Source organism: Mucilaginibacter robiniae, assembly GCF_012849215.1.
Taxonomy (GTDB): Bacteria; Bacteroidota; Bacteroidia; order Sphingobacteriales; family Sphingobacteriaceae; genus Mucilaginibacter; species Mucilaginibacter robiniae.
In genome coordinates this window covers 1,614,010-1,671,680 of sequence record NZ_CP051682.1, presented here as the reverse complement: position 1 = coordinate 1,671,680, position 57,671 = coordinate 1,614,010, and the positions used below count along the sequence as shown (strand labels likewise).

Sequence of the window (57,671 nt, the reverse complement as noted above, 5' to 3'; positions counted from 1 at the left end):
ATTATGAGAAGGTTATCAATAAGGATGTCAAGCGGATTGCCCTTGCCGAGAAGGTTGCAGATTTGTTTGATCAGTATCAGATATATCGTCCGGAAATCATCACGGAGTGGAATAGCTCCTCACTCGAAAGCTGCACCTCAGATGACTGGCAGCAGTACCTGTGGATCAAAATGCAGAACGTTACCGAAGGTATTTCGCCGGATAAGACAATTCTCAGGCAATATGTTTTAGATAAACTTCAAGAGCCTGGTTATCAGCAATTATTACGCATGAAAATGCCTGCTCTGCATTTATTTGGTCTTTCCGTTATAACTGAATATCATATTGCGTTACTCTCAAGGTTAGGCAACTATATCACAACCTCTTTTCATGTGCTCAATCCAGCGCCAGAGTTGTATTGGTTTGAGGACCGAACTGAACGGCAACTGCTAGCGATGAAAAAACGAGGACAGATCAATCCAGATGTTACTGTCATAGGTAATCCATTGCTATTAAATTGGGGAAGACTAATTCAGAATTCGTTTACTTTACTGTTTCAAGATGATAATTTCCTAAATGCTTATCAGGAAATCACCCAAGTAGCACCAAGCGGTCATTGCCTGCTTGCAGAAATACAGCAGGACATCTATTATAATCGTTCCGCCAGTGAGCGCAGTCAGGTTACAGCAGCGATGTTGACCGACGGCTCGCTCACAATAAATAATTGCTATACTGCTGTAAGGGAGGTGGAATCGCTATATAATTATTTAGTCAATCTTATTGATCAACAAAAGATGGACTTGTCTCCTCAAGACATTTTGGTTATGGTCACGAATGTGGACGCTTATGCCCCGTATATCAAAGCGGTATTTAACAATGCGCCATACCCGTTTCCCTACACTATCGCCGATGAAAGTTTTGCCAGTAACGACAGTATCTCTGCAGCACTGCGCCTGATTTTACAGGTACAGGAGCATTCTTTCAAAGCGGAATCGGTGCTGCAATTACTGGATTCTAGCTATATAAGACGACGCTTTGGCATACAGGATATGGCCTTGATCCGCAAAATGGTTGATAATGCTAACATCCGGTTTGGAATTGCTGGTGAGACGGAAGATGAGACAGTTTATGTCAGTTGGGAATATGGATTGGAACGAATTATTTACGGGCTATGTCTGAGTGGTGAGGAAGCGGTTTTGATCGGTGACGACAGCTTATATCCCTTGGATATAGTAGAAGGACGAGCCGCAGAAGAAGTAGTTCGCTTTTGCCATTTCTGCAAGGTGCTGATTAGTTTTATCGAATACCGGAGACATCCCCGGTCAATGGGGGAATGGGTAAGCTATATTGAGGATATTGTTTATAATCTTATATGTGAGCCTGAGAAGGAAGCTGGCGAGGAATTGCACCAACTCTTACATGAATTAGGAAAATACAACGTCATGGAGTCTATTCTCCAAGAGAAGCTGAGTTACGAAGTCTTTACTCATCATTTTCTACAATTTTTGTCAGCCAGTAACAATGCGCACCATTTTGCAGCTGGTGGAATTACCTTTTGCTCGCTGATTCCTATGCGCAGTATTCCATTTCGTGTCGTAGCCATGCTGGGCATGAACTTTGATACTTTTCCAAGGAAAGAAACTATTACCAGTTTCAGCCTATTAGAGAAAGAGCGGCGCAAAGGTGACCGGAATATTAAAGACAATGATAAGCACCTCTTCCTGGAGACTTTACTCTCAGCGAGAGAGCGATTATATATCAGCTATATTGGGCAAAGCGTCAAGGATAATTCTAATATCCCCCCTTCAGCTGTGGTGGACGAGCTACTCGATTACATTCAAGCTATTATCTCTCATGAGCATGATGTGCGCAAAGCACTAATTACCCGGCAACCTCTGCATCTTTACAGCAACCTGTACAACCAAGGTGATCCGAAACTTTACAATTATCTTTCGCAGATCGGTACCAGCCTCATGCCGGAATTACAGCGGACAGAACCGGGCACTTATATGGCTTTTGATGATATTGCGCTGAACTCCTTTATCGCCTTTTTTAAAAATCCTTGTAAGGGGTACTACAATCATGTGCTGGAGATATTTTATGAACTGGATTCAGTGTTATTGAGTGAAACGGAGTTGTTTGAGCTAGATGCTTTACAGCAGTGGGCATTACGCCCGGACCTCCTGGCAGCTGATACTTCCACACTTGATGAACTTCGGGTACAATTGGTAAAAACAGGACGCTTGCCTTTAAAACAGATGGCAGACATATCCTTGAGAGCGATAGAGGAAGTGGTCTCACCAGTGAGGGAGCTACTTAGGGAATGTGTCCGTGGACAAGTAGAAAAAGTGATCTCCGTCGATCTGAAGATGGGTAGCACTTCCTTGAAAGGACAACTGGGCAACATCTATAATGGTCAGCTGGTATATATATCCTGGTCAAAAAATGAATGCAAATATCTCATAGATGCATACATTCGGTATCTGGCATTACGTGCCGCTGGTCAGGATATAACCCTGAAATTTATTTCTGCGCAAAAAGAAAAGGTGTTTACCGCTAACCCGATAGCATCCGATGAAGCTATGAGCCGTATTTGTGGATTAATAGATTTGTATAAGCGCGGACATGCTGAGATGATACCTTTTTATCCTGATTTATTTAAGCAGCCAAGTGAAGTGCTCAGTTTAACCTTAGATGATTATTATAGTAAATTAACAAAGAAAGTAAACGATTTTAATTTTCCGCTGCAAGACCGTTATATTCTCAGCGCCTATCATAAGGGGCGGTTTGATTCTATAGATGGATTTCAGCACTTTCAGCAAGCTGCCGCTCAGCTTATCTCCCCTTTAGAAGAAGTATTCCAAGATTATTATCAGTCGTAACCCATGTCAATGCAAAATTTTACTGATTTCCGAGCTACCGAAGTTCCGTTAGCAGGCACTAACCTGATTGAAGCAAGTGCAGGTACAGGAAAAACCTATTCTATTGCTGTCTTGGTGCTTCGGCTGATACTGGAGACTAAATTACCGCTCAAAGAAATTCTAATGGTGACCTTCACTAAAGCTGCAGTTGCGGAATTGGAAGATCGTATACGCCTTTTTATCCGGCAGGCTTATCAAACCTCCCAAGGCCAGTCTAGTAAGGATGAGACAATTTCCTTTCTCGTCGAACGGGCCGCAAAGCAAACCAGTCCGGATCAGGTTAACCAGAGCTTGAAAGAGGCGCTACTATATCTTGATGAAACCTCCGTGATGACTATCCACAGTTTTTGTCAGCAATCACTTACCAATTTTGCTTTTGAAACCGGACAATTATTTGGAATGGAAACCATTCAGGACAGCAGCGCACTGATCGAGGATGCTGTCAATAGCTTTTGGCGTAAATATGTGACTATCATTCCGGTGGATCTATTAGAGCAATTGTGCGGAGCTGACTTTACCCGTCATGCGGTGATAGATGTTATCAAACAGTTCTTAAATGGAAAGCGGTACTTGTTATATTCAGAAAAGGAGAACTATACTCTTTGCAATGAGGATTACCAAAATCTGTGGAAGGATGTGAACCAGCTGATTCATGCAGAAAAAGAACTGAGAAGCCAATTGGAAAACTATGTGAGGGAGCATTTAGCCAGGTTGCAGCAAGCCGCTGTCGGCAATACCTATGCCCGAAAAGCCGAATGGCACTTAATCAATGATCCCGTTAAGCTGGCCGAGGAAATTTACAAAAAACGGGATAAGGGTTATGCCCAGAAACTATTTCAAGATGTTATTGAACAATGCGAGGATTGCGAACGTGCTAAAGAAGAAAGAAACAAATACGTGCGCCATGTAATTGATAAGATCCTTTGCTTGGCTATTCAGGAGGTCAGTAAGCTTATTATTGCTCAAAAGCAGAAGGCGCAGCAAATGTCGTTTGACGATATGATTGTAAATCTGCATAAGGCGCTTGTAAAAAAGGATAATCCTAGTTTAATTAATGGATTCCAACAGCGGTACAAGGCCGTATTTATTGATGAGTTTCAAGATACAGACCGTCTGCAATATGAAATCTTTGAGCGGGCGTTTGGTACAAATACCATTCTTTTCTACATAGGTGATCCCAAGCAGTCTATTTACGCTTTTCGCAAAGCTGATATTTTTACTTACTTCAAGGCAAAGCAGGACGTGAATCATCGATATAGCATGAATGTGAATTACCGTTCCAGTGCACCCTTTATCAACGCAATGAATGCCTTCTTTCTGCCACGTCCGGATTTTGACACCTTCTATTTTTCCGGTCTTAGCGATTCCATAGGTTACATTAATGTAGAAGCGCCTGAACAAAATACTAAAGGAGTGCTGATGCAGGGTGATCGTGAAGCCGTACCTTTAACGTTGTTCAGGGAGCCAAAAAAAGACCGGATCACAGATGCTACCGCAGCGCTGATGGTACAACTGCTGTCAGGTGACCACTACTCGATCAAACAAGGTAACGAACAAAGACGCCTCACGCCAGCTGATATTGGTATTCTGGTACGATCGAATAAGGATGGTCAAAAAATAAAAGCAGCTTTAAGCCGGTTTGAAATACCTGCTGTTACTTTGGGGGATGCCAAAATCCTAGCCTCTGAGGAGGCCGTTACTGTTTTATATCTGCTGGAAGCGATGCTGAATCTTTCCAGGTCAGCTATTAATCGTGCGCTTTTGGGAATCCTTACAGGCTGGGATGAGTCTGCTATTCTAAAGCTGAATGAGGAGATCGCAGCGACCCGTTTCAAAAGTTATAAAGCAGCTTGGGAGAATGATGGTATTTACACTGCACTGTCTGAATTCTTGGTGGATTTTGGTGTTTACGATCAGTTGATTAAAGGTAGTGCGGAGAATGGCGAGCGCATTATGTCCAACTTATTACAGCTGATGGAAATACTGCATAAGATGCAAACGCACAAACAGTTGTCTCCACTGGAATTAACAGGTTGGCTACGACGCGGAATAGATGGAATGGCGGTGGAGGGTGATGAGTTTGAACAGCGGATTGAAAGTGATGAGGAAGCGGTGAAGATTGTGACCATTCATAAAAGCAAGGGGTTGGAGTACAAAGTTGTTATTGCGCCTTTCTTAGACTTCCTAGCTAACGTTCCAGATGGTTTCTGCACATTCAGGGATGCCCAATCTGGAGAGTACATCGCAGTTTTGGCCTCACAGATGAATAGTAATCAAAAAGCAGAATTGCTGAGGCAGACGGAACAAGAGAACCGGAGGTTACTATACGTTGCTATTACCAGGGCGGTATACGCATGCTTCATTTTTAAGAACATGGGAAATTCGGGGCAGTATCCTTATGCTACTCAATCTTCGCTGGTACCGTTTGTAGGGGAATGTGAAAATGCCGGTAATTCTTATATCTCATTCGATGAGGCGCCGCCTCTTCCTGAAACTACATTTCACTGGCGGAGTCGTACACTAGTACCCGCATCTATTTCAAGACAAATTAATTTCAAACTTCGCAATCCTAACTGGATGCGTTTAAGTTACTCCCGGCTAAATAGTAAGCATGCAACCAACGGACTAGCTAGGGCGATTCCACAGCAAGATATTTATAACGATTTTATGTTCAGAGAACTAGCCCGCGGTGCAAAAACGGGTGATCTCATTCACTATTTATTTGAAATTATTCACTTTCAACGGCCAAAGTCCTGGGAGCATGCCGTTGAGCAGACCGTTAGTCGCTTCGCGCCACAACAGCAGGAGTTGCTGGGTGAAATGCTGAATAAAATGATCGAACAGGTGTTAAACGGTAGGATTCAGCTAGCAAATAAGAATTTCTCCCTTGCTGAGGTTGCTCAGGAAAGCAAAATACATGAGTTTGAGTTCGATTTTCCCTTTTCAGCTGTAGATACACAACGCCTGCAACAACTGTCTGCGCCGGATCGTCGGATCTACGTTGAATTACTGAATGCCTCGGGGGGGCTTGTTAATGGAAAGATGGATATGTTCTTTGAATTTGAAGGAATGTATTTTATACTGGATTGGAAATCAAATTATTTGGGAGATACTCTAGAGGATTATTCAGCAAACCGGTTGGCTGAAGCGATGAATGAACGCAATTATCATCTGCAATATTTGATTTACACCTTAGCGGCTGATAAATATCTGTCCAGCCGCCTGCCTGATTACAAGTATGACTTACATTTCGGTGGTATTATCTATGCATTCATCCGGGGAGTTCGAAAAGATATAACTCATGGATTCTTTACAACAAGGCCAAATGAGAAAACTGTCACCTTACTAAATGCAATATTCAACAAGCAAACAGATAAATCAGTAAACCTCGAAGCTGAGATGCAGTGAATCAGTTAATAAATTCATTCTCAGATTAAATTGATATAAAAACTCAATTGTATCTTTTTCATAGGTCCGTAATATTAGTTTTTACAATGGTTAGCAGAAAATAGCTTACGTTTAGATTTTTGTTATTTTAGTGGTAATTAAACCTCTCCATGATTGCATTCTGTATTATTTTATTCTTCGTACTGCTGATTGGCTACTTGCACTCCCAAAAAGATGAAGCATTAAAAAAAACGAATATTCAGGTACGTCCAAGTAATTCAACAACACCAGCTACTCCATCGCAACATCAGCCAAAAACGCAGGCAGATCCTGTTACCTTATCACTTGTAACAAAGCATTTCGGTAGAACTTGGCAACAATATCTAATAAGCCAGTCAGCTCAATTATCCTTAAGCAATCGTTACATTTATAATTTGGTAGCACTTAGTTATGAACGGCTGCAGCATGAAGAATTCTCAGCTTTAATAAAAGCATTCAGGTCGCCAACCAACGGCAGCGATGACTATAGTTTGTTACATGAAGGTATTCTTGGACTAGCGCAGGGTCGCCATTTTACGGAAAGCGAAGTGCTAAACCTCATTCGTGAACTTCCCAAACGTTATTATCATAAACATGTTTTGGAAGTGGTAACTCTACCCATGATTGATTCTACAGAATCTATATCTATTGAACGCCTAACAGTAAGCATAGAGCCAGAATCCAAAATTGAAGCATCCAGCATTTCTAACATGCCTTTAATAAAGAATGCAGAAAACTACAGGGCCGATTCTGTCCCTTTTGATCCGGTAACAGCCACTGCGAAGGTGAGCGAACTGATTGATACTGCAATGTCTCCTGATCAAATTGAGCAGGGACCTATAGATGTGCAGACTCCTATCACCAAAAACGGAATGCTTCCATTAGCAAAGGCACCTGAACCAGACATCATTGACATTGATACAACAGTAAAGCCAATTGTTTATACTGAAACTACAGTTGTACCTGTATGGTCACACCACTATGTTTATTCAGCCGATGAACTGCGTCAGGCAACCCCTGTACAGAAAGCATTCTACGAAAAGTACAAAGCAGAGTTCTATAATGGCCGTCATTTGGATCTGCAAGGGAATACGAACTATGGATTCATCTTATTCTTTGAATTATTGGATGATTATAGGCGGCACCAAAATCTTCAGTTGCTGGAGCGACGGTTACATGATCTGGAAATTAGCTGTCCAAGAACACGTCCTTATGCCAAAAGCAATCTAATACAATTGATGCGTGCGGCTGGAAATTATGATGATGCTACGAGAATTGAGAATGCACAAGCAAATCCTTGGCATTGGCGGGAAAGATATATCCGGGAACTGAATTTAAGCAAGGTTGATGCTCAACTCCTTAACAGTATCTGGATATCTGGTAATGCATTCGTGAATATAGAGTTTTGTGCCAAAGAATTAATCAGGCTTTATGTGGCAGCCATGAAGGTGCTAACAGAATCATTTAAGGAGCAGCAAATATCCAAGCACAACACTTTTCAATCTATCGGTGATCTTATTGCTCGCAAACAAAATCACTACCGTTTAGGCAGCCCTAATTATAAATACATTATCGAGCATAGCGAATCAACGCTTAACGAGTACATTTTACGTTATTGTGAAAGCGAGTTAAGGACTCATCTGGGGCATAATCGTAAAATGAATGTTAATGGTTATCTCGATCATTCCGAAGTTATTGCAGCTATCGGTGAAAAGATCATCGCACCTATTGCCGCCCGTATGCCCGAATTGTTGCAAGGCACCGCTGAGCCCAATGAAGCTGTGGAAGTTGCACTTAACGCAATAACACCAACCCGCTGGAAAAATCGTTTATCGTTAACTGCTGAACATTATACTCAAATTGGCTTGGAGAAGTTCAAAGGGGAAATTGATCGTCAGCTACGGTTAAATGTTCAGAATTCATCACTTGACATCATCTTTCAGGATGTTGTCAAGTTTTTAGCTCAGCACGACAAACCCAGCTCCTTACAATATTACCTGCGTTACAGTCATTACTGTTTCGGTATCAAAAATACGGATCCCAAACCCATGCCGAAGAACTTACAGAAGGTTTTGTTCAAAACGGAAATGGAAGTTCAACGTTTTGCGCAATTGATTACCAAAGTTAAAACAGGTGAAAAGCTGGCAGATCTACTCGCGCAGACGGCTGATTTCTATGCACCAGTCCGTAAGAAAATCACATTAAATACCTCGCTTATCAATCTGGCAGAACAGCAGTACACAGGGACAGTAGAACTGTTAAATGAATATTTGCAGGATGAGGAAACCCTATCTGTACCTGCTGTCTCTACACACGCGACTGAGCTGATGAACAGTTCGGTAAACTATGTTCTTGCCTTAACAGCAGGACAATCCGGGCTGATCGAGTTGTTTAAAGCGCATGATTTTACCTTAGAAGCCGCTTCTATCGATACCTATTGCCAGGACGTTGGACTGATGCGGTCACCCTTAGTCAACGACATCAATGAACATTGTTATGAATTGCTGGACGACTCTCTAATCGAGGAACAAGACCAACAGTATACTATTAATCCTTATTACTATCAACAACTCTTAGTTTCATGATACCCGGACTAAAACCCAAAGAAGCTACGGCTATTATTAACTCCCTATTAGGCGGTGTTGTTCCCAAGATTGGCGTGCAACATATTACTGTTGGCCGCTCTCCCGAGGTAGACGCCTTTATCCAGGCGCTGGAAGACGTTAAGCAGGGACACAGTATGGTCAAATTCTGGATTGGAGATTTCGGCTCCGGAAAGTCCTTTATGCTTCACCTGCTGAATACCGTAGCGCTGAAACAGAAATTTGTGGTAGCCAACGCGGACTTTACACCGGACAACCGCCTATATGCCAACGATGGTAAGGGTTTAGCACTTTATGCCGCTATCATGGATAACGTTGCTATTCAGACGAAGCCAGAGGGAGGTGCTTTGCCTGTGCTGCTGGAAAAGTGGATTGAACAAGTGTTACTGCAAACGGGCCAAAACCATCAAATACCCCTGACTAATATCCGTCAGCCACAGCATTTGCCACTCGTACAGCAAAGCTTAATGCAAACCATCAACGATATTACTGAAGTCGGCGGCTTTGATTTCGGATTAGTTGTGCTCAAATACTATGAAGGTTACATTTCAGGCGATGAGGGCTTAAAAAGAAATGCACTCAAATGGCTCAAAGGCGAATACCATACCAAAACAGAGGCACGGCAAGAGCTCGGCGTACGCGACATCATTCATGACCTGAACTACTATGACATGCTCAAAAACTGGTGCAAGTTATTTGTGCACATGGGCTATAGTGGCTTTATGATTAATCTTGATGAGGCCATCAACCTGTATAAGATCAGCACTGCCGTGATGCGGGAAAAGAATTATGAGAAAATCCTGAGTATTTATAATGATTGCTTTCAAGGTAAAGTCAATCACCTCTTTATTAATTTTGCAGGTACGCGGGAGGTGCTCGAGAATGAGCGGAGAGGCTTATTCAGTTATCATGCGCTTAAATCAAGGCTGGAGACGAATAAATTTGAGACCGCCGCGATTCGTGATTTTGCCCAACCTGTAATCCGTTTACTGCCGTTGGATAACAATGAAATCTTTGTGTTGCTAAAAAAGCTCAAAGAGATCTTTGACTTCAACTACAATGTAACGCTGGAGATTAGCGATGGGGACATTCAACAGTTCATGGAGGAGTTATTCAACAAGCCCGGGGCGGCGGAATTCTTAACCCCTCGCGAAGTCATACGCGACTTTCTAAATATTCTTAGCATTCTTCGTCAGAACCCCGGCTTGGACAAGCAGCATCTGTTCGGCGAATTGCAGGTTCGCGATGAACGCCCGCAGGATGCCTTTATGGCGGACATTGAGGAGTTGTAACCGTGTACGAACTATTATCTGAGCCCATTCGGAGGTATATCCGTGACAAACGCTGGGAGGCCCTGCGCCCGATTCAGGAAGCGGCCATCAAGTATATTCTATCTACAGAGAAAAACTACATCCTGGCTTCCCGAACAGCATCAGGTAAAACAGAGGCTGCCTTTTTACCTGTCTTGAGTAAAGTGAATTTTAGGGAAACCGGCGTGCGGGTGCTTTATATTTCGCCATTGATTGCACTCATTAATGATCAGTTCAAGCGGGTTGAAGAGCTATGTGCTTATCTGGATGTCCCGGTTACCAAGTGGCATGGCGAAGCCAACCGCACGCTAAAGGAAAAGTTAATTAAAAGTCCTTCCGGTGTAGTGCTCATTACTCCAGAATCGTTGGAGGCGATGTTCGTCAATGCTCCTCAGCACATCGCGCACTTATTTGGTAATCTAGAGTTCGTCATTATTGATGAAATCCATGCATTTGCAGGCACGGACCGCGGTTTGCAGTTACGTGCTATTCTGTCGAGGTTAAAGTTTGACATGAAGCGTCCGTTCCGCGTGGTAGGCCTTTCGGCAACTATTGGTGATTTCCAGCAGGTAAAACAATTAACTGCAGACATGGAAAATACAACGGTACTTCGGGATATAAGGGCTAAGGAAATGTCGGCCACTTTTAAATTCTTTGAAATGGATGGTGCCGACCTGCCGCAGGAATTGATTGATGATGTTTATATGGAAACGCGTCAGCAACAAGTGCTGGCCTTTCCGAACAGCAGAGGACGGGCCGAGGAACTGGCGGTTCGCTTGAAAAAGGTTGCCGACAGGCAAAATGGGCATCCTTATTATTTTTCACATCATAGCTCGGTAAACCGTGAACTCCGGGAATACATTGAGCACTTTGTTAAAGAGAACCGCCGTTATCCGTTCCTGATCGCCTGTACTTCTACCCTGGAATTGGGTATTGACATTGGATCAGTCGATAGGGTGTTGCAGATTGACGCGCCTCACTCCATTGCATCACTGGTGCAGCGTACAGGTCGTAGCGGCCGCACTGAAGGTGTGCAAAGCAATCTACTTTGCTACGCAACAGGGCCTTGGAGCTTACTGCAGTCGCTGGCTTGTTTACAGCTTTATCGTGAAGAATTTATCGAGCCGGCCGTTGATAGCCGCTTTGCCTATGATATTTTACTGCATCAACTCCTATCCACTATTAAGCAATTAGCAGGCTGCACACTGCCTGCTCTGATGCAAAGGCTAAAAGCCATAGAAGTATTTGACGATATCGATGAACAAACGCGGTTACAGATTATGCAGTTTCTTATTGATACGGATATGCTCGAGCGATTGGGCCAAGAGCTTATTATTGGTGTAGAAGGCGAAAGAGTAGTTAACTCTAAGGACTTTTATTCCGTGTTCAAGTCAGAGCCTAATTATAGAGTAGTGCATCAGGACAAGACCATTGGCGAAATTCCCCTACTATCGATCATTGCTGTTGACGAGAATATTCTTTTGGCTGCGAAAATATGGAAGGTTCTTGATATTGATCAAAAAGCAAAAAAAATCAGTGTTCAACCTACAAAAGACGGCCGCAAACCAAAATTCTTTGGGTCCGGAGGTGATCTTCATTCACGTGTACGGGAAAAGATGTTAGAATTATTACTACAGGAACAGACTGTAACGGAACTTGATGAAGCAGCCATGGAAGCACTTCGTCAATTACGCGATGATTTCAGCCATTACCAAATTGAGGACTTGCAATACGACAGGCCAGTGCTCATTAAAGATGGCTCAGTCACTTGGTATAGTTTCCAAGGGTCGAAAATAAATCGAACACTCCATTTTCTTTTTCGCTTGGTAGGTACCGAGATAGATTACGATGATTCCAGTAGTTCATTTGTTATCCGGGGAGGTTTAGCTGAATTAGAGCGGTTGATTAGCAAAGCAATTACTGAAGTTTCTAATATCGACGCACATTTAGCTACATGCCTGGGACAACAACCGGACTTGATCGATTTTTCTAAATGGGGTATATATCTCCCTTTTCCATTACGATGTACATTGCTTAAATTAAAGTATTATGATTTTACCAATGCACTTCAATTTTTAAAAAATCAGCGCCTGGTGACGTTGCAAAAGTAGACGTAAACAGGATGGATATGTTGATTTCACGCAAGATAAACAATTGTTATATTACATATACTAATTCTTCTTGATTCCATATTGTGTAAACCACCAGGTAAACTGAAAATAAAAAAGCACTTACAAAAAAATGTAAGTGCTTGATTTATAATGTGGGAGCAACAGGATTCGAACCTGTGACCCTCTGCTTGTAAGGCAGATGCTCTGAACCAGCTGAGCTATGCTCCCTTTGTTTTTGGTGTTGCAAAGATAAATACGTTTTTCACTTATTCAAAATATTTTTTCAAAAAAGTTTCAAGCCTCTGATTTTCTGAATAATAAAGTTTTTGCGATAGAGAAAGCTTCTATAAAACATCTACCTCTATTGTTTTGTTATTCATCTAAACGCAATAACATGACTGAAAACACAAATAATTCGGTTAATAGTAAACAGGAGTTTACTATTAACTATTCAGAACGCGAGTTGTCTTGCTGGGTAGAAAGAGAAGGCAACATTTTACATCTGCACATTGATAACAATATCAACGCTGATTTTGAAATTCAGTCTGATGACTCATTAAAGCAAATTTCGGGTCCGGAATTACCGCCATCAAACATTGATTATATACGTCGTCGGGTACTTACCGATAAAGTTTCTGATACTGGTAAAGGATCAGGTATCTAATTATAAGAGAGCCGCAAGTTACATTACCTGCGGCTCTCTTTATAATTATTATCCAAGTACTTCTTCTAACACCTCCTGCGAACGGATGTTGCCAAATCCTTCAACATGCAGGGCAAAGTACTCTAATAGTCGGGTAATTAAATATTTGCGTTCATCATGGCTGAGTTTGATGTCTCCTAGCTGTTCAAAGCCATAAGTTAGTAGTTGATGAAAGTTTTGCGTGTGTGGCGGCGATAAATACAAGCTGCTTTCGGGTTTATAGCGTACAAACACACCATTTCTCATGTCAAAATAATCGGCATCAGCACTTTGGCTAGCATCCGGGTAAAAACCTAAATAACGGGTAAGCCCCAATAAAAACAACAGGTGAAAGTTAGCTAAGCCTACTGTCAAGTTATCTAATAATTCAATTCCTCTAAAAATATATTCAAATAACTGCTCGTCGGCTGTTTGTTGCTTGATGGCTTTGTATAAAATTTCATTCAAAAAAAGAGCAATGCTGCTTTTTACTATATCGTATGGAAGGTGTTGTAATAATGGTGCATTTTTTAATTCACTTATGCGCTGTACGGCACCAGTATTCTTGTAGTAAACTATTAAATCTAATAAAGCTAACGGCTGCAACATACTACGGCTTATTTTAGCCTTAGGACGTTTTACTCCGTTAATAATGTATGATTGCAAGCCGAACTTTTCAGTGAAAATCTGCACAACAACGCTGGTTTCACCATAATCGGTTACTTTAAAAACAATGCCTCGTGTTTTGTGCAACATAGTACAATAGTTGTTTAGTTGTAGAAATTAAGGTTGTTAAAAAATCATGCAAAATAATTTACTTTACATCATACATCATTAATGTAAACAAGGTTTTATAATCGATTGTTATTTGTAACTTATGGATTTAAAATTAACTAATAAAGTAGCTATAGTATTAGCTGCCAGCAAAGGTTTAGGCAAAGCTGTTGCAACCACGCTGGCTACCGAAAGGGCTATTGTGATTATAGCATCGCGCACAGAAGATGATTTGAATAAGGCAGCCGAAGAAATTCGACAAGCTGCACCAGAAGCACAAGTAATCGCTATACCGACAGATGTATCTAAAGCTAGTGATGCTGAAAATCTGATTCGGAAAACAGCAGAGCAATTTGGCCGAATAGATATTCTGGTTAATAATGCCGGTGGACCGCCATTTGATCAGTTTGAAAAGTTTGATGACGAGCAATGGCAAAAAGCTTTTGATCTGAACTTAATGAGCGTTGCCCGTTTGAGCCGTTTGGCTTTGCCGCATATGAAAAAAATAGGTAGCGGTCGTATTATCAATATTGTGAGCGGATCTACCAAATCGGTACTGGCAAACTCCGTGCTCTCAACCAGTATGCGGTTAGGCGTAGTAGGCATGTCAAAATTAATGGCTGATGAATTTGGCGCTTATAATATTACCGTGAATAACGTAGGACCAGGTACTATTTTAACCGACCGGGTAAAACATACGTTGCCACCGGGGCAGGATCCTGATGAAGCGTTGAAAGAACGTGCTGAAAAAATACCATTAAAACGTATAGGGCAACCTCATGAACTGGCAGCATTAGTAGCGTTCCTGGCATCTGAACAAGCTTCGTATATTACAGGTACTACGATACAGGTAGATGGCGGGGCCAGCCGGAGCATTTATTAAGCTGTTTAATTCAGGATAGTTTCTCCCAAATAGCTATTACAAGAAAAAGCTTTGATGTAATTGTATCAAACAAGCACATTAAGGCTTTTTACATAGAGCTAATATTTTACCCCTCTTCCCTAATGATTTTAAAGAAACCATCCCGGTAGGTTTCTCCTATAGGAATAGCCTGATCTTGTATATAAACCATGTTGCCATCTACCATGCGTAGTTTATCTACCGAAATGATATATGATTTATGTATGCGGTAAAAAGGAGGTTGGGGTAATTGCGTTTCTAAATCTCGCAGGGTTTGGTAGGTAACTATGCGTTGCTGCGGTGTAAATACCGAAACATAGTTTTTCAAACCTTCAATGTATAAAATATCACTGTAGTCCACTTTCAAAAACTTGTTTTTGCTTTCTCCTTTTAAAAAAACATAATCTGAGGGTGCAGGTGTTTCAATGCCGAGCGAAGGCGTTGGTGCAGGCGGAAGTGGGGGTGCAGCCAACGTTGGAGCTAAATAGTTGAGCGCCTTTTGTGCAGCTTTTAAAAAGCGATCAAAGGCAATAGGCTTTAATAAATAGTCAATTACATCATGTTCATAGCCTTCTAATGCATATTCAGGATAAGCTGTGGTTAGGATAACTTTACACTTGTTGCCGCAGAGTTTTAGAAATTGCAAGCCAGTCAGGTCAGGCATTTGTATATCTAAAAATACCAAGTCAATTTCACCTTGTTGTACACGGGTTAAAGCATCAATAGCGCTGGTGGTAGTACCCGTCAGTTCCAGAAAAGGTATTTTGTTGATGTAATCAGCAATGATTTTAACTGCATAGGCTTCATCATCAACTGCAAGGCAACGTATCATGGTTTAAATATAAAAGTTTTGTTCTGGTCAATGTTGTAATTCAAAGTTCAATATTCAATGTAGCCTTGTAGGTCTGTCCGTTTTCGGCAATAAGCAATTCATGTTTGCCGGGGTAAATCAATTCCATACGGCGGCGAATATTCGGCAGGCCAATACCTGTAGAGTGATCTTTTTGATTGCGGTTAATTTGGTTACTTACGGTAAACATTAAGCGATTACTGATTAGTTTTAGGCGTATGCGGATAGGTCTGTTAGGATCATTAACCACACCATGCTTAAACGCATTTTCCACAAATGGCACCAGAATTAATGAGGCAATGCGCTTGCCTGCAATGTCGCCTTCTACCACAAAATCTACAAAAAAGGCATCTTCAAAACGCATCTGAAAAACGCTGATATAGTTTTCAATATAGTTAACCTCTTTTTGCAAGTCAACTGTGCCATCCGCGCTCTCGGTAAGCATGTAGCGCATTAAGTTCGATAGTTTAATAACAGCATCAGCCAGCTTTTCTGAAACCGGATAAGCCAGCGAATAAATGTAATTAAGCGTATTGTATAAAAAATGCGGGTTGATCTGTGTTTTCAAAAAGGCCAGTTCAGCCTGTATCTTTTCTTCACGCAACGATTTGTTTTCTTGTTCTTTACGCAAGGCATGAAAGCTGCTGTAAACCGCTAAGCTTAACACCAAAGCTGATGTACCAAAATATAAATTATCAACAATGTAACCGATGGGTGTGGTATTGAAGTAATTATGGAGATGAAAAACGTGGAAGATAATTACTTCTTCCAGCAAATACCGAACAGCGGTAAAAAAGGCAATGCTGAGTAATAAGCCAGCAACAAGCTGCGGCAGCTTTCTACCGGCCAGGTATTTAGGATATATCCATAAATATAGTAAATAGAATTGCAATATCTTAACAATCTGAAAGCTGAAAGTGAATAACTCGTGTACAAACGAGGTGGGTTCAATAATATAGCCAATACCAATGTAAGCTAAGTACACAATCCAGCCGATAATATGATAGTAGATTTCTTTCTTTCTCATGATGGATAAAAGTAAAGTAAAACCACTATCGGCTTTAAAAATTTATCTCAATCCCTTGTTTTTTGATGTGAACACTGAATATCCAGACAAATACCAGGTTTAACCCCAGCTTTTAGGCTTCGGATAATATTATGAGGCGTTGGTATTATAATATTTCAGTCGTGTTCGTGCTGCTGCACCTTTGAATCATCAACAAAAACACGTCATGAAATCTTTAATCAGCCACTTATTACTATTGTTTATTTGCAGTGCCACAATCGCCCAAACTCGTATCATCAGCGGTAAGGTAATTGATGCCAGCCAGCAGCCATTAACTGGGGCTACAGTAACATTGCTTCATTTGCCTGATTCTGTTACAACTGCCGCCAAAATGGCCGATGCAGAAGGTAAATATACTTTCAGTAATATCAAGGATGGAAAATATATTGTTAAAGCCAGTATGGTAAGTTTTGGCAGTGCTTATACTGCAGCTTTCCAATACAAAGGTGAGGCATTTATAGTTCCTACTTTAACTCTAGCAGATAAAGGACGCAACTTAAAAGAGGTAACAGTCACTTCTACCGTTCCGCAGCTACAGCAAAAAAGTGACCGGTTGGTGGTGAATGTAGAAAAGCTAAACACTACTGGCGATAACGCGCTGGATGTGTTGAAAAAAGCACCCGGTATTCGGCTGGATAAAGATGACAATATTTTGTACCGCAACAATGCCGGTGTGGTGGTCATGATTGATGGCCGCCGTACGTACATGAGCAGTACTGAGCTGAGTAATTATTTGAAGTCGATGCCTGGTAATACGATCAGCAAAGTAGAACTAATCCCTAACCCACCAGGCAACTATGATGCAGAAGGTACTGCCGGCATGATAAACATTATTTTAAAGCATAATACTTTGCAAGGCTACAGTGGTACGGCTAATATAAATGCCAGTTATGGCAAGTATGGCAAAGTTTATGGCGGTATTAATCTTAATTATAACACAGGCAAGTTCAGTACTTATGCACGGGTAAATACAGGTTATTATGATTCTTATAATAAGATGACCTTGAGCCGTCAGATTGGAAGCGAAGTTTATAACCAATACAATTATTGGCATCCTAAAACAACCTCAACCAGCTATACTATCGGGACTGATTTTTACGCCAGCAAACGCAGTACCTTTGGTGTAATGCTGAAAGGATATAATAATCCTACTCATGCAGATGTAACCAGCCAATCAGAAAGCTACAATAGTGCAGGTCAGCAAATTGGCAGTGTAACAGGTGTTAGCCCGCAAACATCAAATGTGGGCACTTATAACTTAAACTTGAATTACAGCTTTGCTATTGATACTATTGGTCAGAAACTAAATATGGATGCTGATTATGTGTACAGCAATTCTACAGCAGGCCAATATTATACCAACTCGTATTACAATGGTGCCGGTATATTAGCGGGTGCTCCGGTACAGCTCAGAAATAGTTCGCCGGTAAACTATAACATCAAAGCCATTAAAGCTGACTACGTGCTGCCTTTAGCTAACCAATGGCAGTTTGAAGCAGGCTTAAAAAGTAGTTGGGTAGGTACCCACAGCAATGTGGTGTTTGATTCATTGAAAACTGTAGGGTATGTAACTGACCCTAAACGCAGCAATGATTTTAAATATGATGAAAACATTAATGCCGCTTATGTAACCTTCAGCAAACCTTTTGGCAAACAATGGGATATAAAAGCCAGTTTGCGTGCCGAGCAAACTATATCTACCGCCAACTCACTCACCCGAAATGAAATTGTAAAACGTAACTATTGGCAGCTATTTCCTAGTGCTTTTGTTACTTATAAAATAAATGCCAACAATCAGCTTAATGCCTCATTTAGTCGCCGTATCAGCAGGCCTAATTACAATTCATTAAACTCAGCCATCCGCTATACCGATGCATATACGGCTATACAGGGCAATCCTTACTTGCAGCCATCTATTTCTGAATCTTATGTATTTAATTACACTTACAAAAGCTTTCAGGTATTAAGCTTAAGTTATTTGAAAGTACACGATGATGTAAGCAATGTTATCAATCAGAATGACCAAACTAAGGAAAGTATTACAACTTATCAAAACTTAGGTTCAACCCAAACGCTAAGCGCTACATCAGCTGGCAGCTTCAACATTGTTAAATGGTGGAATGTAAATCCCGAAGTGGATGCTGCATATAACCGGGTAAATACACAGGTACAAGGTGTGCCATACGTAAGCCGCAGGTTTTCTTGGTCTGGCAATGTGGATCAAAACTTCTTTTTGCCTCAAAACTTCAAAGTAACCTTGTCTGCACAATACTACTCACCATCTATTTCAGGCTTATCTCGTACCTTATCAGGCTCGCAGATTGATGCCGGCGTAAGCAAAACTTTAATGGACAAACGCATGACCTTAAGCTTTAAAGTACGCGATATATTTTTCGGTAACCGTTACCGCAGTGTCCTACAGTACAATAATGTGAATACCCGCTGGAATAATGAGTGGGAAAGTCGTCGGTTCACTCTAGGCCTAACTTATAATTTTGGTAACACTAAACTGAAAGCAGCGCGTAATCGTCAAGGTGGCAGCACTGCTGAGCAAGGGCGTATGTAAATAGGGGCTTAAATTAGTATTCATATCCAATATCAACTTTATAAATTAATCATGAAAAAGAAACTTAGTGTTCTGATAGCAGTTGCCAGTTTTCCGTTGATACTGTTTGCTCAAAAACCTTTATCGGGTGCCGATAGTGCACGTAAAGTTATAGACACCATCATCAACTATGCTCGTGCTAAATCAATTTACAGAAACCATGTTAACTGGACTGCACTTACAGATTCGATAAATAAGCACAGTGCTCATGTCCAATCAGTGCAGCAGGTAATGCCTTCTGTAAGCCTGATTTATGAACTATTAGGCGATTACCACGGATTTGTTAGTTATAACCGGAAAATTTATAAATGGCGGCCTAAAAAGGCCGTTGTAGATACTGTAAAATACAAAAGCCTACTAGCTAAAATGAAGCAAAAGCCCGCTGTTGAAGCACGTATGCTTGAAGAGGGCTATGGCTATTTACTTATCCCGACCAATAATCCTACACAATACGGAGAAGATGACCGATTGGCCCAACAAATTCAAGATTCACTAACTACTCTACATCCTGAGAAATTGAAAGGCTTGGTAATTGATTTACGTACTAACCCAGGCGGTGACATGTACCCCATGATTTTAGGCGTTGGTAACCTGTTAGGAAATGGAAAGCTAGGCTCATTTGTTGATCCTGTTTCGCACAAGCAGGAAGTTTGGGGTATAAAAGGCAAAGCTATCTATACTGGAACAGATACCGTTTGCCGCCTAAATAAATTGGGTACTGCAGCTACCAAGCTTAAGGTGGTGGTACTGATAGGTCCAAATACAGCCAGCTCCGCTGAAGCAACAGTCATAAGTTTCATGGGTCGGAAAAATACCTGGTTTGTTGGCGAAAAAACAGGTGGATATACCACAGCTAATCAGTCGTTCCGGGTTTGGGATTTAAATGTTTTTATGGCAACTGGCGTTGAAGCCGACCGAAATGGTAAAGTGTATCTTGACTATGTATTGCCTAATCAATTTATTATAGCTGGAGATGATTTTAATAATTTGAATAAAGACGCCAAAGTTATAGCAGCTTTAGCTTGGTTGCATCATCAATGATAAACCGAGCATGGTCTAACCAGTAGTAGTTACGAATGTAGTTAGCTGATACTGGTTTCTTATAACCTCAAACTAAATGTTTATAGCTATAGAATGTCATGTTAGTTTAACTTAAGTTTTACCTAATCCGGCTAAATTATTACCTTAAAAATCCGTATTTTTGTGCCTCAAATTTTTTTGGAACAGATTGATGTACAAGGAATATAAGCAGTTAAATTTATCGCAAACAGGCAAAGATGTATTGGAGTTTTGGAAGCAGAACAACATCTTTGAAAAAAGCATTAGCAGCCGTCCGGCCAGCAATCCTTATACTTTTTATGAAGGTCCGCCATCGGCCAATGGTATGCCGGGCATTCACCATGTAATGGCCCGTTCTATTAAAGATATTTTCTGTCGTTACAAAACTCTAAAAGGTTTTCAGGTAAAACGTAAAGGTGGCTGGGATACGCACGGCTTGCCTATTGAGCTGGCTGTTGAAAAATCATTAGGTATTACCAAAGACGATATCGGTAAAAAAATATCGATTGAGGATTACAATGCAGCCTGCCGTAAAGAAGTAATGCGTTATACCGACATCTGGAATGACCTGACCGAAAAAATGGGCTATTGGGTTGACCTAGAAAATCCTTACGTTACTTACGAAAACGAATATATTGAAACGCTGTGGTGGATACTGAAAGAACTGTACAGTAAAGATCTATTGTACAAAGGTTACACCGTACAGCCTTATTCGCCTAAAGCAGGTACTGGCCTGAGCTCGCATGAGTTGAACCAGCCGGGTACTTACCGTATGGTGAAAGATACTTCTATTGTAGGGCAGTTTCACTTGAAAGCCGAACAGCAGCACCCGTTGATACCCGTATTGTTTGAAGAAGCTGGTGAAGATACTTGCATGCTGGCCTGGACTACTACGCCTTGGACCTTACCTTCTAACTGTGCGTTAGCGGTAGGGGATGATGTGGTTTATGTAAAAGTAAAAACCTTTAATCCGTACACTTACCTGCCGGTAAGTGTTGTGCTGGCTAAAGATTTGGTTAGCCGCTATTTTAAAGCTGAAGGGCAGAACGCATCGTTTGAAGAGTATAAAGGCGGTGATAAAATCATCCCTTGGCAAATTAAAGCTGAATTTAAAGGGGCTGATTTGGTTGGTTTGCGCTACCATCAGTTGATGCCTTACGTAATGAATGATGATTTGCGCCAAAATGCCTTCCGCGTAATTGCCGGCGATTTTGTAACCACAGATGATGGTACTGGTATCGTGCATACGGCTTCAGTTTTCGGTGCAGACGACTTCCGGGTAGCTCGTGAAAATGGCGTACCTGCGGTAATGGTGCTGGATGAAGCTGGTAAAGAAGTACCGCTGGTAGATAAGCAAGGTAAGTTTGTGGCCGAAGTAACCGACTTTGCGGGTAAGTATGTAAAAGAGGAATATTATACTGATGAAGAACGCGCACAGCCTGATTTCAAACCTACAGATGTACTCATCTCCATTAAGCTGAAAGAAGAGAACAAAGCGTTTAACGTTCAAAAATATGAACACAGTTACCCACATTGCTGGCGTACAGATAAACCGGTATTATACTATCCGCTGGATAGCTGGTTTATCCGCACTACAGCAGTAAAAGAAAAGCTAGTAGCCCTAAATAAAACCATCAACTGGAAACCTGAATCAACGGGTACAGGTCGCTTTGGTAACTGGCTGGAAAATTTGGTGGATTGGAACTTGTCGCGTTCACGTTATTGGGGTACACCGTTGCCGATCTGGCGTGAGGAAGATGGTACAGAAGAAAAATGTATTGGTTCAATTGCTGAACTAAAAGCCGAAATACAAAAATCTATAGCAGCAGGCTTCTTGCCGGCTGATTTCGATATTGCCGATTTGCACCGCCCTTATGTAGATAACGTGGTGCTGGTATCAGCTAATGGCAAAAAGATGCTTCGTGAACCAGATTTGATTGACGTTTGGTTTGATTCAGGCGCTATGCCTTATGCACAATGGCATTTCCCATTCGAAAACCAGGAGCAATTTGCAGATGCCTATCCGGCTGATTTCATTGCCGAAGGCGTAGATCAAACTCGTGGCTGGTTCTTTACCCTGCATGCTATTGCGGTAATGCTGAGTGAAACCAGCGAACAAATCAAGCAGGTAAATGAAAAGAACGGTAATCCAGGTGTCGCGTTCAAAAACGTAATCTCAAACGGTTTGGTATTGGATAAAAACGGCAATAAAATGTCGAAACGTTTAGGCAATGCTGTTGATCCATTTGCTACCATTGAACAATATAGTGCTGATGCTACCCGCTGGTACATGATTAGTAATGCTTCACCTTGGGATAATCTGAAATTTAACATTGAAGGCTTGGATGAAGTGCGTCGCAAATTTTTCGGTACGTTATACAATACCTATTCTTTCTTTGCCTTGTATGCTAATATCGATCGGTTTAACTATAACGAGCCGGATATTGAACTAAGTCAGCGCCCTGAAATTGACCGTTGGGTATTATCATTATTGAATACCTTAACTCAAGAGGTAGATGGTCATTTTGCCGATTTCGAGCCGACTAAAGCGGCTCGTGCTATTCAGGATTTTGTGGATGAGCACCTGAGCAACTGGTACGTGCGCCTGAGCCGTCGCCGTTTCTGGAAATCAGATAACTCGGCAGATAAAACTTCGGCTTACCAAACACTATATACCTGCTTAATTACTATAGCTAAGTTAATGTCGCCTATTGCGCCATTCTTTGCCGAACGTTTGTACAATGATTTGAATACCACCACAGGTAAGGAAAACTGCGAATCGGTGCACTTGGCTGATTTCCCGGTTTATCATACCGAGTTGGTAGATAAAGCCTTGGAAGCGCGTATGCAACTGGCACAGGATATATCATCCTTATCTCTATCATTGCGTAAAAAGGTAGGCATTAACGTGCGCCAGCCATTGAGCAAAATATTGCTGCCAATACTGGATAAGGATTTTGAACAACAGGTAGAACAGGTAAAAGAACTGATTTTATCAGAAACCAACATTAAGGGTATAGAGTACATTACCGATACGGCTGGCTTTATAAAACGTAAAATCAAACCTAATTTTAAGGCACTGGGCCAAAAAGTAGGTAAAGACATGAAAGCTGTTGCTGCTGCCATAACCGAACTTAGTCAGGATGAGATTGCCAAACTGGAGATTGAGGGTAGTATAGTACTTCCGACAACCGGACACACTGTACTTTCTACTGAGGTGGAAATTATGGCTGAGGATGTTCCGGGATGGCAAGTCGCTAACTTAGGCAAACTAACTGTCGCTTTAGATGTTACCGTTACCGACGAACTTAAACAGGAAGGCATATCGCGCGAGTTAATCAACCGCATTCAGAACCTGCGTAAAGCGAGTAATTTTGAAGTTACTGACAAGATAAATGTACGCCTAACAGACCACCCACTAATCAGTGAGGCTGTAAAAAACAATTTATCCTATATTTGCGCCGAAATTTTAGCTGCTGACATTCAGTTGGATGCCACTTTAATGGAAGGTGAGAAAACGGTAATTGATGAAACTGAAATAATCATCTTAATAAGAAAAATATAATGAGCACTACTCCAAACGAAAAAACCAGATATTCTGATGCAGAGTTGCAAGAATTTAAAGAAATTATTCTGGATAAAATACGTGTAGCACGTGAAGAATTAAATTCATTGGCTTCCTCATTAAGCAATCCTAACCTGAATGGTACTGATGATACTGCAGGTACTTATAAAACGCTGGAAGATGGCTCAGCTACGCTGGAAAAAGAACAAATTAATCAGTTAGCTGCCCGTCAGAAAAAGTTTATTGAGCAACTTGAAGCTGCTTTAGTACGTATAGAAAACAAAACTTATGGTGTATGCCGTGTAACTGGTAAGCTGATACAGAAAGAGCGTCTGCGTGCCGTACCTCATACTACCATGAGTATGGAAGCTAAACTGAAGCAGTAAGCATGAAACCATCGTACGTTAAGCCTTTCTTGATAGCCGCGCTGATTATACTGGCCGACCAGATTATTAAAACCTGGGTACGCACACATATGTACCAAGGGCAGGAAATTCATTTTCTGGGCAATAGGGGGATGCTGTTGTACACTGAAAACAACGGTATGGCTTTTGGCTGGGAATTGGGCGGGGTAGCTGGTAAACTGGCTTTATCCTTGTTCAGGATAGGTGCGGTAATTGGTATTGGCTACGCGCTGGTTCACCTTATTCGGTATAAATATCATCGTGGGTTGATTATGAACGTTGCACTGATATTTGCCGGAGCATTGGGAAATATTATTGATTCTGCTTTTTACGGTTTAATATACCAGAATAAAGGCTTGTTTGAAGGCCGGGTAGTAGATATGTTTTACTTCCCTATCATTCAAGGCCATTTCCCAATGTGGTTCCCGGTTTGGAAAGGCGAGGAGTTTATCTTTTTCAGACCGATATTTAACCTGGCCGATTCTGCTATATCTATCGGTGTAATCATGATTTTGATTTATCAGAACCGCTATTTCAAGAAGCAGGAATTGGAAGTGAGCAGTCCGCATAGTGAAATAGTAGAGGAATAACTAAACGCTTAGATATTAAAACACAAGAGGCCGTCTCATAAGTCAAATATGAGGCGGTTTTTTATTTAGTTATGATTTTTGGTTGGAAGGTTGAGTGAAAGATGTCAGCAGCCGTTTAAGAACCGGGGATTGATTCTAACAGGTTCTAAAAGTCTATAAAAAGCTTGTTTTCAGGTTTTCCATTTTCTTAGGTTATGTGCGATGGATAATAAGCCGATTTCGACCTCGGCCTTGGACATCCCTTTCAGCAGGAATCGTCTGAAGCCATGGTTATGCTTTAATTGGGCGAATACCGGTTCCACATCGGCCGGCCTTCGTTTCCTGAGGTTGATACCCTGTTCTGTATTCAACCGTTCTTTGGCTGCCTGTTTATGTTGTCTTAGGCTGTGGTTGATCTCAACGACCCGGTTACCCTGTGTAGTATGGCAAACACCACGCATCGGGCAACCTTCACAGTTCTGGGCACGGTAACGGCTGATCAGTTGTACAAAACCAGATGAAGTGACTCGCTGACCGTTACCGATATGCGCCATCCATTGACCTATCGGACAAACAAGGTAATTCTCCGCTTCGTTATAATGCAGGCTGTCGTTACTGAACGCTTTGATACCGTCCTTTTGTTCCTTATCGAACGTATTGTATTTGATGTAAGCCTCAATGCCTTTTCGCGCTAACACACCGTAGTTCTCATCCGATCCGTAGCCGGCGTCGGCAACAATGGCTTTGGGCAGGTCTTTATATAAGGCTTGGTATTGTTCAATATGGGAAGACAAGGTTTGGTAATCGGTTGAGGTTTGATGCAGGGTATAATTAAGGATGAATTGCTCCTGGGTGGATATCTGCAGGTTATAGGCCGGCTTAAGTTGTCCGTTCAGCATATGGTCTTCCTTCATCCGCATGAAGGTGGCATCCGGGTCGGTCTTTGACATGCTGTTACGGCCGGCTAATAACTTTTCCTGCTCGTCATACCGTGCCAGGCTCTCCGGCCAGTGCTTCTTTGCGTAGTTCAGCTTTTGCTTTACTTTTTTGTCTACGTCTTCTTTATCATCTAAGGCTGCATTGATCTTTGAGATGGTTTCCTTTACTTTCTCCGGGTTGATCTCACTATATTCCAAGGGCGCTGTATCTTTTAGTTCTTCGGCGGCAATGCTTTGCGCATAACCCCACAGTTCATCAAGCTGGGCTTTCATCTTATCTTTATTCGCCTTGATGTTTTTGCCCCATACGAAGGTGTACTTGTTCGCCGCTGATTCGATCTTGGTACCATCAGTAAAAACGGCTTCTTTCAAGGATACGATACCTTCCTGCTCGAGCAGCAACACGATTTGTGAGAAGATCTGCTTTAAGACGCCTGACAACTTCTCGCTGCGAAAACGGTTGATGGTGTTGTGGTCGGGCTTTTTCATCCCTAAAAGCCACATGAAGTGTACGTTCTGCGCGGCCTGTTCTTCCAGTTTGCGTGAGGAATAAGTATTGGTCAGATAGCCGTAAACCAGCAGCTTCAGCATCAGCCGGGGATGGAAACTTGACGCCCCGCCGCCTTTGTACTTCCGGTTGATCGGTTTGACATCTACCGCGTCCACGACCTGTTTAACGATACGGACCGGATGACCTGTCGGTACCAGTTCCTCCAGTTTGTACGGTAAAAACGTTAACTGGTCTGGATCATATTCCTTAAAGACTATCTTGCCTCCCATGCCTTTAAGATACCAAAAATATCCTAAAACAATAAGAGGCTGCCCTTTTGAGACAGCCTCTTGTTATTTAATATAGAAAGACTAGCTATCTATCATTGTAAACTAATAAATTTTGGTTTGATAAGCGTAGAAGAAATCTTTAATCAAATTTTACATTCACGCTGCCGTTTGAGGCGTAAGCTTCTATTAAAGCGCCGCCACCATTAAGCTTTCCTTCAATACGGTCTTTCTCCTGCCTGCCATCAAAACTGCCATTAATCGCAGCATTTACCCGGCTACCTTTCAAATTCAAATCCAAGCCTTTTTGCTGTGGTAACTGTACATCAATATGGCCAGCACTGGTGTTCAGTTTTATATATTTACCCATTTCACGCATTTGTACATGAATGCTGCCGGAGCTAGTGGCTCCTTCCAGGTTGCAGGCTAATGCGGTTAAATCAATGCTACCGCCAGAAGTGCTAGCTAATAATTTTCCTGATATATCATCTCCGTTTACGCTACCACCACTGGTTGATGCATCAATATCACCTTTTAGTTGGTTGAGCTTAAGTGAGCCTCCGCTAGTAGCTAGTTTTATAGTACCTGTACAATTGCTGGCTGTAATGCTTCCACCACTAGTAGTTAGTTCAATGTACTGTTGTGAGTTGGTAACATGAATACTTCCACCACTGGTGCTGCCCTTTATTTTTCCAATTACTTGGTTGACGTGTAAGCTGCCACCGCTGGTTACAAAGTTCTGCTCGCCGGTAAGATTAGTAAGGTGTATGCTGCCACCAGCGGTAGTTAGGTTGGTAGCTACCATTTGCGGTACATATATTTTAAAGCCAATACTTACCGACTTGCGCCAATCTGTATTGTCATGCTTTCTTTCAGCTTTTGCATGTAGTTCGTGATTGTTATCCGTAATTCTTAACGTATAGTATTCTTCCATACGTTGTTTTAGTTCCTCTTGGGTTAAGTCCTGGTTATTATTGGGAACAACATACACTTCTATCCGGGCTTGTGAGGGCTCAACGCCGCTAACCTGTATGCTACCGCCTTCCGTACTCACTAAAACTTCTTTGATAGCCTTGTCTGATAAAGATTGTGTTAAATAAGGTACTTCACTCCAATGATTTTGAGCAAGTGTCGCTAGGCTGTTACAAGCCATGAAAGCAATAAGGATAAACTTTTTCATATTTGCTGATTTTAGTTTTACGATGTAAGAACTTATTTACCAATCATATAAAAACAGTGCCTTTTGATTAACTTGTTGAGGATAAGTATATTATATTGAATGTGATTTTATTAGACGTTCACAAGTAGTACAGTGTTGTTCGGTTTTGAAACAATTTACCAGCCACATAACTGTCTATAAAAAGGGCTTGTTTCTATTTGATGCTAATGTTGTCAAATAGGAACAAGCCCTTTTACTAAATATATAAGATTAGAGTTTTAGTAGTATGCTAACTATGCATTTCTTTTGCCAAGAACTGACCCGTAAAGCTTTCCTTTACTTTACATAAACCTTCAGGGCTGCCTTTGTATAAAATCTGGCCTCCACCTGATCCACCTTCAGGACCTAAATCAATTACATGATCCACTACCTTAATTACATCTAAGTTATGTTCAATTACCAATACGGTATTGCCTTTATCAACCAGCTGTTGTAAAACGCCCAGTAATACGTTGATGTCCTCAAAGTGTAAGCCGGTAGTAGGTTCGTCCAAAATATAAAAAGTGTTGCCGGTATCTTTTTTAGATAGCTCAGTAGCTAATTTTACGCGCTGAGCTTCGCCACCTGAAAGGGTTAATGAAGATTGACCTAGAGTAATATAACCTAAACCTACATCGTTCAACGTTTTTACCTTACGGTAAATAGAAGGAATATGCTCAAAAAATGCAGTAGCATCTTCAATACTCATATCCAGCACATCACTAATAGATTTTCCTCTATAACGTACCTCTAGTGTTTCACGATTGTAACGCTTGCCGCCACATTCTTCGCAAGGTACCTGAACGTCGGGTAAAAAGTTCATTTCAATTACCTTTAGGCCGGCTCCTTGGCAGGTTTCACACCTTCCGCCCTTTACGTTGAAGGAGAAGCGACCAGGTTTATATCCCCGAATTTTAGATTCAGGTAATTGCACGTACAAAGCACGAATATCTGAGAAAACCCCAGTATATGTAGCTGGATTAGAACGTGGCGTGCGACCAATAGGGGTTTGATCAATCTCGATTACTTTATCTAAATTCTCCAAGCCTTCAATCTTTTCATAAGTTAAAGGTTGTTTTTTAGCTCTGAAGAAATGGTGGTTCAGGATAGGGTATAAGGTTTCAGTAATCAGGCTGGATTTGCCACTGCCTGATACACCGGTAACCCCAATGAATTTGCCTAATGGAAATTGTACCGTTACTTTTTTCAGGTTATGGCCGGTTGCTTTTTTCAGCGTTAAAAACTTACCATTACCCTCACGGCGCTTTTTAGGTATTGCAATTTCACGCTCGCCGTTTAAGTAAGAAGTGGTTAAAGTATGTGCCGACATCAATTGCTGCGGAGTACCTTCAGCTACTACTGCTCCGCCATGTACACCAGCAGCCGGGCCCATGTCAATCACGTAGTCGGCTTCCAGTATCATATCTTTATCGTGCTCAACTACCAGAACCGTGTTGCCTAAGTCGCGCAAATTTTTCAAGGCTTTAATCAAACGGTCATTGTCGCGCTGATGCAAGCCAATACTAGGCTCATCCAGAATGTACATTACATTCATTAACTGTGAGCCAATTTGTGTAGCTAAGCGGATACGCTGCGCTTCACCGCCTGATAATGTGCGGGCTGTGCGGTCTAAAGTCAAATAACTCAAGCCTACATCCAGCAAAAAGCCAATACGCGCGCGTATTTCCTTCAATATTTCGCGGGCAATGATATTTTGGCGCTCGTTTAAGCGGTCTTCCAGATTAATGAACCAGGTTTGCAAGGTTTTAATATCCATGCAGGCCAACTCAAAAATGTTCTTTTCATCCACTTTAAAGTGTAATGACTCTTTTTTCAGGCGGGCGCCACTACATACCGGACAGGTTTTCAGTACGCGATAAGCTTCCAAGTCGTCTGATACTTCTTCACCTTTACGCTCCTGTTGTTCTTCCAGCATACGTATTAGGCCATCAAACGTTACCTGGTAGTTCTGTACGTTCCATTTATTGTACTCTACCGCAACCGTTATAATTTCGTGCGAACCATTCAGGATAATATCCAATTTTTCGCGTGGTATTTTTTCAATAGGTACCGATAATGAGAAATCATACTTTTTGGCCAGCGCTTTAAGCACATGAAATATCCACGTTTCTCGATACTCACCAATTGGAGCTAAGCCTCCGTTGATGATGCTTAGTTTCGGATCAGGGATTACAGAAGCTTCATCCACCACGAAAATATAACCTAAACCATCGCACTTTTCACAGGCACCATAAGGCGAGTTAAAAGAAAAGGTATTAGGCTGTGGTTCATCATATGAGATACCGGATACCGGATCCATCAAGTATTTACTGAAATAGGAAACATTATTATCGCGATCAGCAATACGAATAATGCCTTTGGCAATTTTTAAGGCCGATTGTACCGAAGTGTATAATCTTTTGCTGTCCTTTTCGCTAATTACCAAACGATCAACCACAATATCAATATCGTGTATTTTGTAGCGGTCAACCTGCATTTTTGGCTCCACATCCATGATAGCGCCATCTACATACACTTTAAGGTAGCCCTGTTTACGTATCTGCTCAAATAGCTCGCGATAGTGACCTTTACGACCTTTTACCACTGGGGCAAGTATATTAACCGGTTGCTCGTCAAACTTGTCCATAATGGTGCGCAGAATCTGATCTTCACTCATGCGCTCCATTTTGTGGCCTGTTACATACGAATACGCCTCGCCTGCACGGGCATACAGCAGGCGCATAAAATCGTAAATTTCAGTAATAGTACCTACAGTTGAACGTGGGTTTTTGCTGGTCGTTTTTTGCTCAATAGCTATTACCGGACTCAGGCCTGATACTTTATCTACATCCGGCCGTTCCATACCGCCCATAAACTGGCGCGAATAGGCCGAAAAAGTTTCCATATACCGGCGCTGACCTTCGGCATAAATTGTATCAAAAGCCAAAGATGATTTGCCGCTACCACTTAAGCCGGTAACCACTACAAGCTGGTTACGCGGAAAAGAAACATCAATATTTTTTAAATTATGTACCCGGGCACCGTACACTTCCACTTCGCTTTGTTCGCCCAGATCAACTGTTTTTTTGCTCATATATTTGTTCGTCACAAGTAATAAACTTGTATTTGGCAGCGAAGTTTCGCGCTGCCGTAATTATCTCAAAAAGAGCCGCAAATATACGTAAACAGGGTCGCTTGTACAATGTAAGTAACCCTATAAATGCTAATTTTATTAGTTGAGTGTCAGGATCTCGTCGGGCTTTAATAAAGCAATAACAGGTTCGGTGTTAATTGGCTCGGGCTTATCTAACACGTTTTTAATAGCAGCCAATTTATACACATAAGTACCTGTTTCGTAATTAAGGTGCATAGCAGCATAATTACCTTTGTTTCTGTGGTTAATGGCGTGTTTTATGCGTGGTGAACCACCATTAAAAGCAGCGGCAGCTAAAGTCCAGCTATCAAATTGTGCATACAGTTCTTTCAGGTACTTGCAAGCGGCAACAGTTGATTTTCGAATATTCATCCGCTCGTCTTTTGACCTATTTACTCTTAAGCCATATTCGCGGGCTGTGCCGGGCATAAACTGCCAAGGACCAACTGCACCTCTGTGGGATTTACAATGAAGATCAAAGCCCGATTCTAATAAAGGAATGTACTTGAAATCTTCAGGAATGCCATAACGCCTTAATATAGGCTCAATAACATGAAGCCAACGATTGGCTCTTTGCTGTATTGCAGTTGAAGTGAGATGGTGGAGATTACGCCGCCAAGCTGAACGCTTTAAACGATGCTTGACTTTCACATTTTGCGCCGGTAGTTCTTCGTTGGCAAACTTTAGTGTGGTTTTCTCTTCTTGTGTTTTCTCTTCCTTTTTGCCCGATATATAGTCGGTAATTGCACTACTGTTTTTCAAAGGCTTTTTGCAGGGAACACTGCAAATGCTAAGCTTCGAAGTGACAAACAGCACTAACATTACGGAGCACGTAATTAAGTGTTTTTTAATCATCCAGATTCTTTTAGTTAAACAAATAGGTTTAGGAGTGTGGCAAAGGTATAAAAACATTGCAGATAATCAAATACTTAGATTGGCTTAGTGTTTGGCGTGTGTTGGAAAGTTTTAAAAACAAGCATTTTAGGGGTGATAAAGACTGTTTTTGCTTGTGGAAAAAATTTAAATTACCATGCAAATTCTCTACCTTTGCTGTCTTGCTTTTAAGGCTTTAATAAACACATATGGTATTTAAAAAACCAGGGAACAGTCGCGACGACAAGTCCAGAAATACATCCGGCAGGCGTGCCGGCAGCGGTAATAATCCATCCTCTGCATCTTCTTCACGCACCCGAAATTCATCATCTTCATTTAAAAAATCAGATAGTAATGCGCCGCGTAAACGCTTTGCTGAAGAAGGTGATAAAAAACCGTTTTCTTCTTCCCGCCGAACAACATCTGGTGGCTCTAATGCTGAAGATAAATCAAAAGGGTCATTCGGTGATCGTAAATCTTTTTCCTCTCGTGGAGGTAACGATAATAGGGGTGGAGAAGGCAAATTTAGAAGTAGCGGTACAGAACGTAGCTTTAAAGGTACTAAAAGTAGCTCTTTTAAATCCAGACCGGAAGGAAATGAGGAGAGTCGTGATAAACGGTTTAGTAAACCTGACAGGCAGAATCGTGAAGGCGGCTTTGGAAATAAACCTTATCGTGAACGCAGTAAGCCACAACGTGCTTCAGAAAGCTTTAAATCGGAAGAATTTACTGAAGAGCGCCCAGCTAAAATAATGCGTGGTCGCAAAAAGCCGGCTGAGGCAGATGATAAGCATCTGATTCGTTTAAATCGTTATATCTCAAATGCTGGTATATGCTCGCGTCGTAAAGCTGATGAACTGATTATTGCAGGTGTAGTAAGTGTAAACGGGGAAGTTGTATCAGAACTAGGTCATAAAGTTGATCCGGCTAAAGATGTAATTCGCTACAATGGCGAAACATTGAAGCGTGAAAAGATGGTTTATGTATTGCTGAACAAGCCTAAAGACTATATTACTACTACCGACGATCCTCAGGAACGCCGTACGGTAATGCACCTGGTTGAAAAGGCTAGCCGCGAACGCATTTACCCGGTAGGCCGTTTAGACCGCAATACTACCGGCTTATTGTTGATGACCAATGATGGAGAGCTGGCTGATAAGCTTTCTCATCCACGCAACAACATTACTAAAATTTATCAAATAGAGTTAAACAAAAACTTAACTCAGGGCGATTTGAACAAAATATCTTTTGGTTTGGAACTGGAAGATGGTTTGATTAAGCCGGATATGGTTACCTATGTTCAAGGCGGTACCAAGCGCGAAATTGGTATACAAATACATAGCGGCAAAAACCGTATTGTGCGCCGTATATTCGAACACTTAGGTTACGAAGTCGTAAAACTTGATCGTGCTGTATATGCCAATCTTACTAAAAAGGATTTACCTCGAGGCCGTTGGCGCTATCTGGACGAAAAAGAAATTATACAACTGAAGCATTTAATTCAGTAAATTAAAAAGGCCCTGATTGCTTAATCAGGGCCTTTCTTGTATCAGGCAGTTTAAAGTTTTGTATTACGTTACCAGTATATGGTAAATTAACAACCCTGTGTTTTGGTAACTATTAACTATCTGTAAAGGCATCCAGTTCTTCCTGTAACTTGCGTTCGCCAACTTGTTGGCGCCACATGGCGTAGTATAAACCTTTTAGTTCCAGCAATTGCTGATGATTGCCTACTTCGGCTACACTGCCATTTTCTAATACGTAGATGCGGTCGGCATACATAATAGTACTCAAACGGTGTGCAATAATTAAAGTAATGCGGTTTTTTAAAGCCGATATGTGCTGTACTGTTTTGGTGATTTCTTCTTCAGTAATCGAATCTAATGCTGAAGTGGCTTCATCAAACAACAAGATATCAGGATGGCGCAATAAGGCCCGGGCTATAGAAAGTCGCTGTTTTTCACCACCAGATATTTTAACGCCGCTTTCGCCAATGAGGGTATGAATGCCGTTGTCTGCACGAGCCAGCAAGTTTTGGCAAGCTGCTTTGTTTAATGCAGCTATGCATTCCTCATCGGTAGCATCGGGTTTTACAAATGTTAGATTATCCTTTATGGTGCCCGAAAACAACTGGGTATCTTGGGTTACAAAGCCAATACGCCTGCGCAGCATATCCAGATGGTAGCTGTCGCTGGGTATACCATTATATAAAATCTGACCATCAGCCGGCTGGTACAAGCCAATTAATAATTTAATTAAAGTGGATTTACCTGAACCTGATGGACCAACAAAGGCTACTGTTTCTCCTTTATCGGCATAAAAAGAAATATCCTTTAAAGCATAGCGCTTGGTAGAAGCGTATTTGAAAGCTACGTTATCAAACGATATCTGGTTAATCAAGGCCGCGTCGGCTGGTTCGTCAGGTACAGTTTCCAAAGGCATATTCATAATGCGCTTAAAGTTGGCGATAGAAATTTGTGCTTCGCGCCAGGTAAGCGCCATATGTCCGAACTCTTGCAGTGGGCCAAACAGCAAATAAGCATACAATAAGAAGCTAAAATACTGACCGGCAGAAATTTCTTTATCAAAAATCAGGATCAGTAATACTACTACCATGCTACTGCGTACAATATTTACGGTAGTGCCTTGTACAAAACTGAGCATACGCAACAGCTTGGTTTTGGCAACTTCCAGTGTTAATATTTTGAAAGTAGTATTGTTCAGCCGGTTTATTTCTTCATCGGCCAAGCCATAGCTTTTTACCAGTTCAATATTGCGTAATGATTCGGTAGTACGGCCAGCCAACACCGAGGTTTTCAAAACAATAGCCCGGTGAATAACCCTGATTTTTCGAGAAAGTGTCCAGCTGAGCCAGGTAATAATCGGTACAGCTATAAAAAACACCAGCGTTACTTTATAACTTATACTTAATGAGTAAATGGCAATGAAGATGATGCCGAACAAAGTCATGAAGCTAACGTTGATAGTTGCTTTTACCAAGTTTTCTATATCACTCCTGATGCGCTGTAACATACCCAGCTTTTCGCCGCTACGTTGTTCCTGGTGTGCATAGTAAGGCATAGCCAAGGCATGTTTCATACCATCTGCATATACTTCGGCGCTGGTTTTCTGTGCAATGGTAATAGTGTAATAGTCTTGCACATTATTAGCTATGCGCGAAAAAAGAGCAGCTATAGCAGCCAGCGTAATTTGCCACAATATGCCCCTTACATAATCATCACGTTCAAACTGCGCGCGCTTAATGATATAATTGTCAACAATACGACCGGTAATAAACGGATCAATTAGGGCAAAGCATTGGTTTAATGCTGTCATGAGCAAGGCCAGCAGCACAGTCCATCGGTGTTTTTTAAGGTATGATAATAATAACTTCAATATGGGTGCAAATGATCAGTTGAATAAATATAACGCAGTAATATGAAAAATACTTGCAAGCTCTTGAATTTTTACGAAAAATTCAATTATTAGCTACTTCTTTACGAAAACGTAAAATTCTGAATTAAATTTTACAATTCAGAACCAATTGCTGCAATAAAGTACTTTTTGTCAGTTGTGCGAAATGCTTATGAAACATAAATAGCTATCCACCAGAGTACAGTTAAATATGTTAGATAATAATAATTTTATATGAAACTAATAACCAGACAAACGCTTTAACCCTAAAGCCGTTTATATTTGCACGTCACCATCTGCAAAATTCATGAAAATACTATTTGCTATACAGGGAACGGGTAACGGGCATATTAGCCGTGCTCGCGAAATTGTACCCCTGCTACAGCAATATGGTGAAGTGGACTTATTAATAAGTGGGACCGAAGCCGAAGTATCCTTATCACAGCCACTCGCTTATAAATTTCATGGGTTTAGTTTTGTGTTTGGCAAAAAAGGCGGTGTAGATAAGTGGGCTACTTTCAAACGCATGAATTTGTGGCAGCTTTGGCGCGATATGCATAACCTGCCCTTGAGCCATTATGATTTAATTGTGAATGATTTTGAGCCGGTAAGTGCCTGGGCCTGCCGCTTGCAAAAAATACCTTCAGTTTCGCTAAGTCATCAATGTTCTTTTGTTTCGCCCCAAACACCACGGCCTGCACGCTGGAACTATGCTGAGTGGTTGTTTAAATATTATTCGCCTACTACCCACCACATCGGCTTTCATTTTGAACGCTATGCCGATTTTATACATACCCCTGTTATTCGTAGTGAAATACGGCAGCTAGAGCCGGTTAACAAAGGGCATTATACCGTATATCTGCCAGCTTATGATGAAAAGACATTGGTAAAATGCTTGAGCAAAACACAGGTGCAATGGCATATATTTTCTAAGCGGCAAAAAACTTTCTACCAAACAGGTAATATTCAAATATATCCGATTGATAATGCTAAATTTAATCAAAGCATGGCGAGTTGTGAAGGCTTGTTAACAGGTGGAGGTTTTGAGGGCCCTGCTGAAGCATTGTATCTGCAAAAGAAAGTACTGATGGTACCCATGACGGGGCAATATGAACAGCAATGTAATGCTTTAGCGGCCTCACATATGGGTGTGCCAGTTATCCCAGCCATTAATAGCACCACCTTGCCGATTATCAACCAATGGATTGCAGATGATAAACGGATAAAGGTTGATTTTCCGGATGAAACAGCTCAGATAGTTGATCGGATGGTAAAGCAGTATGCCCGACCTCACACTGTTTTAGCTTAAACATTTTGCGTAATATTGCCGCTTAAAATGCAGCAGGCATGATTAATATTTTCCGGACCTTTAATCCGCTTAACATTTTCTGGTTAGCAGTGCTGCTGTTTATAATGCGGGCTGGTTATGTTTTATATGCGCCCGAAAAAGTGCAATTAGCTTTAGCCGAACCTTTTGTAAAATCCATGCTGCCGGTTAGTTATGCTGATACAGTGTCGCCAGGTTTTAGCGTTTTACTGGCTGGTATAGTAGTGTTAGGGCAAGCCTTGCTGCTTAATTATCTGATTAACTATTACAATCTATTAGGTCGTCCAAGTTTTCTACCAGCTTTAATGTACATTGTGCTTTCGGGCTTGTTTCAGCACTTTTTAGTATTAAGCCCACCGCTCATCTGTAATTTCTTTATCATTTGGCTGTTGTTTAAACTTCTGGACTTTTATAAGGCAGAAGATGCCAAAACTACTGCTTATGATGTAGGCATGATTGCAGCAGCCGGTACGCTTATCTATCTGCCTTTTGTGTACCTGATGGTATGTGTATGGATAGCACTCATTATTTTTCGTCCGTTTGATTGGCGTGATTGGGCTGCCAGCCTGATCGGTTACGCTACCGTATTCTTTTTTATTGCTGTGTTTTACTATTTGAATGATCGTTTGAATCATTTTTATCAGATATGGACACCGCTGGGTACTCCTTTTACTGGTATTGCCTTGCTAGATAAGTATGACTTCTTGTTGCTTATTCCTGTTATCATTATTGTGATTTTAGGTTTGTTCAAATTGCAGGAAAACTTTTTCAAAAGCTATGTACTGATACGTAAAACTTTCCAGCTTTTATTCTTCTTTTTTATTATTGCGGCTTTCTCCTTTTACGTGCGACCAGCTTTTGGTCTGAGTCATTTTTTAATCTGTATAGTACCTGTAGCTGTATTTTTTGCCTACTATTTTCTGTACGCCAGTAAACGCTGGTTTTATGAAACATTGTTTTTTTTGTTGTTAATAGGTATTATTTACTTCCAGTTTAACACTTTTTAACTTTTACATTCGTTCTGGTTCAAGGCGTTGTATTAGTTTTGTAGCATGAAATTTGGCGTAGTTATATTCCCCGGCTCTAATTGTGATGAAGATATTATTTATGTGCTCGAAAAAGTTATGGGCCAGCAGGTAGTACGCCTTTGGCATAAAGACCATGATTTGCAAGGAGCTGATGTAGTTATCTTACCCGGTGGTTTCTCTTTTGGTGATTATTTACGTTCAGGCGCTATTGCCCGTTTTTCACCTATTATGCAGGAAGTGATTCAATTTGCAGCCAAGGGCGGTTATGTAATGGGTATTTGTAACGGATTCCAGATTCTGGCTGAAGCAGGTTTGGTACCGGGTGCATTGTTGCATAACAAACAACGTAAGTTCATTTGCCGCAATACTTACCTGAGAGCGCAAACCAATAATTCATTGCTAACATCCCAAATTGACGAGCAGAAGGTGTTGAAAATACCTATCGCTCATGGCGAAGGTAACTACTATGCCGATGAGGATACGCTGAAAGCGCTAAATGATAATGAGCAGGTGCTATTCCGTTATACTGATGAAGCTGGTAATATCACTAATGAAGCTAACCCAAATGGTTCAGTAGAGAATATTGCCGGTGTTTGCAACGTTAAGCGTAATGTTTTTGCTTTGATGCCGCATCCTGAACGTGCTGCCGATGCTTTGTTGGCTAATGAAGATGGCTTGGCTATCTTCGAGTCCATATTAAATATGGCTAATGCCTAATGATGCAACTAGTAATTGATGAAGGCAATACGTTAGTTAAGGTAGCTGTTTTTAACCAGAATGAACTGGTTTGGACAGAGACTTACCCAACGATAGATACAACTGTTCTGACTGCCATATTCAGCAATTACTCTATTAGTAAAGCTATTGTTTCATCAGTAAGAAAAGGTGTGGAAGCTTGGCAACAACAGCTTGAACAACATGTGGGTATAGTTCCGTTTAGCCGCAGTATGGCTTATGGTATTCAAAATCATTATCGTACACCAAATACTTTAGGGGTTGACAGGTTGGCTGCTGTAACAGGTGCAAGGCATTTATATCCGGATATGGATAACCTGATTATTGATGCCGGTACCTGTATTACCTATGATAGTGTTGACCGGCAAGGTAACTACTACGGAGGTAGTATATCACCAGGCCTAAATATGCGTTACCAAGCTTTAAGCCATTATACTGCCGCTTTACCTTTGGTTAAGATAGATGAAGGTTTTAACAATACTTATGGCGATGATACGGTAAATGCAATACACTCTGGCGTACAAAATGGAATATTGTACGAGGTGGAAGGCTTTATCCATAACTATTTAAAAGCTAATGAAAGCGCAAATGTGATACTTACTGGTGGTGATGGTGTTTTTTTGCATACTCTGCTGAAAAATAGCATCTTTGCCGGCTATATTAAAACAGAACCATACCTGGTTTTAAAAGGATTAAACGCAGCTATAACAAAGCATAATGATTAAATATATCAGATCGGGGCTTACTTTTTTGTTTACGGTAATTACTTTGGGTGCATGGGCACAATCAACAGCAACTACCAGTTCGCCCTATTCGCAGTTCGGTATTGGTTCTTTTATTGATCCTGTGTTGCCGCAAAACAAGGCTATGGGTGGTATTGGTACTGCTACCAATAGAATTGGTCAGTATAACACTATTAACCCGCTGAACCCAGCCTCATACGGTGCCATCAATTTAACCACTATTGATATTGGCATATCAAGCAGTATTCTGCTTTTAAAACAATCTGGATCAAGTACGCAAACCAACAATAATACACGTTTAAGCCACGTGGCGTTTGCTGTACCTGTAACTAAAAAATCTGCGTTAAGCTTTGGTTTGCTGCCTTATACCGAATTAGGGTATAATTACAAACAAAGCATTAGTAACTTCGGTACCAGTTCTTCGGCTGATACCAACACAGTTAATTACATTTACAGTGGTGATGGTAGTTTATCAAAAGCTTATGCCGGTTACGGTTTCGGTATAGGGAAACACATTTTGCTGGGTGGTAATGTTTCTTACATCTTCGGTAATATGCGCCAATACCGTTCTACCGAAATTCCTGATTTATACGGTACTTTAAACTCCCGTATCGAGCGTAGCAACGCGGTAGGAGGTTTGAATTACGACTATGGTGTTCAGTTAAACTTTGATGTAGCTGAAGCTTCTCACTTGATATTTGGTTATTCAGGTTCGGCCAGTACCCAGTTAAATTCTAAAATTACCAGCATTGTTAGCCAATACACTGTATCCTCAGCTGGTAATGAAAACATTGCTGCCGATACTATCAGTAACCAGGTGCTAAACAATGGTAAAATCAAACTGCCACTAATGAACCATTTTGGTTTATCTTACCAAAAAGATAACAAATTTTTGATTGGTGCGGATTATAGCATTGGTAACTGGAATACATTAACTATTGGCGGCGTAAACCAAGGTTTACAAAAAAGCCAGAGCTATGCTCTGGGCGGGTCATTCACGCCTAATGCTTTGGCATTGCACAACTACTTTGCTTTGGTTGATTACCGCTTGGGTGTACGTTATGACAAAACTTACATCAATGTTAATAGCACCGATATTAAACAGTATGCGCTTACCTTTGGTATGGGTTTTCCATTACCTCGTAATAATACCGCCTTTTATAAAATTAATTTCACGGCCGAGTTAGCACAGCGTGGTACCCTGCAAAATAGCTTAATTAAAGAAAACTATATTAACTTACACCTAAGCTTCACGCTGAATGACTTGTGGTTCCGCCGTTATCAGTTTGATTAAGCAGTTTAACCTGCAAGGTATAATGCGCCGGCGTTTTCATTTTTTCGTCGGCTTAGGTTTTGTTTTGTTTATGCTGATGCTTAGTGCCTGCGAAAATGACTTGAAGAAGGTGCAGCAAATATCAGCAAAAGATGTAAACACACCGGTTGACCGCACTACCGGCGTTGATGTGATTTATAGTGACTCGGCAAGGGTAAAAGCCCATATGCAAACACCTTTATTGCTAAATTATGCTACTGCTCAGCCTTACCGCGAAATGCCAAAAGGTGTAAAGGTGGTGTTTTATGATAAAGATTTACACACAACCAGTACCATTACTTCTGAATACGCTGTTACCCGTAATGATAACAAAATCATTGAGCTGCGTAAAAATGTAGTAGCTACCAACAACAAGGGGGAAACTTTTAAATCGGATGAATTGATCTGGAATGAGGCTACACGCAAGGTTACTTCAAGTAAGCCAGTGCATATTACTTTATCTAACGGCGGCTACTTTAATGCTTCTGGTTTGGAAACTAACGAGCAGTTTAGCCCTTGGAGTATGCCAAATACTACTGGTAAACTGCCAGTGAACCAAAACGTCACTCAACCATAAATTGTTTTTTTCGCAGAAATTTTTGTTTTACAGAAGTTTACGAAAAATTGTATCTTGCGCCCTCTTTTAAAAATAAGTATAAAGTATTAGTAATTTATTTTATTGATTATATGGGTATCATGGGTTTTTTGCGTGAGCGAATGGGCATAATTCTGGTTGTGCTTATTGGGTTTGCGCTTTTTGCTTTTGTGGCAGGTGAGGTAATTACCTACAGCCGGGGTTTCCTGAGCGGCGACCGTGACGAATTAGGTGAAGTTGCCGGTGAGAAAATTTCATACGCCGATTTCTCAGACAAGTTAAAGCAAAATGTGGAAATGATGCAGCAGCAGTACGGCCAGTCAGCCTCAACGCCGCAGCTAACCGATTTTGCACAAGAGCAAACCTGGAATCAGGAAGTAAGCCGGGTAATTCTGAAAAAAGAAATTGAAAAAGTAGGCATTGTGGTAGGTACAGATGAAACCAAAGCCATGATTAGCGGTAAAAACCCAAGTCAGCAAATTGCCCAATATTTTACCGATCCTAAAACAGGCCAACTTAACCGTGCCAGCCTGGATCAGGTTTTAAGTCGTGTTCAAACTGCTAAAGCAGGCGATCCGATGATTGAGCAATGGGATAAGCTGGTAGCCTCTGTTATTGAAGGCAAAAAAGCTGAAAAGTATTTTGCCATGGTGCATAACGGTTTATATGTAAACTCGTTGGATGCTAAAGATGATTACGAAGCTAAAAACAAATTAGCTAAGTTTACTTATGCCATATTGCCATACTCATCTATAGCTGATAATAAAGTAAACGTTACTGATGACGATTACCAAAATTATTATGATGAGCATAAAGGTTTGTTTAAAAGCAACCAGGAACTACGTAGTATAGATTATGTAGTTTTCAATGCCGCCCCATCTAAAGCTGACTCAGCAGCTATTAAGGCGCAAATGGATAAATTGGTAGATGGTTTAAAAAGCAGTACTAATGATTCGTTGTTTGTGCAGGTAAATGCAGAAACCAAAGCACCTTTGGTGTACCAGCGCAAAGGCCAATTAGAGCCTAAGCTGGATTCTATTATGTTTAATGCAGCTAATGGTTTTGTATATGGCCCTTACGTATCTGGCAATAGCTATAAAATAGCTAAGCTGGTTGATTCACGTGTTGGACCAGATTCTGTAAAAGCACGTCATATCTTGCTTAACCCTGCTACCAGTGGTGGTATTGATAAAGCCATGGCTAAAGCTGATTCTTTGAAAAAAGCAATACAAGGCGGTAAGTCATTCGCTGATTTGGCTAAAACCTTTTCTGAAGACAAACAATCAGCAGAAAAAGGTGGTGAGCTGGGTACTTTTGGTCGTGGTGCCATGATCCCGGTATTTGAAGATGCCGTGTTCAATGGTAAAGCTGGCGACTTTAAAATTGTAAGTTCACAATACGGCGTTCACCTGATTGAAATTGAAAGTCAAAAAGGTTCATCTAAAGTAGTAAAAGTAGCTGTTGTTGATAAACCAGTTGATGCTAGTGGTAAAACTCAAAGTGCAGCTTACAGTAAAGCTCAATCTTTTTTAGGTTCAGTTAATAAAGACAACTTTGCCCAGCAGGCCAAACAATCAGGTATGCAAATACGCAAAGCTGCCGATTTTACTGGAGTGGCTTCTAGCATGCCTGGTCTGGAAAATGCACGTGAACTGGTAAAATGGGCTTACAAATCAGACAAAGGTGATCTGGTAGATCAAGTATATACATCGGGCGATCAGTACGTAGTAGCTCAGCTTACTCAAGTTAAACCTAAAGGTGTTTTATCATTAGATGCTGTGAAAGAGCAAATCAAACCACAGGTTATCAATGAAGTAAAAGCAAAACAATTAACTGAAAAGCTGCAGTCTGCATCTAATGGCGCATCAAGCGTTGAGCAGGTAGCACAAAAAGCAGGTACTAAAGCTGTTCCGGTCGAAAATATCGTGTTTGCTAACCCTGTTATACCTGGGTTATCTATCGAGTATAAAGTGATTGGCTCCGTATTCGGTGCACCGCTTAAAAAATTGTCTAAACCTGTTGAAGGGCAAAGTGGTGTGTACGTGTATTCAGTAGATAGCTTCTTGAATCCGGCACCATTAACTAATACAGTACGTGAAAGAGAGCAAATTAGCCAAACAATGCTGCAACGCGCCGATAATCAAATATTTGATGCCTTGAAAGATAAGGCGAATGTAAAAGATTTCCGCGCCAAATTCTTATAAGCAAATTTCAAGTAATTTTACATCCGGAAACTGCGTTATACAGTTTCCGGATTTTTTATTTTTAAGGCAATGGATATACAGGAAAATATAGTAAACAAGGTAGTTCAAAGTGGCTTGGTAACTCTAGACCCCGCCAGTTTTTATCCGCCTGGCGATCGTGTAATCTACGATATTACAGAAAACTTATTTCATGGTCTTATTTTGAGAGAAAAGGACTTTCGAGAATTTGTAAGAGGTCATGATTGGAGCCAATATGCCGGTAAAAATGTAGGTATAACCTGTGCGGCTGATGCTATTGTGCCTACCTGGGCGTATATGTTGCTGGCAAGTCGTTTAACGCCTTACGCGCGTGAAGTGGTATTTGGTAATGCTGAGGTGCTGGAAACAGTTTTATTTGAAAAGAGCTTGTCTAATACAGATTTCGAGCAATATCGCGATCAGCGTATGGTGCTGAAGGGATGTGGCGACATACCTGTACCAGTATCAGCTTATGTTGAATTAACTAAGCGACTCACTGGTATAGCTAAAAGCATCATGTTTGGTGAACCTTGTTCAACCGTACCTATTTATAAAAGGAAAGATTAAGGATGGATATCGAAACTCATGTTATTTCGCAAAATAATGATAGATTTAGTGGCTTACTTTGTCTGTTAAGCAAGTGGAGTGTTTCTACCATTGCGCGTAATAACAGGTTTCATTTTTGGGTGAAGATTAAAACGCTTTTTATTATAGCATACTTACTGTTTATAGCAAATGCGCACGCTCAAGAGCCACTTAAAATAGTAGAGCCGGTTTTTAAGGCTGGTGAACAATTGAGCTATAAGCTTAAATATGGTTGGTTTACAGGAGCTGAAGCTCACTTGCGGGTAGAAGAAGCAGATAAAAAATTTGAAGGTCGTTCTGTATGGCATATCATTGCTGAAGGTAATACTGCAGGTACTTTCGATGTGTTCTATAAGGTACGTAACCGCTATGACTCTTATATTGATCGGAGTACGCTACTGCCTTATTTATATACTGAAGACCGTCATGAAGCTAAGTACAAACACACCGATCATGTGGTGTTTAATCATCAAACCAATAAAATTACAGCTAACAAAGGTGTGTTTCCTTTTCAAGGAAAGGTGTTTGATTTTCCTTCAGCCTATTATTTTGCCCGTTGCCTGGATGTAGCTAAGTTAAAGCCGGGTGATAAGTTTGAGCTTTCTTACTTTCTGGATGATGGTATTCAAAAATTAGGCATCACTTATGCCGGTAAAGAAAAGATGGATTGCTCATTAGGTAAATTCAATTGTTTAAAGTTTAACCCCACTATTATACCTGGCCGTATATTCAAAAAAAATAGTAAGTTGTATTTGTGGATAAGCGATGATGAAAATCGTATTCCGATAAAAGCCCATGTAGATTTAATTGTGGGAAGTGTAACCATGGATTTAACGGAGGCTAAGGGGCTTAAATACCCATTAAATCCTTTAAGTAAATAGAAGATGATTGAAGTTGGAAATACGTTGGTGCATGAAGATGTAATAAGCGAGCATTTTGTGTGTAACTTGAACCGCTGCAAAGGCGCTTGCTGCTTAGAGGGCGATTCTGGAGCACCGTTGGCGGCGGATGAGTTAGATATTTTGAAAGAAATATATCCTAAAGTAAAGCCTTACATGACGGCTAAGGGGATAGCTACAATAGAGCGTGAAGGTACACACGTAACCGACTTTGAAGGTGATTATACCACACCATGTGTAGATACGAATAAAGAGTGTGCTTATGTAACCTGGGAAAATGGGATTACCAAGTGTGCTATTGAAAAAGCTTGGCAAGATGGTGCAGTAAACTGGCGTAAGCCTGTTTCTTGCCATTTATATCCTATCCGTATAACTAATTACCCTGAGTTTGACGTATTACATTATGATCGGTGGAATATTTGTAGCCCGGCGTGCAGTTTTGGTAGCGAATTGAAGGTGCGCGTGTATGAGTTTTTAAAAGAACCGCTGATCAGGAAGTATGGTGCAGCCTGGTATCAAGAATTAGAAGATAGATTAGCAGGTATTTAAACATTTATATAATTTGGTGATTTATCATATTTAATACAAAATCTATGAAAGGAATAATACTCGCTGGTGGTTCTGGTACGCGCTTGCACCCGCTAACTCTAGCTGTAAGTAAGCAATTAATGCCGGTTTATGATAAGCCGATGATTTATTATCCATTGTCGGTTCTAATGCTGGCTGGCATTAAAGAAATATTAATTATATCAACTCCGCATGATATGCCGCAGTTCCAAAAATTACTGGGCGATGGGCAGCAATTGGGTTGTAATTTTGAATATGCTGTACAAGAAAAACCTGATGGTTTGGCTCAGGCTTTTGTAATCGGTGCCGATTTTATCGGTGCAGATAAAGTCGCTTTAATATTAGGTGATAACATCTTTTATGGTGATGGCTTATCTCACTTGTTGCAAAATAGCAACAATCCTGAAGGAGGTATGGTGTTTGCCTACCAGGTAGCCGACCCGGAGCGTTATGGCGTAGTAGAATTTGACGAAAATAATCAAGTAATCTCATTAGAAGAAAAGCCAACGGACCCGAAATCAGATTATGCTGTTCCCGGATTGTATTTTTATGATAACGACGTGGTAGAGATTGCTAAAGGAATTAAACCTTCTCCGCGGGGCGAATACGAAATTACGGATGTAAATAAAGAATATTTAAAACGTGGTAAGTTGAAAGTTGGCATACTAAGCCGGGGTACAGCTTGGCTGGATACAGGTACATTTGCCTCTTTAATGCAAGCTGGCCAGTTTGTACAAGTAATTGAAGATCGCCAAGGTATTAAAATAGCTTGTATTGAGGAGATTGCCTACCGTATGGGCTTTATAAATGAGGAACAATTAGCCGAGATTGCAAAGCCGCTAGTTAAAAGCGGCTACGGACAATATTTAATAAAGTTACTTAAACACACAAAGCAACCAGCTTAAGGCTACTGTATAATATTTTACAAGGCATCCGACGTTAACCAACCTGTAATGATATTGTTAATTGTGAACCAGATAGCTGAGATTGTGTTAGGCATACAGAGTAAGCTAACACTACCTAATTTAGATACTTGGGTTAGTGTAGCGTCAGCAACAGAAACTATTTCGCTGCGAGAATTAACAAGATTGGCATTTCTGGAAACTGGTGTAGAGGTTGAATTTAGCGGCAAAGGTGCTCACGAAAAAGGCGTAGTGATCGATATGGATATTGATCGAATGAAAGTACTAGGCTTAAATCCCGATATCTTAAAATTCGGTCAAACCGTAATTAAAGTGAATGTGCTGCAAGAAAAGGGTGAATGGATAACTTTGAATGCAGAAGAAACCAGTAAACCTATCGAAATGTGGCTTGCTGATGCTGTACAATCAGCTTTAAATTTGTTAAGGTAAAATAATAATTGTAAAGTACTATTACTACTATTAAAACAAAAGCCTGTAAGTTCTTCTTACAGGCTTTTGTTTATAGGGGATTGTGAACCTCAAATTATGAAGCTATAATATGATGATTCGGCTTTACTTCCATTGCTTTTACCTGGCGGATAATACCGGCAGCATCATAGCCGCATTCGGCCCACAACTCAGGTTGTTCACCATGTTCAATTACAGCATCAGGGATGCCTAAGCGCATTACTTCAGCATTATATTTATGATCGGCCATAAATTCTAAGATGGCGCTGCCCGCACCACCTTCTAAACAGCCGTCTTCTATTGTAATTACTTTAGGGTACTTGGTGAACACCTCGTGTAACATAGCCTCATCCAATGGTTTTACAAACCGTAAATCATAATGGGCAGGATAATACCCTTCCGTATTTAACTCATTAAGGGCTTTGGTAACTTCATTACCGATTGTACCTATAGATACAATAGCTATTTCTTCACCATCAGTTATTTTGCGGCCTTTGCCCACAGGAATAGCCTTAAATGGGCGCTGCCAATCTACCATAACACCATTACCGCGTGGGTAGCGAATAACAAACGGGCCAGCATCTTCCAACTGCGCTGTGTACATCAGGTTACGTAATTCCTCCTCGTTCATTGGAGCTGATACTACCAGATTCGGAATACAACGCATGTAAGCCAAATCATAAGCACCGTGGTGGGTAGGGCCATCAGCACCGGCAAACCCAGCACGATCTAGGCACAACACTACATTGAGCTTTTGTATAGCTACATCATGTATTACTTGATCATAAGCTCGCTGCATAAAACTGGAATAAATATTGCAGAAGGGCACCAAACCTTGTGAAGCTAAGCCTGCTGAAAAAGTTACGGCGTGCTGCTCGGCAATACCTACATCGAAAGCACGGTTTGGCATAGCTTTCATCATCAGGTTTAAAGAACTGCCTGAAGGCATGGCTGGTGTAATACCCATAATTTTAGGGTTCTGCTCGGCTAACTCAATGATAGTGTGCCCGAATACATCCTGGTATTTAGGAGGTTGTGGCTTTTCATGATGAGTTTTTTTGATTTCGCCAGTAATTTTATCGAATAAGCCCGGAGCATGCCACTTGGTCTGGTCTTTTTCGGCCAAAGCATAGCCTTTACCTTTTACAGTAACGCAATGCAGTAGTTTAGGACCGGGTATGTCGCGTAAATCGCGCAAAACTTTAACTAAGTGCTTTACATCATGGCCATCAGTAGGGCCAAAATACCGGAACTTAAGAGCTTCAAACAAATTGCTTTGTTTTAGCAAAGTGCCCTTTATACTTTTCTCAATCTTCTTAGCATATTTAAGTGCATCAGGCCCAATAGCTGATAATTTTGATAGTACATATCCTAAGTCAGATCGGAAACTGTTATATGGCTTAGAAATCGTAATGTCAGTTAGGTATTCTTTCAACGCACCCACATTCGGGTCAATCGACATGCAATTGTCGTTTAATATTACTAGCAGATTACTGTTGGCAATACCGGCATGATTAAGCGCTTCAAAAGCCATGCCTGCCGTCATAGCGCCATCACCAATTACAGCTACGTGCTGGCGATCTTTTTCACCCTTATAAACTGAAGCTACAGCCATACCCAAGGCGGCCGAAATTGAAGTAGATGAATGACCTACGCCAAAGGTATCGAATATACTTTCAGCCCGTTTGGGGAAACCGCTAATGCCTTTATAAACACGATTGGTATGAAAATTATCACGCCGGCCAGTTAGTATTTTGTGGCCGTAAGCCTGATGGCCTACATCCCATACCAACTGATCGTAAGGGGTATTAAGCACATAGTGCAACGCTACAGTCAATTCCACTACACCTAGGCTGGCTGCAAAGTGACCTCCATTTACGGATACAACATCGATAATATATTGTCGCAATTCCTGGCAAACTTCCTCCAACTGATCTTCACTTAACTGCTTTAAGTCAGATGGAGAATTAATTTTCTGAAGTAAATCGCCGGCTGGTACTTGCATTGACATGGTTTACAAATAATTTAACTTACAAAGTAAGTTATTTTTGTTGGTAAATGGATTGACAAATTGTACCTCATTATTGTTTTACAGAAAAATGCGACTAAGCAATCCGGCTAAATTGAACGGTGTTAATTCAGTAAAATTTTGAAGAATGGATGTACTTACCTAATGAGGAATCTGCTGGTTTAGTCAATCACAAACCATGCTGTGGTTAACGGGCGTGATTAACTATGAGTTTGATTTTCTCATCCAGTTCTTCTACTGCCTTTTCCATCATTTGTAGTTCTTCTTTTGTAGTGGTATAATCTTCCATTTTAAAAAGGTTCATTAGTCCCATAATCGAAGCAACGGGCCTGCGTAACTCGTGCGATTGGATGTATGCAATTTGTTCTAATGATGCATTTTGCTTAGTTACTTTTTGTTCTTGTTCAACTCGTTGGGTAATATCGGTGGCGTTGTAAGAGATACCAATAATCTCCCCATCAGCGTTACAAGCCGGATCATAGGTTATGTGCCACCATCTATCTTCTTCCTGATAACGCAAATGCTGTTCGGCTTGAACAGAAATACCTTGAATTGCCTGCTGATAACTGTAAATAAAGTTGTACAAATTATCCTTATGGATAAAGTTAATAGCCAGCATTCCAATTGCCAGATCGATATGATGAAAGTGTTTAACAGCAGTAGCAGCCGCTCTGTTGAAGGCTACGGTTTTTAAATCGCGGCCAATTAGTATATGGCAGGAACTTGAACTCTCAAAAAAAGCTTTTAATTGTATTTCGGAGTTTTTAACCTTAACAAACTGTTCTTTCAAAATCTTCAGGCTGGCATCAAGCTCCATTAAGTTAATTACCTGCTTTGACAAAATTTGCAGCATAAGTAATTGCTGTTCCGAAAGCTGTTTGGGAACGTAGTCGAGAACACACAAGCTGCCTAAGTTATATCCATCATGCGTGGTTAAGGGTGCTCCAGCATAAAAGCGCAAGTGTGGAGCATTAGTTACGAGCGGGTTATTTTCAAAACGTTTATCTTGAAGCGCATCAGGCACCATGAAGGTTTGATATTGTTCAATAGCCTGGCTGCAAAAAGAATTATGCCTAGAAGTTTTTGCTACATCTGTACCAACTTTAAATTTGATGTACTGTGTTTGGTCATCAATTAATGTAATTAAGGCAATAGGAGTCTGGCATACATCAGCAGCCATCTCTACAATAGCTTGCAGCTCTTTTTCTTTACAGAAATCCAGCTTAATAAAGCGATTTACAACCTGAAGCCTTTCAAGTTCTTTAAATGACATACATGAAATAACAATATTGCTATTATGAGGCTGGTGTATATGAATCTAACAGAGTATCGGAAATAGTTATGGTTTGTACGTATTTACCATAATTAAAGTTAATTAATGTACCGTAATTAAAGCTATCATTAACCAACTAATATAGAGCAGAAAGTTGTGACTGTTGTAGCATGATGTGTTACTTACGTTTAAAATTAACTATAACAATAAATGCTTTTTGATAATTAGTTATATTTGAGCTATGGCCGAAGAAGATTTCGCAATTCGTTTACCACAATTTGAAGGGCCATTTGATTTGCTGCTGTTTTTTATTGAACGTGATGAATTAGATATTCACGACATTCCCATCTCTCGCATTACTGATGATTTCCTGAACTATATTCAGCAAATGAGTAGCTTGAATATGGAACTGGCCAGCGAGTTTATTTTTGTGGCAGCTACCCTGATGCGTATCAAAGCCAAAATGCTGCTGCCCCGCTATGAGCCAGATGCTGCTGAAACCGAAGCTGACTCTAAAGAGGAGCTGATACGTAAATTGATAGAATATAAGAAGTTTAAAGACTTGTGTGAACAGCTACGCCCGTTGGAAGAAGATCGCTTAAAACAGGAGCGCAGAGGTAATATTATAGCCGATTTAACAAGCATAGAAGCTGTTGCCCAACCTGGTGAAGAAATGGCAAATATTACTTTATACCGCTTGATGCAGGTGTATGAACGCGTAATGCGTCGTTACCTGGATCGTACAGAGCCGGTGAAACATACGGTAATACAATACCCTTACACTATTGAACAGCAGAAGAAAGCCATTGATGAACTATTGCGTATTAACGGGCGGATGGATTTCAATGCGTTGTTGAAAAGCTCAGAAAACCGGGTACATTTCATTTATAATTTTTTAGCTATGTTAGAGATGCTGCAACAGCAACTCATTGACATACAAATAGGACTGAATTACAATAATTTTTGGATTGCGCCCAAACAGCAAGTTGATTTTAGCTAATTTAGGCGCTTGTTAAAACCATGAAGAAAGATAAATTAATATTCGAACTACTGGAAGATGAGCAGCAGCGTCAGGAAGAAGGCCTGGAACTGATTGCATCAGAAAATTTTGTAAGCAAACAGGTAATGGAAGCCGCCGGATCGGCCGCTACCAACAAATACGCCGAAGGTTTGCCCGGTAAGCGTTATTACGGCGGTTGCCAGATTGTTGATGAAATTGAAACTATTGCCATTGAGCGTGCCAAGCAGTTATTCAATGCAGAGTGGGTGAATGTGCAGCCACACTCGGGTGCACAGGCCAATGCAGCCGTTATGCTGGCTTGCCTGCAACCCGGCGATAAGATTCTGGGTTTTGATTTATCGCACGGTGGCCATTTAACACATGGCTCGGCGGTTAATTTTTCAGGTAAGCTGTATCAGCCATTTTTTTACGGTGTTAAAAAAGAAACCGGCCTGATTGATTATGACCATTTGAAAGCAGTAGCCTTACAAGAGAAACCTAAACTGATTATTTGTGGTGCTTCGGCTTATTCACGTGATTGGGATTACGCCTTTATACGTCAGGTAGCTGATGAAGTAGGTGCACTAGTGCTGGCAGATATTTCACACCCGGCTGGCCTTATAGCACGTGGTTTATTAACTGATCCACTTCCTTACTGCCATATTGTAACTACAACCACTCACAAAACCCTGCGTGGCCCACGTGGCGGCATGATTATGTTGGGTAAAGATTTTGATAACCCTTGGGGCTTAAAAACACCTAAAGGCGAAGTGAAAAAAATGTCAGCATTGCTGGATGCTGCCGTATTTCCGGGTACACAAGGTGGTCCGTTAGAGCATATTATAGCAGCTAAAGCGGTTGCTTTTCATGAAGCACTTAGCGATGGTTACATGAAATATGTATTGCAGGTAAAACTGAATGCGCAGGCTATAGCTAAAGCATTACTAAGCTTAGGATATGAAATCGTTTCAGGCGGAACCGACAATCATTTAATATTGATTGATTTGCGCAACAAAAATATATCTGGTAAAGCTGCCGAAAATGCGTTGGTACAGGCTGATATTACGGTAAACAAAAATATGGTGCCTTTTGATGATAAATCGCCGTTTGTAACTTCAGGTATTCGTATTGGTACCGCAGCGGTAACCACCCGCGGTATGAAAGAGAAAGAAATGGAGCAAATTGCGCAGTTGATTGATGAAGTAGTAAAAAATCTGGAAGATGAACATTCTTTAAAAAAGATACGTAAAAACGTTCACGCGTTAACCGAAAAGTTTCCGTTGTACAAATAAATCTTAAAAGCGCATTCAATGATTATTGACCGGCAACCTGTTCCTGATAATGAAACAGCACGTTTAAAGGCACTTCAAGCTTATGATATTCTGGATACTTTTCCGGAAGAAGAGTATGATGCTATTACACGGCTGGCTTCTTATATCTGCCAGGTGCCGCTGGCTTTTATTAGCTTTATTGATGATAAGCGGCAGTGGTTTAAATCAAAAGTAGGTTTGCCGGTTGAAGAGGTGCCGCGTGCCGATTCGTTTTGCCGTTACACCATTATGGATGACCTGATGGTAGAAGTGCCAGATGCCAGTCAAAATGAGTTGTTTGCAGATAGCGATTTCGTAACCGGTGCAATGGGTATTCGTTTTTACGCCAGTGCACCGCTTATTGATCCGGATGGATACCGGCTTGGTTCGCTTTGTGTGTTTGATCCGCAGCCTAAAGCGCTTAGCCATGAGCAGCGTGATGCGCTGCAAACATTAGCCAGAGAAGTTATTTCGCATCTGGCTTTACGCAAGCAGAAAAAAGAACTGGAGCAGAACCTGAAACGCCATAAAGAGTTTTATACCCTTTTTAACAGTTCATCTGAAATTCATTACATCGCTGATGAAACTTCAAAAATTGAGCTGATTAATAATGCGGTTGAAACTATTTTAGGCTATAAGCCCGAGCAGGTAATAGGGCATTCTTTATGGGAGTTTGTGGTTGATCAGAACCGGGAACAATTTGCTACGCTTATTGAAAATGGATTACTTACACAGCAAGCTTTTGAATTAGAAACTTGTGTAGTAACTCATAATCAAGAGATAAAATGCATTAGCTGGACAGCTATTAACCGCCACGGTAAATGGTACGCCAGCGGTCGGGATATTACTGAACAGCGAAAAGTGCAGGCTCAAATGGAGCAGCTATCATTAGTAGCCAGCAAAGTGAGCAATGGTGTAGTTATTACCGATGCCAATAATAAAGTAATCTGGATTAACGATGCTTTCGAGAACTTAACCGGCTATACACTGGTCGATTTAAGTAACAGGAGTATGGGGGAGTTGCTTAAAGGTGATTATACCAATCCTAAAATCAATAGTCGCATAAGCGAGTTAATTAAAACGCAAAAATCCTTTGAGATCGAAATAAAGATTCAGCGTAAAAACGGTGAATTTCTTTGGGTGTCTGTCATGAACTCCGTTATACTGGATAAAGATGGCAAGCCAGAGAAGTATATCAAAATCATTATTGATATTACAGATCGTAAAAATGCCGAGCAGGAATTGGAGGTATTATCTTTTGCTTCCAAAAAGTTGCCAAGCGGACTGGTACTGCGAGATAAAGACAGCAAAATTATCTGGATGAATGAAGCCTTAGAAGATATTATAGGCTACAAACTGGAAGAACTACACAACAAACCTTTTGGAAACATTTTAATTGGCGAGCAAACAGATAAAGCTATTTATAATAAAGCATTGCAGGCTTACAATGAACATAAGCCTTACGAAATAGAACTTCAGATTCATAAAAAAGATGGTACCCCTGTTTGGGTGTTGCTATCTAACAGCCCATTCTTTAATGAAGAGGGCCAGCTAGAACGCCAGGTAACGGTATGTGTTGACATTAGTGAGCGGAAAAGAATAGAAGATGAATTAACTTTATTATCAATGGTGGCTAGTAACACCGTAAGTGGTGTGATAATCAACGATAGTGAAGGAAATGTAGAGTGGATTAATAATGCATTTGAAAATATAACCGGGTATAATTTGGAGGCTGTTAAAGGCCAGCATTTGGGTGATGTACTGAAGGGGGAACTTACTGATTGCTCAATTATTGAAAGCTCGCGAGAGCTTTCGAAAAAAAAGCAATCTTTTGAGATCGACTTGATGATATATCGTAAGGACGGGCAACCTCTCTGGATTTCTGTGATCAACTCGGTGATACTGGATGAGCAAAATCAGGTTAAAAAGTATATTGAAGTTATTATCGATATAACAGCCAAGAAAAAGGCCGAAATGGAGCTGATAACCGCTAAAGAAGGCGCTTTACAGCTAAGTCGGGCTAAGGATATGTTTATATCAGTAATGAGTCATGAAATTCGTACGCCACTGAACGCCGTAATTGGTATGTCGCATTTGCTGATGGAGGATAACCCGTCCGACTCGCAAAAAGAAAACCTAAGTATTCTTAAGTTTTCGGCCGAAAACTTAATGACGCTCATTAACGATGTACTTGATTTTACTAAAATCGAAACGGGTAACATTGAGCTGGAAAAAGCTCCGGTTGATTTGCGTGATTTAGTACGTAGTATTATAGCTTCCATGCAGTTCAAGGTGCAGGATAAGAAGATATACTTAAAGGAAAGTATTGATCCGGTCTTGCCAGAGTTGGTATTGGGTGATCGTACCCGATTGGTGCAGATATTGCTCAACTTTATAAGTAACGCAGTTAAATTTACTGACAAAGGAGGCATCACTATTGATCTAAAAGTGTTGGAGCAAACTTCAAAAGAGGTTCGTGTACGCTTTGCTGTTACCGATACAGGTATTGGTATTGCACCCAATAAAATCAATACCATATTCGAGTCCTTCAAACAGGCTGAAGCTGATACAACCCGTAAATACGGAGGTACTGGCTTAGGGCTTGCCATTAGCAAACGGTTGGTTGAACTGCATGACTCACGTATTAATGTAGATAGTGTACTAGGCCAAGGATCAACTTTTTGGTTTACTGTCACTTTTACCCGTGTAGATCAAATGGCTATAGACAATAATAATGCTACCGAAATGCGATTGAAAATCAAGACTTTGGTAGTAGATGATAATCAGATTAACCGTTTGCTGATTAATAAAGTATTAAAAAGATGGGGTGCTGAAGCTGATTTTGCTGAAAACGGTTTGCAAGCTATTGAAATGGTAGAACGCAACCGCAACTATGATGTGGTGCTCATGGATATTCATATGCCTGAAATGGGAGGCTTGGAGGCTACGCAGGTAATCCGTAGTAAAGAAGACGCTTACTTTAAAAACTTGCCAATCATTGCATTAACAGCATCCATGCTGAATAATCAATTGAACCAGATTGAAGAGGCCGGCATGAATGATTTTATGTTAAAGCCGTTTGATCCTAAAGTATTGTACGATAAGCTAAGCCGCTACCAGCGCCAATAAAAAAAGCAGGAACCTCATTTTACTGATAATTCCTGCCATTAATTATGACTAACGCTCCGTGTACTTCTACGAAGATGATTTTGGGAATGTTTTAGTTTTAATTTGAAATTTGAGCGCCTAATTTTAGCTTTAATAATGGTACACAGTTAAAGGAAGCTAAAATGCTTCACCCAAGCTTAAATATAAACCACTTTGCCTTGCCTCGCCGGGCCTTTTCTCACCGAAACCATAATCAAAACGCATGGTGAGGCCCTTTTCTGTATCAAAAAAGTAGCGTAGCCCACCACCGTAATTAGGTTTAAGGTCATTAAAGCTGAACGAATTGTGAAAAACAGTACCTGTTCCGGCAAAGCCTACTATACCAAACCTATCGTTTAATCGGTAACGTAGTTCTGTTTGCCCAGCAATCAAATTACGGTCACGGTAACGGCCATTATAATAGCCTCGCATCATCTCATCATTACCTAGTACGGGTAATAAGTAAAAAGGAGATTGGCTACCCAGCAAACTTTGCTCCTGAATGTCTAATCCTAAAACTAAACGTTTATGTAAAGCAAAAAACTGGGCGTACTCGGCATTGAAATAGCTGCCTTGATAATTATGTTCGGCAAACAGGCCATGCATAATATTCAGGTAGCTGTTAATGATGATGCCACGAGTGGTATAAGTGTTGTTATTACGTGTATCAAACACTAGGGTAGGGCCGGCATATACTCCCGAACCGCCGTTTCTGTCGGCAGGGGTAAGTTCCAATTCAAAGTTTTTGCCGGTATTTGGTATTTGATATTGGTAGTCATATCCACCAAACACATAACCCGCATACAAATGAGGTGATAATTTTTTCTGCCCTGAAAAATCAAGTTTCAATCGCTTTTGGCTTACATGTTCTTTATCCTCCTTGCTGGTGCTATTGCCAATACCATAAAAATCAAATGGAAAATTAATGTAACTAATGCTTCCTGTATAATGGTAACGGTTTTGTGGTGTCCAGTAATTGCTGGAAAGGCTTAAACGTTGCTGCCCTTTGGTGGTAAAGGTGGCATAAGCAAATAGCTGTGAAACACGTGTACTTTTATCTGTTTTGTCACTATAAAACGAGTACAAACTCGAGGCGCCTAACTCCAAACCGGTTTCGGGCGCCGAGCTGAACGCTGGAAGCAAGAAAAAGCTTCCATTACGGCTGCTGTCTTTCTCAAACAGCATATGCCTTATAAATTTAGGTATAAAGCGAGGTTGCGCTTGTGCAGATTGAAAGAACACAAACAGCGCCAGTAAAAAAGACAGTCTTTTCATGTAGAACTTGTGCAAGGCTAAGTAAATAATCTGAGTTCATAACCAGTGTTGCTATTTATAACTACAAATGTTATTGTACATCAGTTATTTGCTAGTAGGTGCAAAGTTATTTTACATCACTATGTTTTTAGAATTTTTAATTCAAAAACCTGTTTAATTCAAAATGCCTACTTTTGCGCCTGATTTTAAAGTAATTAATAAATGAGTACAACAAAAGGACCAATATCAGCATTTATTGAGCGCAATTACCTGCATTTTAATGCTGCAGCTCTGGTTGATGCCGCTAAAGGCTATGAAGCCCACCTGCTGGAAGGCGGAAAAATGATGGTGACCCTGGCTGGTGCTATGAGTACAGCCGAATTGGGTATTTCATTAGCCGAAATGATCCGTCAGGATAAAATTGCTATAATTTCCTGTACTGGTGCCAACCTGGAAGAGGATATTATGAACCTGGTAGCTCACTCACATTACAAACGTGTGCCGAACTACCGCGATTTAAGTCCGCAGGATGAATGGGATTTACTGGAAAACCACTATAACCGTGTAACTGATACTTGCATTCCGGAAGAAGAAGCTTTCCGCCGTTTACAAAAGCATATTCATCAGATTTGGAAAGATGCTGATGATAAAGGTGAGCGTTATTTTCCGCATGAGTACATGTACAAAATATTACTGAGCGGTGAGTTGGAGCAGTACTATGAAATTGATCCTAAAAATTCATGGATGCTGGCTGCTGCTGAAAAGAATTTACCTATTGTAGTACCAGGATGGGAAGATTCAACCATGGGTAACATATTTGCATCTTACGTAATTAAAGGTCAAATCAAAGCCACTACCATGAAAAGCGGTATCGAATATATGGGCTGGTTGGCTGATTGGTATGTGCAAAACTCAGAAGGTAAAGGCATTGGCTTCTTTCAGATTGGCGGTGGTATAGCCGGCGATTTCCCAATCTGTGTAGTGCCTATGCTTTATCAAGATATGGAAATGGAAAATATTCCTTTCTGGAGTTACTTCTGCCAAATTTCTGACTCTACAACTTCTTACGGTTCGTACTCTGGCGCTGTACCTAATG

General features: G+C 40.9%; 40 protein-coding genes and 1 tRNA gene (2 of these 41 only partly in view). 29 read left to right on the top strand and 12 right to left on the bottom strand.

Going from position 1 to position 57,671, the window contains the following annotated elements; all coding sequences use genetic code 11:
- From recC to HH214_RS07380, 5 genes are all read left to right on the top strand, one after another.
- Positions 1 to 2,861: the 3' portion of an exodeoxyribonuclease V subunit gamma gene (gene recC, locus HH214_RS07400; RefSeq protein ID WP_169606715.1), read on the top strand. Its footprint begins 334 nt before the window's first position; only the last 2,861 of its 3,195 coding nucleotides appear in the window; the start codon falls outside the window, past its left edge; it ends in the stop codon at positions 2,859 to 2,861.
- 3 nt (positions 2,862 to 2,864) lie between these two features.
- Positions 2,865 to 6,308 (top strand): exodeoxyribonuclease V subunit beta, encoded by a 3,444-nt coding sequence (gene recB / locus HH214_RS07395; protein ID WP_169606714.1) that lies wholly within the window; start codon positions 2,865 to 2,867, stop codon positions 6,306 to 6,308.
- A 149-nt stretch (positions 6,309 to 6,457) separates the two neighbouring features.
- Complete coding sequence (locus HH214_RS07390) at positions 6,458 to 8,911, top strand: tellurite resistance TerB C-terminal domain-containing protein (protein ID WP_169606713.1); 2,454 nt, start codon at positions 6,458 to 6,460, stop codon at positions 8,909 to 8,911.
- Complete coding sequence (locus HH214_RS07385) at positions 8,908 to 10,221, top strand: ATP-binding protein (protein WP_169606712.1); 1,314 nt, start codon at positions 8,908 to 8,910, stop codon at positions 10,219 to 10,221. The genes HH214_RS07390 and HH214_RS07385 overlap by 4 nt, the downstream gene beginning before the upstream one ends.
- A gap of 2 nt (positions 10,222 to 10,223) precedes the next feature.
- Positions 10,224 to 12,350 carry a DEAD/DEAH box helicase gene (locus HH214_RS07380; protein ID WP_169606711.1) on the top strand — a complete coding sequence of 709 codons (2,127 nt, stop codon included), beginning with the start codon at positions 10,224 to 10,226 and terminating at the stop codon, positions 12,348 to 12,350.
- A gap of 153 nt (positions 12,351 to 12,503) precedes the next feature.
- Here HH214_RS07380 and HH214_RS07375 read toward each other — a convergent pair.
- Positions 12,504 to 12,578: transfer RNA gene (locus tag HH214_RS07375), tRNA-Val, on the bottom strand.
- 166 nt (positions 12,579 to 12,744) lie between these two features.
- Here HH214_RS07375 and HH214_RS07370 point away from each other — a divergent pair.
- Positions 12,745 to 13,014, top strand: a complete 270-nt coding sequence (locus HH214_RS07370; RefSeq protein WP_169606710.1) for a hypothetical protein — start codon at positions 12,745 to 12,747, stop codon at positions 13,012 to 13,014.
- Between the two features lie 48 nt (positions 13,015 to 13,062).
- On the opposite strand, the gene recO is transcribed toward HH214_RS07370, so the two are convergent.
- Positions 13,063 to 13,788, bottom strand: coding sequence for a DNA repair protein RecO (gene recO / locus HH214_RS07365; RefSeq protein ID WP_169606709.1), 726 nt, complete (start codon positions 13,786 to 13,788; stop codon positions 13,063 to 13,065).
- A 121-nt stretch (positions 13,789 to 13,909) separates the two neighbouring features.
- Here recO and HH214_RS07360 point away from each other — a divergent pair, with 121 nt between their 5' ends.
- Positions 13,910 to 14,689, top strand: a complete 780-nt coding sequence (locus tag HH214_RS07360; RefSeq protein WP_169606708.1) for an SDR family oxidoreductase — start codon at positions 13,910 to 13,912, stop codon at positions 14,687 to 14,689.
- A 106-nt stretch (positions 14,690 to 14,795) separates the two neighbouring features.
- On the opposite strand, the gene HH214_RS07355 is transcribed toward HH214_RS07360, so the two are convergent.
- Together HH214_RS07355 and HH214_RS07350 are read right to left on the bottom strand one after the other, a co-directional pair.
- Positions 14,796 to 15,539 (bottom strand): LytR/AlgR family response regulator transcription factor, encoded by a 744-nt coding sequence (locus tag HH214_RS07355; RefSeq protein WP_169606707.1) that lies wholly within the window; start codon positions 15,537 to 15,539, stop codon positions 14,796 to 14,798.
- A gap of 40 nt (positions 15,540 to 15,579) precedes the next feature.
- Positions 15,580 to 16,584, bottom strand: coding sequence for a sensor histidine kinase (locus HH214_RS07350; protein ID WP_169606706.1), 1,005 nt, complete (start codon positions 16,582 to 16,584; stop codon positions 15,580 to 15,582).
- Between the two features lie 205 nt (positions 16,585 to 16,789).
- Here HH214_RS07350 and HH214_RS07345 point away from each other — a divergent pair, with 205 nt between their 5' ends.
- The 5 genes from HH214_RS07345 (at position 16,790) to HH214_RS07325 (ending at position 24,846) form a co-directional block, all read left to right on the top strand.
- On the top strand, positions 16,790 to 19,189 hold the full coding sequence (locus HH214_RS07345) for an outer membrane beta-barrel family protein (RefSeq protein WP_169606705.1): 2,400 nt from the start codon (positions 16,790 to 16,792) through the stop codon (positions 19,187 to 19,189).
- Positions 19,190 to 19,240: 51 nt separating this feature from the next.
- On the top strand, positions 19,241 to 20,269 hold the full coding sequence (locus tag HH214_RS07340) for a S41 family peptidase (RefSeq protein ID WP_169606704.1): 1,029 nt from the start codon (positions 19,241 to 19,243) through the stop codon (positions 20,267 to 20,269).
- 190 nt (positions 20,270 to 20,459) lie between these two features.
- On the top strand, positions 20,460 to 23,852 hold the full coding sequence (gene ileS, locus HH214_RS07335; RefSeq protein ID WP_169606703.1) for an isoleucine--tRNA ligase: 3,393 nt from the start codon (positions 20,460 to 20,462) through the stop codon (positions 23,850 to 23,852).
- A complete protein-coding gene (locus HH214_RS07330) occupies positions 23,852 to 24,238 on the top strand; it encodes a TraR/DksA family transcriptional regulator (protein ID WP_169606702.1) in 387 nt (128 codons plus the stop codon). Before ileS ends, HH214_RS07330 begins: the two co-directional genes overlap by 1 nt.
- 2 nt (positions 24,239 to 24,240) lie before the next feature.
- The gene (locus tag HH214_RS07325; RefSeq protein WP_169606701.1) at positions 24,241 to 24,846 is read left to right on the top strand and encodes a lipoprotein signal peptidase; all 606 of its coding nucleotides are present in this window, start codon (positions 24,241 to 24,243) and stop codon (positions 24,844 to 24,846) included.
- A gap of 170 nt (positions 24,847 to 25,016) precedes the next feature.
- Here HH214_RS07325 and HH214_RS07320 read toward each other — a convergent pair whose 3' ends face one another.
- From HH214_RS07320 to HH214_RS07305, 4 genes are all read right to left on the bottom strand, one after another.
- On the bottom strand, positions 25,017 to 26,543 hold the full coding sequence (locus HH214_RS07320; RefSeq protein ID WP_169606335.1) for an IS1182 family transposase: 1,527 nt from the start codon (positions 26,541 to 26,543) through the stop codon (positions 25,017 to 25,019).
- A gap of 139 nt (positions 26,544 to 26,682) precedes the next feature.
- Positions 26,683 to 27,720: a DUF4097 family beta strand repeat-containing protein gene (locus HH214_RS07315; RefSeq protein ID WP_169606700.1), complete on the bottom strand. Its 1,038-nt coding sequence runs from the start codon at positions 27,718 to 27,720 to the stop codon at positions 26,683 to 26,685.
- Between the two features lie 268 nt (positions 27,721 to 27,988).
- Positions 27,989 to 30,832, bottom strand: coding sequence for an excinuclease ABC subunit UvrA (gene uvrA / locus HH214_RS07310; protein WP_169606699.1), 2,844 nt, complete (start codon positions 30,830 to 30,832; stop codon positions 27,989 to 27,991).
- 138 nt (positions 30,833 to 30,970) lie between these two features.
- Complete coding sequence (locus HH214_RS07305) at positions 30,971 to 31,654, bottom strand: lytic transglycosylase domain-containing protein (RefSeq protein ID WP_169606698.1); 684 nt, start codon at positions 31,652 to 31,654, stop codon at positions 30,971 to 30,973.
- 320 nt (positions 31,655 to 31,974) lie between these two features.
- Here HH214_RS07305 and HH214_RS07300 point away from each other — a divergent pair, with 320 nt between their 5' ends.
- The gene (locus HH214_RS07300) at positions 31,975 to 33,273 is read left to right on the top strand and encodes a pseudouridine synthase (protein WP_169606697.1); all 1,299 of its coding nucleotides are present in this window, start codon (positions 31,975 to 31,977) and stop codon (positions 33,271 to 33,273) included.
- Between the two features lie 112 nt (positions 33,274 to 33,385).
- On the opposite strand, the gene HH214_RS07295 is transcribed toward HH214_RS07300, so the two are convergent.
- Positions 33,386 to 35,161 carry an ABC transporter ATP-binding protein gene (locus HH214_RS07295; RefSeq protein ID WP_169606696.1) on the bottom strand — a complete coding sequence of 592 codons (1,776 nt, stop codon included), beginning with the start codon at positions 35,159 to 35,161 and terminating at the stop codon, positions 33,386 to 33,388.
- Between the two features lie 325 nt (positions 35,162 to 35,486).
- Here HH214_RS07295 and HH214_RS07290 point away from each other — a divergent pair, with 325 nt between their 5' ends.
- The 12 genes from HH214_RS07290 (at position 35,487) to HH214_RS07235 (ending at position 46,544) form a co-directional block, all read left to right on the top strand.
- Complete coding sequence (locus HH214_RS07290) at positions 35,487 to 36,488, top strand: glycosyltransferase family protein (RefSeq protein ID WP_169606695.1); 1,002 nt, start codon at positions 35,487 to 35,489, stop codon at positions 36,486 to 36,488.
- 38 nt (positions 36,489 to 36,526) lie between these two features.
- Positions 36,527 to 37,513, top strand: a complete 987-nt coding sequence (locus HH214_RS07285; RefSeq protein WP_169606694.1) for a DUF6427 family protein — start codon at positions 36,527 to 36,529, stop codon at positions 37,511 to 37,513.
- A gap of 45 nt (positions 37,514 to 37,558) precedes the next feature.
- Positions 37,559 to 38,251 (top strand): phosphoribosylformylglycinamidine synthase subunit PurQ, encoded by a 693-nt coding sequence (purQ, locus tag HH214_RS07280; protein WP_169606693.1) that lies wholly within the window; start codon positions 37,559 to 37,561, stop codon positions 38,249 to 38,251.
- Entirely contained in the window at positions 38,251 to 38,994 is a 744-nt protein-coding gene (locus HH214_RS07275) for a type III pantothenate kinase (RefSeq protein ID WP_169606692.1), read from the top strand. Before purQ ends, HH214_RS07275 begins: the two co-directional genes overlap by 1 nt.
- Positions 38,987 to 40,306 (top strand): hypothetical protein, encoded by a 1,320-nt coding sequence (locus tag HH214_RS07270; RefSeq protein WP_169606691.1) that lies wholly within the window; start codon positions 38,987 to 38,989, stop codon positions 40,304 to 40,306. The genes HH214_RS07275 and HH214_RS07270 overlap by 8 nt, the downstream gene beginning before the upstream one ends.
- Positions 40,299 to 40,901: an LPS export ABC transporter periplasmic protein LptC gene (gene lptC / locus HH214_RS07265; RefSeq protein ID WP_169606690.1), complete on the top strand. Its 603-nt coding sequence runs from the start codon at positions 40,299 to 40,301 to the stop codon at positions 40,899 to 40,901. The genes HH214_RS07270 and lptC overlap by 8 nt, the downstream gene beginning before the upstream one ends.
- A 110-nt stretch (positions 40,902 to 41,011) precedes the next feature.
- Entirely contained in the window at positions 41,012 to 43,123 is a 2,112-nt protein-coding gene (locus HH214_RS07260) for a peptidylprolyl isomerase (protein ID WP_169606689.1), read from the top strand.
- Between the two features lie 69 nt (positions 43,124 to 43,192).
- Entirely contained in the window at positions 43,193 to 43,708 is a 516-nt protein-coding gene (locus HH214_RS07255) for a DUF2480 family protein (protein ID WP_169606688.1), read from the top strand.
- Between the two features lie 2 nt (positions 43,709 to 43,710).
- Entirely contained in the window at positions 43,711 to 44,607 is an 897-nt protein-coding gene (locus HH214_RS07250) for a DUF3108 domain-containing protein (protein ID WP_169606687.1), read from the top strand.
- A 3-nt stretch (positions 44,608 to 44,610) separates the two neighbouring features.
- Entirely contained in the window at positions 44,611 to 45,174 is a 564-nt protein-coding gene (locus HH214_RS07245; RefSeq protein WP_169606686.1) for a DUF3109 family protein, read from the top strand.
- A 44-nt stretch (positions 45,175 to 45,218) separates the two neighbouring features.
- Positions 45,219 to 46,097, top strand: a complete 879-nt coding sequence (gene rfbA, locus HH214_RS07240) for a glucose-1-phosphate thymidylyltransferase RfbA (RefSeq protein ID WP_169606685.1) — start codon at positions 45,219 to 45,221, stop codon at positions 46,095 to 46,097.
- Positions 46,098 to 46,145: 48 nt separating this feature from the next.
- The gene (locus HH214_RS07235) at positions 46,146 to 46,544 is read left to right on the top strand and encodes a hypothetical protein (RefSeq protein ID WP_169606684.1); all 399 of its coding nucleotides are present in this window, start codon (positions 46,146 to 46,148) and stop codon (positions 46,542 to 46,544) included.
- A gap of 94 nt (positions 46,545 to 46,638) precedes the next feature.
- Here HH214_RS07235 and dxs read toward each other — a convergent pair whose 3' ends face one another.
- Complete coding sequence (gene dxs, locus HH214_RS07230) at positions 46,639 to 48,567, bottom strand: 1-deoxy-D-xylulose-5-phosphate synthase (protein ID WP_169611074.1); 1,929 nt, start codon at positions 48,565 to 48,567, stop codon at positions 46,639 to 46,641.
- 211 nt (positions 48,568 to 48,778) lie between these two features.
- On the bottom strand, positions 48,779 to 49,864 hold the full coding sequence (locus tag HH214_RS07225) for a GAF domain-containing protein (protein ID WP_169606683.1): 1,086 nt from the start codon (positions 49,862 to 49,864) through the stop codon (positions 48,779 to 48,781).
- Positions 49,865 to 50,105: 241 nt separating this feature from the next.
- Between HH214_RS07225 and HH214_RS07220 the strand changes: the two genes are divergently transcribed.
- From HH214_RS07220 to HH214_RS07210, 3 genes are read left to right on the top strand one after another with little or no spacing between them, the layout of a single operon-like run.
- Positions 50,106 to 50,864 (top strand): segregation and condensation protein A, encoded by a 759-nt coding sequence (locus HH214_RS07220; protein ID WP_169606682.1) that lies wholly within the window; start codon positions 50,106 to 50,108, stop codon positions 50,862 to 50,864.
- 20 nt (positions 50,865 to 50,884) lie between these two features.
- A complete protein-coding gene (locus tag HH214_RS07215; protein ID WP_169606681.1) occupies positions 50,885 to 52,156 on the top strand; it encodes a serine hydroxymethyltransferase in 1,272 nt (423 codons plus the stop codon).
- An 18-nt stretch (positions 52,157 to 52,174) separates the two neighbouring features.
- Positions 52,175 to 55,303, top strand: coding sequence for a PAS domain S-box protein (locus tag HH214_RS07210; protein WP_169606680.1), 3,129 nt, complete (start codon positions 52,175 to 52,177; stop codon positions 55,301 to 55,303).
- Positions 55,304 to 55,459: 156 nt separating this feature from the next.
- Here the strand turns inward: HH214_RS07210 and HH214_RS07205 are convergent, their stop codons facing one another.
- Positions 55,460 to 56,596 carry a BamA/TamA family outer membrane protein gene (locus HH214_RS07205; protein WP_169606679.1) on the bottom strand — a complete coding sequence of 379 codons (1,137 nt, stop codon included), beginning with the start codon at positions 56,594 to 56,596 and terminating at the stop codon, positions 55,460 to 55,462.
- A gap of 201 nt (positions 56,597 to 56,797) precedes the next feature.
- Between HH214_RS07205 and HH214_RS07200 the strand changes: the two genes are divergently transcribed.
- Positions 56,798 to 57,671: the 5' portion of a deoxyhypusine synthase family protein gene (locus HH214_RS07200; RefSeq protein ID WP_169606678.1), read on the top strand. It continues 107 nt past the right edge of the window; the window shows 874 of its 981 coding nt (coding positions 1–874); it begins with the start codon at positions 56,798 to 56,800; the stop codon falls past the right edge of the window.

Excerpts from the sequence above, each read along its gene's own strand:
- recB (WP_169606714.1), top strand. The coding sequence starts at position 2,865 with ATGTCAATGCAAAATTTTACTGATTTCCGAGCTACCGAAGTTCCGTTA.
- HH214_RS07390 (WP_169606713.1), top strand. The coding sequence starts at position 6,458 with ATGATTGCATTCTGTATTATTTTATTCTTCGTACTGCTGATTGGCTAC.
- HH214_RS07385 (WP_169606712.1), top strand. The coding sequence starts at position 8,908 with ATGATACCCGGACTAAAACCCAAAGAAGCTACGGCTATTATTAACTCC.
- HH214_RS07370 (WP_169606710.1), top strand. The coding sequence starts at position 12,745 with ATGACTGAAAACACAAATAATTCGGTTAATAGTAAACAGGAGTTTACT.
- recO (WP_169606709.1), bottom strand. The coding sequence starts at position 13,788 with ATGTTGCACAAAACACGAGGCATTGTTTTTAAAGTAACCGATTATGGT.
- HH214_RS07360 (WP_169606708.1), top strand. The coding sequence starts at position 13,910 with ATGGATTTAAAATTAACTAATAAAGTAGCTATAGTATTAGCTGCCAGC.
- HH214_RS07355 (WP_169606707.1), bottom strand. The coding sequence starts at position 15,539 with ATGATACGTTGCCTTGCAGTTGATGATGAAGCCTATGCAGTTAAAATC.
- HH214_RS07350 (WP_169606706.1), bottom strand. The coding sequence starts at position 16,584 with ATGAGAAAGAAAGAAATCTACTATCATATTATCGGCTGGATTGTGTAC.
- HH214_RS07345 (WP_169606705.1), top strand. The coding sequence starts at position 16,790 with ATGAAATCTTTAATCAGCCACTTATTACTATTGTTTATTTGCAGTGCC.
- HH214_RS07340 (WP_169606704.1), top strand. The coding sequence starts at position 19,241 with ATGAAAAAGAAACTTAGTGTTCTGATAGCAGTTGCCAGTTTTCCGTTG.
- ileS (WP_169606703.1), top strand. The coding sequence starts at position 20,460 with ATGTACAAGGAATATAAGCAGTTAAATTTATCGCAAACAGGCAAAGAT.
- HH214_RS07330 (WP_169606702.1), top strand. The coding sequence starts at position 23,852 with ATGAGCACTACTCCAAACGAAAAAACCAGATATTCTGATGCAGAGTTG.
- HH214_RS07325 (WP_169606701.1), top strand. The coding sequence starts at position 24,241 with ATGAAACCATCGTACGTTAAGCCTTTCTTGATAGCCGCGCTGATTATA.
- HH214_RS07320 (WP_169606335.1), bottom strand. The coding sequence starts at position 26,543 with ATGGGAGGCAAGATAGTCTTTAAGGAATATGATCCAGACCAGTTAACG.
- HH214_RS07315 (WP_169606700.1), bottom strand. The coding sequence starts at position 27,720 with ATGAAAAAGTTTATCCTTATTGCTTTCATGGCTTGTAACAGCCTAGCG.
- uvrA (WP_169606699.1), bottom strand. The coding sequence starts at position 30,832 with ATGAGCAAAAAAACAGTTGATCTGGGCGAACAAAGCGAAGTGGAAGTG.
- HH214_RS07300 (WP_169606697.1), top strand. The coding sequence starts at position 31,975 with ATGGTATTTAAAAAACCAGGGAACAGTCGCGACGACAAGTCCAGAAAT.
- HH214_RS07290 (WP_169606695.1), top strand. The coding sequence starts at position 35,487 with ATGAAAATACTATTTGCTATACAGGGAACGGGTAACGGGCATATTAGC.
- HH214_RS07285 (WP_169606694.1), top strand. The coding sequence starts at position 36,527 with ATGATTAATATTTTCCGGACCTTTAATCCGCTTAACATTTTCTGGTTA.
- purQ (WP_169606693.1), top strand. The coding sequence starts at position 37,559 with ATGAAATTTGGCGTAGTTATATTCCCCGGCTCTAATTGTGATGAAGAT.
- HH214_RS07275 (WP_169606692.1), top strand. The coding sequence starts at position 38,251 with ATGATGCAACTAGTAATTGATGAAGGCAATACGTTAGTTAAGGTAGCT.
- HH214_RS07270 (WP_169606691.1), top strand. The coding sequence starts at position 38,987 with ATGATTAAATATATCAGATCGGGGCTTACTTTTTTGTTTACGGTAATT.
- HH214_RS07260 (WP_169606689.1), top strand. The coding sequence starts at position 41,012 with ATGGGTATCATGGGTTTTTTGCGTGAGCGAATGGGCATAATTCTGGTT.
- HH214_RS07255 (WP_169606688.1), top strand. The coding sequence starts at position 43,193 with ATGGATATACAGGAAAATATAGTAAACAAGGTAGTTCAAAGTGGCTTG.
- HH214_RS07250 (WP_169606687.1), top strand. The coding sequence starts at position 43,711 with ATGGATATCGAAACTCATGTTATTTCGCAAAATAATGATAGATTTAGT.
- HH214_RS07245 (WP_169606686.1), top strand. The coding sequence starts at position 44,611 with ATGATTGAAGTTGGAAATACGTTGGTGCATGAAGATGTAATAAGCGAG.
- rfbA (WP_169606685.1), top strand. The coding sequence starts at position 45,219 with ATGAAAGGAATAATACTCGCTGGTGGTTCTGGTACGCGCTTGCACCCG.
- HH214_RS07235 (WP_169606684.1), top strand. The coding sequence starts at position 46,146 with ATGATATTGTTAATTGTGAACCAGATAGCTGAGATTGTGTTAGGCATA.
- dxs (WP_169611074.1), bottom strand. The coding sequence starts at position 48,567 with ATGCAAGTACCAGCCGGCGATTTACTTCAGAAAATTAATTCTCCATCT.
- HH214_RS07225 (WP_169606683.1), bottom strand. The coding sequence starts at position 49,864 with ATGTCATTTAAAGAACTTGAAAGGCTTCAGGTTGTAAATCGCTTTATT.
- HH214_RS07220 (WP_169606682.1), top strand. The coding sequence starts at position 50,106 with ATGGCCGAAGAAGATTTCGCAATTCGTTTACCACAATTTGAAGGGCCA.
- HH214_RS07215 (WP_169606681.1), top strand. The coding sequence starts at position 50,885 with ATGAAGAAAGATAAATTAATATTCGAACTACTGGAAGATGAGCAGCAG.
- HH214_RS07210 (WP_169606680.1), top strand. The coding sequence starts at position 52,175 with ATGATTATTGACCGGCAACCTGTTCCTGATAATGAAACAGCACGTTTA.
- HH214_RS07205 (WP_169606679.1), bottom strand. The coding sequence starts at position 56,596 with ATGAAAAGACTGTCTTTTTTACTGGCGCTGTTTGTGTTCTTTCAATCT.